53 protein-coding genes, 1 tRNA gene and 1 riboswitch are annotated in these 57,671 nt (G+C 52.7%); of the genes, 18 read left to right on the forward strand and 36 right to left on the reverse strand.

The window, feature by feature from the left end:
- The first annotated feature begins 88 nt into the window (after positions 1 to 88).
- A riboswitch (TPP riboswitch) is annotated at positions 89 to 199 on the forward strand.
- 45 nt (positions 200 to 244) lie between these two features.
- The 4 genes from thiB (at position 245) to PMI41_RS03430 (ending at position 5,260) form a co-directional block, all read left to right on the forward strand.
- Positions 245 to 1,258, forward strand: coding sequence for a thiamine ABC transporter substrate binding subunit (gene thiB, locus PMI41_RS03415; RefSeq protein ID WP_008121827.1), 1,014 nt, complete (start codon positions 245 to 247; stop codon positions 1,256 to 1,258).
- A gap of 5 nt (positions 1,259 to 1,263) precedes the next feature.
- Positions 1,264 to 2,895: a thiamine/thiamine pyrophosphate ABC transporter permease gene (gene thiP, locus PMI41_RS03420; RefSeq protein ID WP_244423897.1), complete on the forward strand. Its 1,632-nt coding sequence runs from the start codon at positions 1,264 to 1,266 to the stop codon at positions 2,893 to 2,895.
- Positions 2,888 to 3,628, forward strand: a complete 741-nt coding sequence (gene thiQ / locus PMI41_RS03425; RefSeq protein ID WP_008121829.1) for a thiamine ABC transporter ATP-binding protein — start codon at positions 2,888 to 2,890, stop codon at positions 3,626 to 3,628. Before thiP ends, thiQ begins: the two co-directional genes overlap by 8 nt.
- 198 nt (positions 3,629 to 3,826) lie before the next feature.
- Positions 3,827 to 5,260 (forward strand): M48 family metalloprotease, encoded by a 1,434-nt coding sequence (locus PMI41_RS03430; protein WP_040853713.1) that lies wholly within the window; start codon positions 3,827 to 3,829, stop codon positions 5,258 to 5,260.
- A gap of 48 nt (positions 5,261 to 5,308) precedes the next feature.
- Here PMI41_RS03430 and PMI41_RS03435 read toward each other — a convergent pair whose 3' ends face one another.
- The 6 genes from PMI41_RS03435 to PMI41_RS03460 form a co-directional block, all read right to left on the reverse strand.
- Positions 5,309 to 5,914, reverse strand: a complete 606-nt coding sequence (locus PMI41_RS03435) for a CarD family transcriptional regulator (RefSeq protein ID WP_081497097.1) — start codon at positions 5,912 to 5,914, stop codon at positions 5,309 to 5,311.
- Between the two features lie 354 nt (positions 5,915 to 6,268).
- Positions 6,269 to 6,607: a ferredoxin FdxA gene (gene fdxA / locus PMI41_RS03440; protein ID WP_008121836.1), complete on the reverse strand. Its 339-nt coding sequence runs from the start codon at positions 6,605 to 6,607 to the stop codon at positions 6,269 to 6,271.
- A 259-nt stretch (positions 6,608 to 6,866) separates the two neighbouring features.
- Positions 6,867 to 7,280, reverse strand: coding sequence for an RNA-binding S4 domain-containing protein (locus tag PMI41_RS03445; protein ID WP_008121839.1), 414 nt, complete (start codon positions 7,278 to 7,280; stop codon positions 6,867 to 6,869).
- Positions 7,281 to 7,284: 4 nt separating this feature from the next.
- Positions 7,285 to 10,305, reverse strand: a complete 3,021-nt coding sequence (locus PMI41_RS03450) for a helicase-related protein (RefSeq protein ID WP_008121842.1) — start codon at positions 10,303 to 10,305, stop codon at positions 7,285 to 7,287.
- A 406-nt stretch (positions 10,306 to 10,711) separates the two neighbouring features.
- Complete coding sequence (locus PMI41_RS03455; protein WP_008121844.1) at positions 10,712 to 11,437, reverse strand: beta-ketoacyl-ACP reductase; 726 nt, start codon at positions 11,435 to 11,437, stop codon at positions 10,712 to 10,714.
- Between the two features lie 118 nt (positions 11,438 to 11,555).
- Positions 11,556 to 12,740, reverse strand: a complete 1,185-nt coding sequence (locus PMI41_RS03460; RefSeq protein WP_008121845.1) for an acetyl-CoA C-acetyltransferase — start codon at positions 12,738 to 12,740, stop codon at positions 11,556 to 11,558.
- 257 nt (positions 12,741 to 12,997) lie between these two features.
- Here PMI41_RS03460 and phaR point away from each other — a divergent pair, with 257 nt between their 5' ends.
- Positions 12,998 to 13,609 carry a polyhydroxyalkanoate synthesis repressor PhaR gene (gene phaR / locus PMI41_RS03465; protein ID WP_008121847.1) on the forward strand — a complete coding sequence of 204 codons (612 nt, stop codon included), beginning with the start codon at positions 12,998 to 13,000 and terminating at the stop codon, positions 13,607 to 13,609.
- Positions 13,610 to 13,632: 23 nt separating this feature from the next.
- Positions 13,633 to 13,914 carry a cupin domain-containing protein gene (locus tag PMI41_RS03470; RefSeq protein WP_008121849.1) on the forward strand — a complete coding sequence of 94 codons (282 nt, stop codon included), beginning with the start codon at positions 13,633 to 13,635 and terminating at the stop codon, positions 13,912 to 13,914.
- Between the two features lie 3 nt (positions 13,915 to 13,917).
- On the opposite strand, the gene PMI41_RS03475 is transcribed toward PMI41_RS03470, so the two are convergent.
- The 3 genes from PMI41_RS03475 to mtgA form a co-directional block, all read right to left on the reverse strand.
- A complete protein-coding gene (locus PMI41_RS03475) occupies positions 13,918 to 14,322 on the reverse strand; it encodes a hypothetical protein (RefSeq protein WP_008121850.1) in 405 nt (134 codons plus the stop codon).
- Positions 14,323 to 14,407: 85 nt separating this feature from the next.
- Positions 14,408 to 14,590, reverse strand: coding sequence for a 50S ribosomal protein L32 (gene rpmF / locus PMI41_RS03480; protein WP_008121851.1), 183 nt, complete (start codon positions 14,588 to 14,590; stop codon positions 14,408 to 14,410).
- Between the two features lie 177 nt (positions 14,591 to 14,767).
- On the reverse strand, positions 14,768 to 15,505 hold the full coding sequence (gene mtgA / locus PMI41_RS03485) for a monofunctional biosynthetic peptidoglycan transglycosylase (RefSeq protein WP_193372089.1): 738 nt from the start codon (positions 15,503 to 15,505) through the stop codon (positions 14,768 to 14,770).
- A gap of 152 nt (positions 15,506 to 15,657) precedes the next feature.
- Between mtgA and PMI41_RS03490 the strand changes: the two genes are divergently transcribed.
- A complete protein-coding gene (locus tag PMI41_RS03490; RefSeq protein ID WP_008121855.1) occupies positions 15,658 to 16,575 on the forward strand; it encodes a polyprenyl synthetase family protein in 918 nt (305 codons plus the stop codon).
- A gap of 3 nt (positions 16,576 to 16,578) precedes the next feature.
- Here PMI41_RS03490 and ispG read toward each other — a convergent pair whose 3' ends face one another.
- Entirely contained in the window at positions 16,579 to 17,832 is a 1,254-nt protein-coding gene (ispG, locus tag PMI41_RS03495; RefSeq protein ID WP_086003502.1) for a flavodoxin-dependent (E)-4-hydroxy-3-methylbut-2-enyl-diphosphate synthase, read from the reverse strand.
- A gap of 197 nt (positions 17,833 to 18,029) precedes the next feature.
- On the opposite strand from ispG, the gene PMI41_RS03500 reads away from it, so the two are divergent.
- Positions 18,030 to 18,809, forward strand: coding sequence for a 3-hydroxybutyrate dehydrogenase (locus tag PMI41_RS03500; RefSeq protein WP_008121858.1), 780 nt, complete (start codon positions 18,030 to 18,032; stop codon positions 18,807 to 18,809).
- The gene (locus PMI41_RS03505; RefSeq protein WP_008121860.1) at positions 18,809 to 19,909 is read left to right on the forward strand and encodes a patatin-like phospholipase family protein; all 1,101 of its coding nucleotides are present in this window, start codon (positions 18,809 to 18,811) and stop codon (positions 19,907 to 19,909) included. The genes PMI41_RS03500 and PMI41_RS03505 overlap by 1 nt, the downstream gene beginning before the upstream one ends.
- A 7-nt stretch (positions 19,910 to 19,916) precedes the next feature.
- Here the strand turns inward: PMI41_RS03505 and PMI41_RS03510 are convergent, their stop codons facing one another.
- The 11 genes from PMI41_RS03510 to PMI41_RS03560 all read right to left on the reverse strand — a co-directional run bounded on the left by PMI41_RS03510 (position 19,917) and on the right by PMI41_RS03560 (position 34,484).
- A complete protein-coding gene (locus PMI41_RS03510; RefSeq protein WP_040853717.1) occupies positions 19,917 to 21,083 on the reverse strand; it encodes an MFS transporter in 1,167 nt (388 codons plus the stop codon).
- A 119-nt stretch (positions 21,084 to 21,202) separates the two neighbouring features.
- A complete protein-coding gene (pyc, locus tag PMI41_RS03515; protein WP_008121865.1) occupies positions 21,203 to 24,661 on the reverse strand; it encodes a pyruvate carboxylase in 3,459 nt (1,152 codons plus the stop codon).
- A gap of 166 nt (positions 24,662 to 24,827) precedes the next feature.
- Positions 24,828 to 25,943, reverse strand: coding sequence for a branched-chain amino acid ABC transporter substrate-binding protein (locus PMI41_RS03520; RefSeq protein WP_008121867.1), 1,116 nt, complete (start codon positions 25,941 to 25,943; stop codon positions 24,828 to 24,830).
- Positions 25,944 to 26,069: 126 nt separating this feature from the next.
- The gene (locus PMI41_RS03525) at positions 26,070 to 26,423 is read right to left on the reverse strand and encodes a DUF6867 family protein (protein ID WP_008121868.1); all 354 of its coding nucleotides are present in this window, start codon (positions 26,421 to 26,423) and stop codon (positions 26,070 to 26,072) included.
- A 42-nt stretch (positions 26,424 to 26,465) separates the two neighbouring features.
- Complete coding sequence (locus tag PMI41_RS03530; protein WP_008121870.1) at positions 26,466 to 27,197, reverse strand: ABC transporter ATP-binding protein; 732 nt, start codon at positions 27,195 to 27,197, stop codon at positions 26,466 to 26,468.
- On the reverse strand, positions 27,197 to 28,720 hold the full coding sequence (locus PMI41_RS03535; RefSeq protein ID WP_008121872.1) for an ATP-binding cassette domain-containing protein: 1,524 nt from the start codon (positions 28,718 to 28,720) through the stop codon (positions 27,197 to 27,199). Before PMI41_RS03535 ends, PMI41_RS03530 begins: the two co-directional genes overlap by 1 nt.
- A complete protein-coding gene (livM, locus tag PMI41_RS03540; protein WP_008121874.1) occupies positions 28,720 to 30,126 on the reverse strand; it encodes a high-affinity branched-chain amino acid ABC transporter permease LivM in 1,407 nt (468 codons plus the stop codon). The genes PMI41_RS03535 and livM overlap by 1 nt, the downstream gene beginning before the upstream one ends.
- Before the next feature lie 4 nt (positions 30,127 to 30,130).
- Entirely contained in the window at positions 30,131 to 31,039 is a 909-nt protein-coding gene (locus PMI41_RS03545) for a branched-chain amino acid ABC transporter permease (protein WP_008121877.1), read from the reverse strand.
- Between the two features lie 267 nt (positions 31,040 to 31,306).
- On the reverse strand, positions 31,307 to 32,308 hold the full coding sequence (locus tag PMI41_RS03550) for a 4-hydroxyproline epimerase (RefSeq protein WP_008121880.1): 1,002 nt from the start codon (positions 32,306 to 32,308) through the stop codon (positions 31,307 to 31,309).
- A gap of 6 nt (positions 32,309 to 32,314) precedes the next feature.
- Positions 32,315 to 33,568, reverse strand: a complete 1,254-nt coding sequence (locus PMI41_RS03555) for an FAD-binding oxidoreductase (protein WP_008121882.1) — start codon at positions 33,566 to 33,568, stop codon at positions 32,315 to 32,317.
- A gap of 22 nt (positions 33,569 to 33,590) precedes the next feature.
- Complete coding sequence (locus tag PMI41_RS03560; RefSeq protein ID WP_008121884.1) at positions 33,591 to 34,484, reverse strand: dihydrodipicolinate synthase family protein; 894 nt, start codon at positions 34,482 to 34,484, stop codon at positions 33,591 to 33,593.
- An 81-nt stretch (positions 34,485 to 34,565) separates the two neighbouring features.
- Between PMI41_RS03560 and PMI41_RS03565 the strand changes: the two genes are divergently transcribed.
- Complete coding sequence (locus PMI41_RS03565; RefSeq protein ID WP_008121886.1) at positions 34,566 to 35,219, forward strand: GntR family transcriptional regulator; 654 nt, start codon at positions 34,566 to 34,568, stop codon at positions 35,217 to 35,219.
- Positions 35,220 to 35,269: 50 nt separating this feature from the next.
- On the opposite strand, the gene PMI41_RS03570 is transcribed toward PMI41_RS03565, so the two are convergent.
- The gene (locus PMI41_RS03570) at positions 35,270 to 36,766 is read right to left on the reverse strand and encodes a CoA-acylating methylmalonate-semialdehyde dehydrogenase (protein ID WP_008121888.1); all 1,497 of its coding nucleotides are present in this window, start codon (positions 36,764 to 36,766) and stop codon (positions 35,270 to 35,272) included.
- Between the two features lie 123 nt (positions 36,767 to 36,889).
- Here PMI41_RS03570 and PMI41_RS03575 point away from each other — a divergent pair, with 123 nt between their 5' ends.
- Entirely contained in the window at positions 36,890 to 37,771 is an 882-nt protein-coding gene (locus PMI41_RS03575) for a LysR family transcriptional regulator (protein ID WP_008121890.1), read from the forward strand.
- A 1-nt stretch (position 37,772) separates the two neighbouring features.
- On the opposite strand, the gene PMI41_RS03580 is transcribed toward PMI41_RS03575, so the two are convergent.
- From PMI41_RS03580 to rplU, 11 genes are all read right to left on the reverse strand, one after another.
- On the reverse strand, positions 37,773 to 39,716 hold the full coding sequence (locus PMI41_RS03580) for a MacB family efflux pump subunit (RefSeq protein WP_008121892.1): 1,944 nt from the start codon (positions 39,714 to 39,716) through the stop codon (positions 37,773 to 37,775).
- A 2-nt stretch (positions 39,717 to 39,718) separates the two neighbouring features.
- Positions 39,719 to 41,008 (reverse strand): macrolide transporter subunit MacA, encoded by a 1,290-nt coding sequence (gene macA, locus PMI41_RS03585; RefSeq protein ID WP_008121895.1) that lies wholly within the window; start codon positions 41,006 to 41,008, stop codon positions 39,719 to 39,721.
- A gap of 173 nt (positions 41,009 to 41,181) precedes the next feature.
- The gene (rlmH, locus tag PMI41_RS03590) at positions 41,182 to 41,664 is read right to left on the reverse strand and encodes a 23S rRNA (pseudouridine(1915)-N(3))-methyltransferase RlmH (protein ID WP_008121897.1); all 483 of its coding nucleotides are present in this window, start codon (positions 41,662 to 41,664) and stop codon (positions 41,182 to 41,184) included.
- 83 nt (positions 41,665 to 41,747) lie between these two features.
- Positions 41,748 to 42,131: a ribosome silencing factor gene (rsfS, locus tag PMI41_RS03595; RefSeq protein ID WP_008121898.1), complete on the reverse strand. Its 384-nt coding sequence runs from the start codon at positions 42,129 to 42,131 to the stop codon at positions 41,748 to 41,750.
- A gap of 154 nt (positions 42,132 to 42,285) precedes the next feature.
- Complete coding sequence (locus PMI41_RS03600) at positions 42,286 to 42,882, reverse strand: nicotinate-nucleotide adenylyltransferase (RefSeq protein ID WP_040853720.1); 597 nt, start codon at positions 42,880 to 42,882, stop codon at positions 42,286 to 42,288.
- Between the two features lie 47 nt (positions 42,883 to 42,929).
- Positions 42,930 to 44,210, reverse strand: a complete 1,281-nt coding sequence (locus PMI41_RS03605; RefSeq protein WP_008121902.1) for a glutamate-5-semialdehyde dehydrogenase — start codon at positions 44,208 to 44,210, stop codon at positions 42,930 to 42,932.
- Positions 44,211 to 44,213: 3 nt separating this feature from the next.
- Entirely contained in the window at positions 44,214 to 45,410 is a 1,197-nt protein-coding gene (gene proB, locus PMI41_RS03610; RefSeq protein ID WP_008121904.1) for a glutamate 5-kinase, read from the reverse strand.
- 8 nt (positions 45,411 to 45,418) lie between these two features.
- Positions 45,419 to 46,453 carry a GTPase ObgE gene (gene obgE, locus PMI41_RS03615; protein ID WP_008121906.1) on the reverse strand — a complete coding sequence of 345 codons (1,035 nt, stop codon included), beginning with the start codon at positions 46,451 to 46,453 and terminating at the stop codon, positions 45,419 to 45,421.
- A 152-nt stretch (positions 46,454 to 46,605) separates the two neighbouring features.
- On the reverse strand, positions 46,606 to 47,208 hold the full coding sequence (locus tag PMI41_RS03620; RefSeq protein WP_008121907.1) for a GNAT family protein: 603 nt from the start codon (positions 47,206 to 47,208) through the stop codon (positions 46,606 to 46,608).
- Positions 47,209 to 47,326: 118 nt separating this feature from the next.
- Positions 47,327 to 47,599 carry a 50S ribosomal protein L27 gene (rpmA, locus tag PMI41_RS03625; RefSeq protein WP_008121908.1) on the reverse strand — a complete coding sequence of 91 codons (273 nt, stop codon included), beginning with the start codon at positions 47,597 to 47,599 and terminating at the stop codon, positions 47,327 to 47,329.
- A 24-nt stretch (positions 47,600 to 47,623) separates the two neighbouring features.
- Entirely contained in the window at positions 47,624 to 48,100 is a 477-nt protein-coding gene (gene rplU / locus PMI41_RS03630; protein ID WP_008121909.1) for a 50S ribosomal protein L21, read from the reverse strand.
- 328 nt (positions 48,101 to 48,428) lie between these two features.
- On the opposite strand from rplU, the gene PMI41_RS03635 reads away from it, so the two are divergent.
- A tRNA-Ser gene (locus PMI41_RS03635) sits at positions 48,429 to 48,518 on the forward strand.
- A gap of 101 nt (positions 48,519 to 48,619) precedes the next feature.
- Positions 48,620 to 48,889 (forward strand): hypothetical protein, encoded by a 270-nt coding sequence (locus PMI41_RS03640; RefSeq protein ID WP_157179301.1) that lies wholly within the window; start codon positions 48,620 to 48,622, stop codon positions 48,887 to 48,889.
- A 20-nt stretch (positions 48,890 to 48,909) separates the two neighbouring features.
- Here PMI41_RS03640 and PMI41_RS03645 read toward each other — a convergent pair whose 3' ends face one another.
- Complete coding sequence (locus PMI41_RS03645) at positions 48,910 to 49,794, reverse strand: DMT family transporter (RefSeq protein WP_008121911.1); 885 nt, start codon at positions 49,792 to 49,794, stop codon at positions 48,910 to 48,912.
- 93 nt (positions 49,795 to 49,887) lie between these two features.
- On the opposite strand from PMI41_RS03645, the gene PMI41_RS03650 reads away from it, so the two are divergent.
- The 5 genes from PMI41_RS03650 (at position 49,888) to PMI41_RS03670 (ending at position 56,273) form a co-directional block, all read left to right on the forward strand.
- Positions 49,888 to 50,754: a LysR family transcriptional regulator gene (locus PMI41_RS03650; protein WP_008121914.1), complete on the forward strand. Its 867-nt coding sequence runs from the start codon at positions 49,888 to 49,890 to the stop codon at positions 50,752 to 50,754.
- A gap of 112 nt (positions 50,755 to 50,866) precedes the next feature.
- On the forward strand, positions 50,867 to 53,743 hold the full coding sequence (locus PMI41_RS25550; protein ID WP_008121915.1) for an AAA family ATPase: 2,877 nt from the start codon (positions 50,867 to 50,869) through the stop codon (positions 53,741 to 53,743).
- 120 nt (positions 53,744 to 53,863) lie between these two features.
- Positions 53,864 to 54,472 carry a class I SAM-dependent methyltransferase gene (locus PMI41_RS03660; RefSeq protein ID WP_008121919.1) on the forward strand — a complete coding sequence of 203 codons (609 nt, stop codon included), beginning with the start codon at positions 53,864 to 53,866 and terminating at the stop codon, positions 54,470 to 54,472.
- Positions 54,469 to 55,344 (forward strand): DMT family transporter, encoded by an 876-nt coding sequence (locus tag PMI41_RS03665; protein ID WP_008121921.1) that lies wholly within the window; start codon positions 54,469 to 54,471, stop codon positions 55,342 to 55,344. Before PMI41_RS03660 ends, PMI41_RS03665 begins: the two co-directional genes overlap by 4 nt.
- Before the next feature lie 56 nt (positions 55,345 to 55,400).
- Positions 55,401 to 56,273: an alpha/beta hydrolase gene (locus PMI41_RS03670; protein WP_052025830.1), complete on the forward strand. Its 873-nt coding sequence runs from the start codon at positions 55,401 to 55,403 to the stop codon at positions 56,271 to 56,273.
- A gap of 29 nt (positions 56,274 to 56,302) precedes the next feature.
- Here PMI41_RS03670 and PMI41_RS03675 read toward each other — a convergent pair whose 3' ends face one another.
- Positions 56,303 to 56,632, reverse strand: coding sequence for a hypothetical protein (locus PMI41_RS03675; protein ID WP_008121927.1), 330 nt, complete (start codon positions 56,630 to 56,632; stop codon positions 56,303 to 56,305).
- A 67-nt stretch (positions 56,633 to 56,699) separates the two neighbouring features.
- Positions 56,700 to 57,446, reverse strand: coding sequence for a F0F1 ATP synthase subunit A (locus PMI41_RS03680; protein WP_008121930.1), 747 nt, complete (start codon positions 57,444 to 57,446; stop codon positions 56,700 to 56,702).
- Positions 57,447 to 57,671 lie beyond the last annotated feature (225 nt).

The following is a 57,671-nucleotide window of genomic DNA, read 5'->3' on the forward strand; positions in this document are numbered from 1 at the left end:
AGCGGGCGTGGCAAAGGGGAAGTGCAATAAAAACAACCGCCTACCAGTACAGCCGCTTGCGTTGGACAGTCACAGCCTTTAATCTTGCCTTGCTCTAACGGGGTGCCTGCATCAACAGGCTGAGAGGCTGGAATTATCCAGTCAACCCGCGGAACCTGATCCGGTTTGTACCGGCGGAGGGATTAGATGCGGCTTTAAAAGCCGGCGCACCTATCCTTTTGAAATTCAACCTTAGGAGGCGCCTATGCGACCATACGATTTAATAAAGTTTGCCCTTCTTTCCAGCACCATTGCCCTTTGCATGGTTGGCACTGCAAGCGCAGAAGGCAAGCTGACAGTCTACACTTATGAAAGCTTTACCGCCGAATGGGGCCCCGGACCGAAAGTCAAAGAAGCCTTTGAAAAGCAATGCGCATGTGCCGTGGATTTCGTGGCAGTTGCTGACGGTGTCGCCCTGCTTAATCGCCTCAAACTCGAGGGTGCATCCACCAAAGCTGATATCGTTCTCGGGCTGGATACCAATCTGACGTTCGAGGCGCAAAAGACAGGACTTTTTGCACCCCATGGGATCGATGTAAGTGCGATCAATATTCCCGGCGGCTTTAAGGATGATATATTTGTTCCTTATGATTATGGCTACTTCGCCGTCGTTTACGACACTGAGAAGTTGAAAGACGCTCCTTCCAGCCTGAAGCAACTGATCGAGGGTGACCCCAAACAGAAAATCGTGATTGAAGATCCGCGCACCTCCACACCGGGCCTCGGTCTCGTATTGTGGATAAAATCGGTTTATGGCGACAAATCCGGTGAAGCCTGGAGCAAATTGAAGGGCCGCGTTCTGACCGTCACACCCGGCTGGTCGGAAGCCTACGGCCTCTTCACCAAAGGCGAGGCCCCGATGGTTCTTTCCTATACAACCTCACCCGCCTATCATCTGATTTCAGAAAAGACCGAACGCTACAAGGCAGCAGCCTTCGAAGAAGGTCATTATTTGCAAGTCGAGGTAGCTGCGCAAACACCAAATGGAACCAAGAATCCGCTTTCGGCTGAATTCCTGAAATTCATCACCAGCACGGCGTTTCAGGACGCGATTCCGGAAAACAACTGGATGTATCCGGCGGCGAAGACTTCAACCCCTCTTGATCCTGCATTCGATACTTTGGTGAAGCCAACAAAAACATTGGCTTTAAACCCCGAAGAGGTGGCTACAAACCGCAAGGTTTGGATTGATGAGTGGCTAGAAGCCATGAGCAAGTAATGCAGATGGCCGCACATTCAATGAAACCACTGGCGGGGGCTCTCGCCCTCACCTTTCTGGCTACGTTGGCGGGCGGCTCTCTCCTCAGCCTTGTTGTTGAAGCTTTCCGAGGCAGTACGGAAGGCTTCGCTGCTTTCGACAGCTATCTTTGGCGGATTGCCCGATTCACGATTCTTCAAGCACTGCTTTCCATGGTGCTTTCAGTAGGCTTTGCCATCCCTCTCGCTCGCGCGCTGCATGCACAGCAGAATTTTGCCGGGCGGGCTATGATCCTGCGTCTGTTTGCATTGCCGCTGGCGTTACCGGCGCTTGTCGCTGTACTCGGGATCACAAGTATATATGGGCGAAACGGCCTGATTGCAGCAATCTTCTCCTGGCTTGGTCTGGACAACGTTCCTGATATTTACGGGCTCACCGGCATTCTTGTCGCCCATGTATTTTTCAATCTGCCTCTGGCAACCCGGTTGCTGCTTTCAAGTCTGGATTCCATTCCCGAGGATTACTGGAAGCTCTCCTCACAACTGGGGATGGGCAATTGGACACAATTCAAGTTGATCGAATGGCCTGTCATTCTGCGCAATATTTCAGGCGTAGCCGGTTTGATTTTCATGTTGTGCATCACCTCTTTCACTGTGGTGCTGACACTTGGTGGAGGACCGCGTGCAACAACGCTTGAAGTTGCGATCTATCAGTCGCTTCACTTCGATTTTGACATTGCCAGAGCCGTCTCCCTGACGCTGCTGCAACTTTGCCTGACTGTCGCAATTCTTTCGCTACTGTCCTTGGCGGGGCGACCGACCGAAGAAGGCTTCAGCATCCGCACCACGACACGCCGCTTCGATGCATCTTCTTCGGCCAGCAGGGCCTGGAATACTTCGGTGATATTGATTGGCTTTCTTTTCATAGCCTTACCCATAAGCGGCACCGTGCTGTCCGGGCTGTCCGCCGATCTTGTACGATTGATGTCTGAAGCAACCGTATGGCGTGCAATTGTTACAAGTCTTGTTCTTGCTTCACTCGCTGCAACGCTTTCCCTTGCTGTCTCACTTAGTCTTGTCGTGGCCCGCGAGTTTTCAGCGACGAAGCGACGCTACGCCAAGGCTGGCATTTTTGAGCGCTCTCTTGATTTGGGCGCGAGCCTGATCATGGTCGTGCCACCAATCATCATTGGTGCGGGATGGTTCATTCTCTCGCGTCACTTCGTCGACCCTTTCAGCTTGGCGCCTTTCATGGTCATATTCGTTAATGCAGCCATGGCTGTGCCGTTTACATTCCGAATCCTCCGTCCATCATGGGACACCGCGGCAAGCCGCCACAACCAGCTATGCGCACAGCTTGGAATTACAGGTTGGAACAGGATGAAAATCATCGATTGGCCGGTCTTGACCCGGCCACTCGGTATCGCCTTTGCGTTTGCCATGGCCTTGTCACTCGGAGACCTCGGAACAATAGCACTCTTCGGCAATGACAGCGTTTTGACTCTGCCCTATCTGCTGTTGCAGCGCATGGGGAGCTATCGTACCGATGACGCCGCGGGCCTTGCGCTTATCCTTGCCGCTCTTTGTCTGATTCTCATGGTAATAGCCGACAGGGGGGCAAATCGCCTGATCAGAAGGGATAGCAACAACAATGGTTAAGCCGGTGCTGAATGGAATGTCGATCCGGCTTGACGCTGTCCGGTTTGATTATGGCGAAATGGCAATGCACTTTGATGCATCGATCGAGGCTTCTTCGATAACAGCCATCATCGGACCCAGCGGATCTGGCAAGTCGACACTGCTCAATCTCATTGCAGGGTTTGAAAAACCTGCCAGTGGCGCAATTCAGATCGATGATGTTGATGTTACCGACTTACCGCCATCGCTTCGCCCGGTATCAATGGCATTTCAGGATAACAACCTGTTCGCCCATCTTGATGTGACATCGAATGTCGGGCTTGGGCGCAAGCCCGACCTTAAACTTGATCCGGCTGACATCAAGTCTGTTCAAACTGCTATTCAAAAAGTCGGGCTTGCCGGAAAAGAAGCCCGCAAACCTGATGCCTTGTCCGGGGGTGAGCGTCAGCGTGTTGCTATTGCCCGAGCGCTCGTCCGCAACAGACCTGTGCTGCTTCTCGATGAAGCTTTCGCATCGCTCGGCCCCGCATTGCGTCATGAAATGCTTGGTCTTGTTGCAGATCTTCATAGGGAAACCGGAATGACGATCATTATGGTGACGCACCACCCGGACGATGCTTTACGCCTGTCTTCAGCGCTCCTGTTTCTGGAAAACGGCCGGATTGTCGCTTCCGGACCCGCTAAAGATTTGCTGTCTGACAGGGGGCCGGCGCTGTTGCGAAATTACCTCGGTAGCAAAGAGTCTGGCCTTTGACATATTTTCGACGCCTTGCCCCCTTCAAGAAAACAATGAAATTCTTGCTCCCGACCGCGCATCAGGCTAGCAAGAACAAAGACATACGAGTCTGCCGCTATTCGGTACGAAGAGGATATGATTCTGGGTCCGCACATACTCCCAATGAAGTCTGGTTGGTTTAAAGCGGCCAAGCGCGGTAAAAAGCCTGCGCAGGTTATGCTGATGCTCGCCTTTCTTTCAGGCTGCCAAGTGCTTAATGTTACCAAGGAAGATGCCGCCCTTGGTCCTTCGTCCAACCCTGTCACGGTGGACAATGTCAATAAAAACGACCGGCTCGCCAAGCTCAGCGCCGAGCAGCATCCACGTATTCTCGCGACCTATGGCGGAGAATACAAAGACGCAAAGCTTGAACGCATGGTTGCGAAAGTAGTCGGCAATCTGACGACTGTATCCGACAATCCGACCCATACATATCGCATTACGATCCTGAACTCGCCTAACATCAACGCCTTCGCGTTGCCAGGTGGCTATCTTTATGTAACGCGCGGGCTTCTGGCGCTTGCCAATGACAGCGCTGAATTGGCCGCTGTCATTGCGCACGAAATGGGCCACGTGATTGCCAATCATGGTATCGAACGCCAACAGCGGGAACAAGAAGCCGTTATTGCAGGGCGCGTCGTTTCCGAGGTACTACAGGGTGATACTGCAGGACAGGAAGCCCTGATCCGTGGCAAGCTGCGCATGGCACAGTTTTCGCGAAATCAGGAACTTCAGGCCGATGCTATCGGCATCAAGATGATTGGCGAGGCAGGATACGATCCATTTGCAGCGCCGCGCTTCCTGCAATCCATGGCTTCTTACGCCGACTTCCGCAATGTTTCCGGCGCTACTGATGCCAGCCTTGATTTCCTTGCCAGCCATCCATCGGCACCGCAGCGCATCGAATTGGCGCGGGGGCACGCCCGCCGTATTGGCGCGCCGGGTGTTGGTACAACCGACCGTGACTCGTTCCTGAAGGGAATAGACGGCATTCTCTACGGCGATACACCGGAAGAAGGTTATGTGCGTGGGCGCAACTTCGTTCATCCGCTTTTGGGCGTAAGCTTTACGGTCCCAGATGGTTTCACCATCGATAACAGCGCAGATGCGGTCATGGCAACAGGCCCGGGCGAAGTGGCCATCCGCTTTGATGGGACACAAATCTCCGGCAATCCCTCAATGACCGATTACATGCGAAGCGGGTGGGTTACCGGCCTCGACGATGCCAGCGTCACTGCCACCACCTTCAACGGTATGCCCGCTGCGAGCGCCAAAGCGAAAGCCGATCGCTGGGAATTTGATATTTTCGTCGTCAATGCCGGCAACCGCATCTATCGTTTTTTGACCGCCGCACCTGCCGGTAGCACCGCCTTGATGCCGGCATCTCAAACAGTTGTTCAAAGTTTTCGGTTACTGACACCCGAAGAGAAGGCAGCAGCCAAACCTTTGCGCATTCGAGTCGTAACCGTCAAATCCGGTGATACGCTGTCGTCCCTCTCAAGCAAAATCATGGGAACGGATCGCAAGCTTGATCTTTTCCGTTTGATTAATGCAATGCCGCCAGGTGGAACCGTATCGGTTGGCGACAAAGTGAAACTGATCAGCGAATAACAAAAAGCCCGGCTTAGCCGGGCTCTTTGTTAGAAAGGAAGATTACTCTTATGCAGCTTCTTCCTGCTCATCTTCGGCAACCACGTCTGCCTCTATCTCGGCCTCAGCATCGTCAGTCTTCGCACCACGCTTCGGACCCTTTGCGAGATTTACTTCGATCAGGCGGACAGCTTCGGTTTCCGACATCTTGTTGACGGCAGAAATTTCACGAGCCATGCGGTCAAGCGCTGCTTCATAAAGCTGGCGTTCCGAATAGGACTGTTCCGGCTGATTGTCAGCGCGGAAAAGATCGCGGACAACCTCGGAAATCGAAATCAGATCACCTGAATTGATTTTCGCATCATATTCCTGCGCACGGCGCGACCACATAGTGCGCTTGATGCGTGCACGACCCTGAACCACTTTCAGTGCGCGTTCTACATAATCCGTTTCAGAAAGCTTCCGCATGCCGATCGCTGTTGCTTTGGCAACTGGCACCTTCAGACGCATCTTGTCTTTCTGGAAATCAATTACGAACAGTTCAAGCTTGTGGCCTGCGACTTCCTGTTCTTCGATATTGACGATTTGACCAACGCCATGTGCCGGATATACAATAAATTCGCCCGTCTTAAATCCAATACGCTGGGCGGCTTTTTTCTGCGGAACTACTGTCATGCGCTTCATTACTCCCTGCTGCGCCCGGCAAAACGCACCGGTTAAACCAACCACTGGAAACCGGAACCCGGTTTGTCGGTCGTCAACGGTGTCGCGCAAAAGCAATCCGGACGGATCAGTTGGGCTGAATGACAAACAAGCATACCCTGAACTGCTACGTCCGAAAAAAATCTAGCCAAGTGGTGATTTATACTTTAGCGCCACGAAATTGACGTCCAATGATCAACATATTCCGCGACCATAACATGAAAAGCGAGCAGAATCAAATTTTTGCTGCAATTGCTCAAAGAATGGGCTTCGCAGACTTGCAAATTACGGCGAATCCAGTTTAGCCAAGCTTGATTCCCTAGACTGTCAGTCGCCTTCGCCGGGTTCAGCAGAGAAAAACTTCTCGAATTTCCCGGTTACCCCATCCATTTCCTTAGCATCCGAAGGAGCCTCGCCCTTCGTCGAAATATTTGGCCACTTCTCAGAATACTCAGCGTTCAACTGGAGCCAATTGTCGAGACCTGGCTCAGTATCTGGCCTGATAGCTTCTGCAGGGCACTCGGGTTCACAAACACCGCAATCGATACATTCATCCGGGTGAATGACAAGCATGTTTTCACCTTCGTAAAAACAGTCTACCGGACAGACCTCAACGCAATCCATATACTTGCAGCGGATGCAATTGTCGGTCACAACATAAGTCATTTACAGGCTCCAGAAGACACCGCTATCAGCGGTACAATCGTTGAGGTAACGATTTGCTGCCAAGCTGACAAGAGGTAAGAACAGAACTGCGGCACCAGAACGCGGCTATATGGGTACTGGCGGGCATTCGGCGGCATTGTTCGCACCTTCGTCAAGCACGAACAAGCAAAGAGATTTCATTACAAGTGAGAATTACTAGAATAACGTATCCACCTACAGCCAAACCACGGAAAACTATTCCAAGCGTATTAGTGGCACGTTAATCAGTTTCGTCATTCTCACCCTGCATAAGGCGATCCACCTGTCGGCGTTCTCTTTTGGTAGGCCGTCCGCTTCCGGCATCACGCTTCGGCAGGGCGTCTATCCGGTTCTCATCTTTTGGCAAAGGCGGCGGCGAGATGTCTATATAGAGTTTCCTAGCCTCTTCAGCCGGGCCGCGCCGTTCGCCACCGGAAATAACCTCATAGATGAGAATGCGCCGGTCCAATGAAATTGTCAGCACATCACCGGGTCTTACGCTCTGCGATGGCTGATCAATTTTGACTTTGTTGAAACGAACATTCCCGTTAGATACCAGCTTGGCCGCAAGGGAGCGGGATTTCACCACCCGCGCAAAAAACAGCCACTTATCAATCCGCTGTCCTTTTTTCCCTTCTTGTCCGGCCTCCGCCATGGTCCTATTTCTTCATCTGTTCTTTCAGGGCGAGCAATTTTGCGAAAGGTGAGTCCATATCAATCTTGACAGGGCGCTCTTCCCGCTCCGGACGTTTGGCCGGGACTTTGTGCTGCACCTGTGCCTTTCCGCCGTGTTTCGCACCGTCCTGTTTGAAACGTTCATTACCCCCGGCTTTACCTTTACCGCGGAAATGCTCCTTACGTTCACCCCTCTCACTCGTCGGCGTCGAGGGACGATCAGTCCGAGCGGTTCTTTGCTCAGCTTGACCATTGCGCGCTTGGCCACGTTGATTGTCGCGCTTCTCGTGATTGCCGCGAGAATTGCGGTTGTCAAAACGCACCTGACGCCACAGCAGAATTGGCTTAGCTGCCTCTTCCGGTGCGGGAGCAGAAACAGGCTTGGTATCCTCTGCTGGCTGCGCTACGACGGCTTCGGACACAGGTGGCTTTACAAAACCGGGGCCGACAGGCTCAGCGGCAGGAACAGATGAAGCAACCTGATTTGATGGTTTTGTCGCGGCATTCGCCGCTTCAAGCTCAGCGAGTTTGGCGGCAACAATCGCTGCTTCTACTGGCTCCTGACGATAACCAAGATTCTTGAGAATCTCTTCCATATCGTCGGCAGTCGCACCAAGTATCGACATCATCGCTGGTATCACGAGAAAGCGCGAACCATCATAGGCACCATCAGGACGCGCACCCGTGCCGGGCTTCCACGCCAGCGCAGGACGAATAAGATCAGCCAAACGTTCAAGAATATCGATACGAACTGCTCTACGGCCAAGCAATCTATATCCTGCCAAACGATAGAAGGCTGGATCAAAGCTAGCATCGGTCACAACAGAGGTTCTGCCCGCAGACAAGACCTGAACAACGTCGCCATACCCTGGACGATCTTTGGCGTCTTCCTTGAGTGCCCACAACAGTGTCAGGAGACCCGCTGGAGCAGGTTTGAGCAAGGCTGGCAAAAATACATGATAGGCGCCAAACCGTACTCCGAGGCGACGAAGAGCTGCGCGAGAGTCCTGATCCAAACCACGAACTTCTTCCGCTACATCGCGGCGCTGCAGAACGCCAAAGTTTTCAACCAACTGGAAGGCGAGGCCTTTGGTGATGCCAACCAATGCATCTGCATTGGCCAGATCCACAAGCGGCTTTAGCACCGTGTCTATGTGGTGATTGAGAAAACGATCAACGCGTGCCGCGACTTTATCACGAGCCGGGCCAGTGAGCTGTTCATCTGCCAACAATACAGCGCGAGGCTTTAGGGGTTGCTCACCCGAAACAATCGAAGCGATCGTCGCGCCGATCCAACGCAGGGTTCCGTCCGACGCCAACGCAAAGTCACCATTGGCCGATGCAGAAAAACGCTCGGCGCGGTTTTCAAACTCTGCGGCCAGAGCTTTCTGCGCTGCAGCCTTGATGGCTTTGGCGTCTGTTCCATCATCTTGAGCATCCGCAGTAAAGCGGAACCCGTCTAATCGTCCAACATGGTGCCCTTCGACAACAACGTCCCCGGCAGGGCTAATTTCGGCTTCTAGCATTGTATTCTCTCTCAGGCGCCTCATAAGCACGCTTGTCCTGCGGTCTACGAAGCGTTTCGTCAACCGTTCATGCAGTGCATCGGATAATCTGTCCTCAATTTCACGCGTCTTTTCTTGCCAATGTGCCTGATCTGCCAGCCAACCGGGTCGATGAGACACAAAAGTCCACGTTCTGATCTGTGCAATTCGCCGAGAAAGAGCGTCGATATCGCCATCAATGGAATCAGCTCTGCGGACTTCTTCAGCCATATAGTTTTCGTTTACATGACCTTTTTCAACAAGGTCAGTGTATACGGATGCAATGATATCCGCATGTTGCGCAGGGGCAATTTTGCGGTAATCCGGCAAAGCACAAGCATCCCACAGCAACGCCACTCTTTCAGATGTATTTGCGAGAGGTGCTATATCCGGATCGCGGGCGAGATATTCCAAAGCTTGCTGATCAACGGCTGGCAGAGCTCTTGTAAGCCCCTCAATTGGAGCGGGCGTATCAATGGAACGTTTGAGGGCATCCAGGCTGGAATAGTCAAAGCGTGCACTACGCCATTGTAAAATCTTCACTGCATCAAAAGCGTGCGACTCGACCCGCTGAATCAGTGTATCGCTGAATCCCGAGACGTGACCTGTCACCCCAAACGTACCATCGCGCACATGCCGCCCGGCGCGCCCGGCGATCTGACCTATCTCGGTAGGAGAAAGGTCTCGGAACTGATAACCATCGAATTTGCGATCTTGCGCAAAAGCAACGTGGTCGACATCAAGGTTCAATCCCATTCCAATCGCATCAGTCGCAACGAGATAATCCACATCTCCAGACTGGTAGAGCTCAACCTGCTTGTTCCTGGTACGCGGGCTGAGCGTTCCCATAACCACAGCAGCGCCACCGTTTTGCCGACGGATCAACTCCGCAATGGAATAAACCTCTTCCGCGGCAAAGGCGACAATGGCTGTGCGTGGCGGTAGGCGGGTAATCTTCTTTGATCCGGCATAGGTGAGATTGGACAATCTTGGTCGTGTAACCACTGAAATGCCCGGCAAGAGCTTTTCAAGAATGCCACGCATCGTTGCGGCGCCCAGAAGAATTGTCTCCTGACGTCCTCGAAGATGCAGAATGCGATCTGTGAAAATGTGCCCGCGTTCCAGATCATTGGCGAGCTGCACTTCATCAATGGCGACAAAGTCTACATCTGTCTGGCGTGGCATGGCTTCAACTGTGCAAACAGAATAACGCGCACCGGGCGGACTGATTTTTTCTTCACCGGTGATCAAAGCAACATTGGCGATGCCCGCGCGCTCTGCCACGCGATTATAAACCTCGCGTGCCAACAGCCGCAGCGGCAAGCCAATCATTCCTGATCGATGTGCCAACAGACGCTCAATCGCAAGATGAGTCTTGCCAGTGTTCGTAGGTCCCAAAACTGCCGTAACATCGCGGCCAGTCAATGCGAGAGGCAGTTCGGTCTTGGGCATAAGGTTCATCAATTAAATTCCAACACCGCCCAAACGAGCAAACCAACGTTTGGTATTCATCCAAACAGCATTCTCAGCATCTACAGAAGGTATGTGGCCCGATCCAGATAAACAATCACTAATCGATTCACGGAATGTACCGTTAAGAAATAGAACGCGAGCAGAACGAATCAGCTACGAATCAGCTTTAGGATCAGATTCCTGATTTGTTCACGGCAATATCTAGATTTTTTCCACCCGCCCAACACAACATCCTGAATCGCGCACCTTGTTCCAAGGCCCGTTTTTCCTCAAATATTAACTTTTAAACATTTTCTATCGTTCGCAATCTTATTCAAGAGTCAAGCACTGTCTTAGGATAGGATTCCGCCTAGAGAATAGTGCCGCGCATCCTCAAGATGCGCGGCAGAATCTATCAGCTCAGATATTGTCCACCGTTAGCGGAGAGTGTCGAGCCCGTAATAAATCCGGATTCGTCAGATGCCAGAAACACAACGCAACGCGCAACTTCTTCTGGCTCTCCCAATCGTCCGACCGGAATTTGTGGAATAATCCGTTCGTTCAAGACCTTCTCGTCAATTGCCCGTACCATTTCGGTTCCAATATAGCCGGGGCAAATAGCATTGACCGTAATCCCCGCACGCGCGCCTTCCTGCGCAAGCGCTTTTGTGAAGCCGATATCGCCAGCCTTTGCGGCTGAGTAATTGACTTGCCCTGCCTGACCCTTTTGCCCGTTGATGGAGGATATGTTGATAATGCGCCCGAACTTGCGGTCCCTCATCCCGGTCCAAATGGGATGGGTCATGTTGAACAGACCATTCAGATTGGTATTGATTACTTCACTCCATTGTCCCGGCGTCAGCTTATGAAACATGGCATCGCGTGTGATACCCGCATTGTTCACCAATACGGACACTGGCCCGAGGTCAGCTTCAACCTTGGCAATGCCAGCAGTACATTCTTCATAGCTTGAAACATCCCATTTATAGGTCGCTATACCGGTCTCATCACTGAATTTCTTCGCTGCTTCATCATTACCCGCATAGCTTGCGGCTACTTTGTAACCTGCAGCTTTCAAAGCAATGCTGATGGCGGCACCAATACCGCGCGTACCACCAGTTACAATTGCTGTTTTGGTCATGTTTCCCCTCCCTGAAATAATCTCGCTTAAACAAAGTCAATAAGTCAGTTGCTGAGAGCAATGTGCCCTCTTTCAAAAATGCCGGCTTTGCCAAGAACAAAGCCGGCAAGATTTTTGATTAATCCTTCAGACGCTCAACACAAAGCGCGACACCCATACCGCCACCGATGCATAATGTGGCAAGGCCCTTGGTTCCGTTGCGCCGCTTCAATTCGAAAAGCAGTGTGTTGAGGACACGTGCACCGGAAGCGCCGATCGGATGTCCTATGGCGATCGCTCCACCATTGACATTGACGATATCAGGATTGAAGCCAAGGTCTTTGTTGACCGCGCAAGCCTGAGCGGCAAAGGCTTCATTTGCTTCTACCAGATCAAGATCCTCTGCTTTCCAACCTGCTTTTTCGAGTGCTTTGCGGGAGGCTGGGATAGGGCCGGTTCCCATAATTGCCGGATCAACACCTGCTGTTGCCCAGGAAACGATACGAGCCAGCGGTTTGATACCACGGCGCTTGGCCTCTTCTTCACTCATGAGCACTACGGCGGCTGCACCATCATTCAAACCGGAAGCATTGCCAGCAGTTACTGTTCCTTCCTTATCAAAGGCAGGACGCAGCTTTGCCAGGGAATCCAATGTCGCGCCATGGCGAATATATTCATCGTCCGAAACAACCACGTCGCCCTTACGTGTCTTGATGGTAAACGGAACGATCTCATCCTTGAAACGTCCGGCTTTCTGCGCAGCTTCCGCCTTATGTTGCGACGCCAAGGCAAAATTATCCTGCTCTTCGCGGGTCAACTGCCATTTGCGGGCAATGTTTTCAGCGGTAATGCCCATGTGATAGCCATGAAAGGCATCTGTGAGGCCATCTTTGATCATGGTGTCGATCATCTTGAAGTCACCCATTTTGACACCGCCACGCAAGTGCGCACAATGCGGTGCCATGGACATGGACTCCTGACCACCGGCGACGATGATATCCGCATCGCCGGTCGCAATCTGCTGCATGCCAAGAGCCACTGCTCGCAGACCTGAACCACAAAGCTGGTTCAATCCCCACGCCGTCGCTTCCTGCGGAATTCCAGCTTCCATTGCAGCCTGTCTTGCCGGATTTTGTCCCTCGCCTGCACCAAGCACCTGACCCATGATCACTTCGTCGACATCGGCACCCTCAACACCAGCGCGGCTAAGCACTTCCTTAATAACCGCTGCACCCAGCTCATGCGCGGGCACATTGGCAAACGCGCCATTGAACGAACCTACGGGGGTACGCGCTGCGCTGGCGATAACGATTGATTGGGTCATAAACGTTTCCTCATTTTGTAATGCTCAATTCAAAATACTTCTGCCAAACAGAATTCCCTCCCTTCAACCATTTGACAAGGCCCAATTCAGCTTGGAGTAGATTTATCCGTTCCGCAGTGCAGCATAACTTTGCGGGTAACTGGTTGTATGCGGTGCACAAATCACTTTGAAATGATGCGCTTTGCCCCTATCCTTCGTGATCTACCGTCAAGCTGGCGCGTGAGTTCGGCAATGGGATATGCTTGGGGAGTTAAGTAATGGCAGCGAAGACCGGCGAAATCATCATTAAGAAATACGCTAACCGACGTCTCTACAACACGGGTACAAGCACATATGTAACCTTGGAAGACTTGGCGGGCATGGTTAAGCGCAATGAGGATTTTACCGTACAGGATGCCAAGACCGGAGAAGATATAACCCATTCCGTTTTGACTCAGATTATTTTCGAGCTGGAGAATAAGGATGGGCAGAACATGCTGCCGATTCCATTTCTTCGCCAGCTGATTGCCTATTATGGCGACCAGATGCAGGTTGTTCTGCCAACTTTCCTGGAACAGTCCATGTCCGCATTTGCAAAAGAACAGGAGCGTATGCGCGAGCAAATTACCACCGCTTTTGGCAAGTCTCCAATCGATATGATGAATGTCAGCACTCCAATCAAGCTGGTCGAAGAGCAGGTTCGCCGCAATACCGAAATGCTGCAGCATGCCATGAAGATGTTCACTCCGTTCCCGCTGAACAAATCGGCAGAAAGCCCAGCACCGGACGAAGGTCCCGCGGCTGAAAAATCGGCCGAAACTTCAGGACTGAATGAGCTGAAAGAACAGATTGCTGCCATGCAGCGCAAACTGGATTCTCTCGATAAGTAGAGCTATTGGGTTCGGGAGGAAAAATGACCGGATCAGCCAAAGCAACCGTTTTCATCGACAATGAAAAAGTGATTGTAACCGAATATCGCTTCGGTGTTGGAGACAACACCGGGTGGCACAGGCATGGTCACGATTATGTTGTGGTGCCTTTGATGGACGGTAAAGTGAAACTCGTCACGAAAGACGGAGATTCAATAGCCGAGATGAAAAAGGGCGTGCCTTATTTCCGATCCGAGGGCGTGGAACACGATGTCATAAACGCCAATGACGGCGAGTATGCCTTCATAGAAATCGAGCTGAAATAGCTGCTAGCGGAAATTCACATCTCTACCTGCTGAGCGAAGCGACACCGTGAAGCCTGCCAGGATGTCGAAAAATGCCATCGCCATGAGAATGAAGAACAGCGAATGCGATGCGCTTGGCACGAGCAAAAACTCAACCAGAAAAGCCACAAACACAAATGTCGAGAGCAGATGATCGACTACTGATGCATTGCTGGTACGTGTTGATTTCATGATTTCGAAGAAAAGCAATGCAAGGGATAAGACGATCATCAGATCGCCTAGTGTCATAATCCATGTGCCGCCGGATAACATCTGCACCGAATAAAGTTGCGTGGCCCAAGGATCAGCACCGCCGATACCAGCCAGACCGGCGATCACCAGATTGAATACAATGAGCGGCACTATCATCAACGGTATATTTGAAATCACGAAGCAATCTCCCCAAAAGCCGTCGGATCAAAATAAAAAAGACCGGCACATGGCCGGTCCTTTTAGCATGCTTTCGAAGGAAATATCAGCCTTCTTTAGGCGTCAAAACCTGACGGCCACGATACATGCCGGTCTTCAGATCGACATGGTGTGGACGGCGCAGTTCGCCTGAATTCTTATCTTCGACATATGTCGGTGCCTTCAACGCGTCAGCGGAACGGCGCATGCCGCGCTTCGACGGAGAAGTTTTTCGTTTAGGTACAGCCATTGTTCCAGCTCCAGTAATCAGTCAAAATCCGGCACTGGCCCAACTGAGCCTGTCACAATGGACAAAAATCCGGAAAGTTCGGCTGGGCTATACACCGCCAAAGAGCTTTTGACCAGCATGAGTCTTATATTTTTTGTCATCAAGCCTTTAAACAAGGCAATTAGACACTATTGGCCCTTAACCGACACATCCGACATATGCCCCAGCAGCTCGTGCGCGGCGCTCATTGACCCTTGCAAGCATTTGCAGACCACGGCCCGGTTTAGCCGGGTTTCGCATAATGGGATTAGGCAAAGTGACTGCCAGATAAGCTGCCTGACGTGCGGATAGCTTGGCGGCACTGGTCTTGAAATGATGTTGTGCAGCAGCCTCTATGCCGTAAATTCCAGGACCCCATTCTGCAATATTGAGATAAATTTCCATCAATCGGCGTTTTGGAAGTATCAGATCGGTCATGACCGCCAGTGGCACCTCAAGACCCTTCCGAATAAAAGAACGGCTATTCCATAAAAACAGATTCTTTGCCGTTTGCATCGGTATTGTCGAAGCGCCCCTCGTTTGCTCCCCATCAATCGTATCTGAGACAACTGAGTTCAATGCATCCCAATCAACGCCGGAATGCGAGCAGAACTTGGCATCCTCTGACATCATCACTGAATTGACGAGCGTTGGCGATATGTCATCGATTGAAACCCACTGACGATCATATCCTGAAAATGTAACAAGGTCCTTGACCATCAAGGTAGAAACGGGATGCACAAAAGGCAGCCGATAAAGTGTCAGCAGTACCAACGGCAACATAACGAGTATGACGCCAATCAGAATTGCATAGCGCATAACCCGCCCTAGAGGCGAGCGTCCGGGATCGACAAGATACCCCCTGCCCCGCTTGTTTCTGACCAGTACCCTTGCCACGTAGACCTTCCGTTTGAATTTTAACTTCGGACATAGAGCATCAGGAAGAAGAAGGGAATTCTTTCTGCAAGAATCGGTGCACCATTTACATAATGAACAGAAAATTTATCCGATGCTTGACCCAAAGACCATTTATTGATCATTGAGCAGCCATGAACGACAATGATTTTTCGCTTTTCCATTTGAGCTTGCAACACCGGGCATCGTCCGTGGAAATGTTGCTGTCAGAGCTTTTATCTGAACACTCGCGCAATGGTGAAATTACCCGCCCTCCACGATTGCTCGCAGCGATGCGACATGGCGTTCTCAACGGCGGCAAACGGCTGCGGCCATTTCTGGTCATGGAAAGCGCGGCGCTGTTTGGAGCCGACAATTCTGCGGCCTTGCGTGTCGCAGCAGCCTTGGAATGCATTCATAGTTATTCGCTGGTTCATGACGACTTACCTGCCATGGACAATGACGATTTGCGTCGGGGACAGCCCACTGTGCATCGAAAGTTCGATGAAGCAGCTGCAATACTTGCTGGGGACAGCCTTCTCACTTACGCGTTTGAACTCATTGCCAGCGAAGAAACTGAAATCAGTGCGCAAGCGCGGGTGTCACTTATAACCGAGCTTGCACGGGCCGCTGGAATTGGTGGAATGACTGGCGGCCAGACGCTCGATCTGGAAGCTGAAAAGGTAAAGCCGGATGAGCAGGGCATCATTCAGCTTCAAGCAATGAAAACCGGCGCACTTATAAGATTTGCATGCGAATCGGGCTCAATTATCGGCAATGCAAGTCTACAGGATCGCGAGCGTCTGGCTGAATATGGTTCTGCAATCGGTCTGGCGTTTCAGCTTGCGGATGATCTGCTTGATGTGACTTCTGACGCCGGGAATATGGGCAAGGCAACTGGCAAGGATGCGGCAGCCGGCAAAGCAACGCTGGTCTCGATTCATGGAATCGAATGGACCAAGCGGCAACTTTCCGGCCTCGTTGAACAGGCGCAACTCCTGCTTGAACCCTTCGGAGAACAATCTGCCCTTCTGAAAGAGGCTGCGCGTTTTATCGCCGAGAGAAAAAACTAGAATCTATTCCGCGGCCTGATTTCCATGGCCGAAACGATTTTCAATATAATCGGCAACCATTTTCTGAAATTCCTGAGCAATACCTGCTCCACGCAATGTTGCCACTTTCTTTCCATCAACAAATACTGGTGCGGATGGCGTTTCGCCTGTTCCGGGGAGAGATATGCCGATATCGGCCATCTTCGATTCACCCGGACCGTTTACTATGCAGCCCATCACAGCAACATTCAGCGCTTCGACACCCGGATATTTCTCACGCCAGATTGGCATGTTCGTCCGGATATCGCTCTGGATGGATTGGGCTAATTCCTGAAATACTGTTGACGTTGTACGTCCGCAGCCGGGGCACGCGGCAACAATTGGGATGAATTGCCGAAAGCCCATTGTCTGTAGCAATTCCTGTGCAACCTGCACTTCTCGTGTTCGGTCTCCACCGGGTTCAGGTGTTAGGGAAATACGGATTGTATCGCCAATTCCCTGTTGCAACAAAATGCCCATTGCAGCCGAAGAAGCCACGATACCCTTCGTTCCCATGCCTGCTTCTGTCAGTCCCAGATGCAGGGCATGATCGCAACGGCGAGCCAACTCTGCATAGACCGAGATCAAATCCTGAACTTGGCTTACCTTGGCCGAAAGAATAATCTTTGAGCGCGGCAGACCAATTTCCTCAGCCAACTGCGATGAAATCAGTGCCGATTGAACAATGGCCTCACGCACGACTGCCTCTGCGGTTAAGGGCGATCCGGCAGCGCTGTTTTTATCCATCAGGGCAGTGAGTAACTCCTGGTCAAGAGAACCCCAATTGACACCAATGCGGACAGGCTTGTCATATCGGACAGCCATTTCAATGATGGCGCCAAACTGTGCATCTTTCTTGTCTTTGAAACCTACATTCCCCGGATTGATGCGATACTTGGCCAAAGCCTCGGCGCAGGCAGGATGGTCGGCCAGCAATTTATGACCGATATAATGAAAGTCTCCAACGAGAGGCACACTAAGGCCAAGCCTGTCGAGCCTTTCGCGAATACGCGGAACGGCGGCCGCTGACTCGTCACGATCCACAGTAATACGAACGATTTGAGAGCCTGCTCTCGAAAGTGCTGCAACCTGCGCAACGGTCCCATCGACGTCTGCTGTGTCGGTATTGGTCATGGATTGCACCACGACAGGTGCACCGCCACCGACCATAACGCCACCCACGTCGACTCCAATCGACGAACGCCGGGCAAAAGGTTGCGAAATATAGTCGGACATCATCAAGCTCCAGAGATGCTGTTCAGGTGGCGCAGACACAGTCATTTGTCAACACCATGCAACCTTAGCGCATTGTACTGCACTGCGAACATATAATCAGCATGACAAAGTGTTCATGATCCAAACCTAGTAATTTTGCTGCAATGCAATATATTCCACTCACAGATAAAAACTCACAGCAGTTCAGGAAGCTCCACATCATGGCTAAAAAGACAGCTATCGTTACCGGTTCAAATTCAGGCATTGGACTTGGTGCCGCGCATGCACTTGCCGAGGCCGGTTATAATGTGGTGATCAATTCCTTCACCGATCGGCCGGAAGACCACGCCCTAGCCAAGGAATTGGCTGAAAAGTACTCTACAGATGTTGCGTATATCAAGGCGGATATGTCGAATGGAGCTGAATGCCGAGCACTCATTGAAAACTCTGCCGGAAAGTTTGGAAGCGTCGACGTATTGGTAAACAATGCGGGTATCCAGTTTGTTGCTCCGGTTGATGAATTTCCAGTTGAGAAATGGGATGCAATCATCGCGATCAATTTGACGTCCACTTTCCATACGACTGCCGCTGCTCTTCCCCATATGAAAAAAGCTGGCTGGGGCCGCATCATCAATATTGCATCTGCCCATGGTCTGCGGGCCTCGCCATTTAAATCCGCTTATGTAGCTGCCAAGCACGGAGTGGTAGGGTTTACCAAGACAGTTGCGCTTGAAGTCGCTGAAAAGCACATCACCAGCAATGCCATCTGCCCGGGTTACGTCCTTACGCCTCTGGTAGAAGCACAAATTCCCGATCAAATGAAAGCGCACCACATGGATCGTGAAACGGTTATTCGCGATGTTATGCTCGAAAAGCAGGCCACCAAGGAATTCGCAACGGTCGATCAAATCGGCGCAACAGTCGTTTTTTTGGCCAGTGACGCTGCGGCTCAGATCACAGGAACATCCATATCGGTTGATGGCGGCTGGACTGCTGCATAATGGCCAAGCCTAAAACCATCAATGTGGCGCTGCAGGGTGGCGGGTCGCACGGCGCTTTCAGTTGGGGCGTTCTTGACCGTATCCTTGAGGACGGCCGTCTGACCATTGAAGGAATTTCGGGTACCAGTGCAGGAGCGATGAACGCTGTTGCGCTTGCAGATGGCTGGTCACAGAACGGTGCCGAAGGTGCCCGCGCCAAACTGCACGAGTTTTGGCGCGCTGTCGGACGCAGTGGCCGCTTCAGTCCGGTGCAGCGCACACCTTGGGATGTGTTCTTCGGCAATTGGTCAATCGAGAACGGGATCGGCTACAATATTTTTGAGAAAATTACCCGGATGTTCTCGCCTTATGAGTACAATCCGCTCAATCTGAACCCACTTCGGGATCTCGTCGAGAAAGAGATCGACTTCGACCGAGTTAAGGCTTGCTCCGCACTCAAGCTTTTTATCTCCGCGACCAATGTCGAAAGCGGCAGATTGCGGGTTTTCTCCCAGAGCGAGCTCAATGCAGACGTTATCATGGCATCGGCGTGCCTTCCCTATATATTCCAAGCCGTTGAAATTGATGGCCACCCCTATTGGGATGGCGGGTACGGTGGTAATCCGGCCCTGTTTCCATTCTTCTACTCCAGCGCCAGCGAAGACGTGCTTCTGATCCAGATCAATCCTATCGAGCGCAGAGGAACCCCCAAAACGGCGCGTGAAATCACTGACCGGATCGATGAGATCACCTTCAACGCAGCACTTCTACGCGAATTCCGCTCGATCGCTTTCGTCAATTCCCTGATTAAAGCGGGAAGGATAGAGCACGGCGAATATCGCAATATTCGCATGCACCGCATTGATGCCGATGAGGCGCTGGCCGGGCTTTCTCCGTCATCCAAGATCAACGCGGAATGGGCATTCCTTGAGTATCTTCGCGACCTTGGCCGAGCAGCAGCTGAAGACTGGCTGGAGGAACATTTCGATGCCATTGGAGAGCATGAGACGCTTGATCTGTCAGACGAACTCGCGCCTGAAATGAACATTGGCCTCAAAAAGAAGAAGCCTGGAAAACGCGTTACTGATTTCCTCATTCAACGCAAGAAGCCAGCCGCCTGACTTTCCCCTAGTTCTTGGCGCGATCCGCACTTGCAGCAAGGTTCGCCATTAGAAAAACGACAACGAGCAGAGCGGCAAGCACCATATAGACAGGGCCGAAACCTGTTCGACCACCGACAAATCCGATTGCCGACGGGGCAACCAAAATTCCCGAATAGCCCATCAGTGTCACCATGCTGAGAGCAATGCCCGATGACGTTCCGGGCTGATTGCCTGCGGCGGAAAATGCAATAGGCACCATATTCGCAATACCAAGCCCTGAGAATGCGAACGCCAGAATTGCTATCCATGGCGTTGGCGCAATACTAGCCACGAGCAAGCCGGCCGCGCCGATGAGCGCCGAAACCCGCAAGGTTTTTACTGCGCCAAACCGGTTACGCACGCCATCCCCCAAAAATCTCATGATTGACATCGTGCCGGAGAATGCTGCGAACGCGAAGCCAGCAGTTGCAATATCCGCTCCTCTTTCCTGCTTCAGATAAAGTGCGGCCCAGTCGAGTACCGAACCCTCGGGTACCATGGAAAACAGCGCCATTATTCCAATGAGGTAAATCAGTGGATTTGTGGGAAATGATAGTTTCTGCTTTTCATGAACAACCGGTTTATCCTCGGTGATCATATATCTGAACGAAGCAAGACCAAGAACAATAGCAATACCCGTCACGACAGTTGCATGGATCAAGTGACCATGTGCTTCAATAAGAATGCCGCCTAACGCACCACCTGCGAAGCCGCCCAGACTCCAAAATCCGTGGGACGATGACATAACTGCACGTGACAGTTGTTTTTCAACTTCAACGGCATTGGCATTCATGGCCACGTCCATACCACCAATAACTGCGCCGAAGAGAAAGAGTGCAGGCGCTGCCGTGACAAGATTTGGGGCGAGCGCTACGAGAAGAAGAGAAAACGAGCAAACGACCGCAAAACTTTTTACGACAGCACGCGACCCGAACCTGCCAATCAGATAGCCACACCAAGGCATGGCGACCAGAGCACCAATGCCGAAAACCAGAATCATCAGGCCCAGAGTAAACTCGCTTATATCCAAACGCGTCATGAACACCGGAATCTGCGGAGCCCAACTGCCCACCAGAAATCCATTGAAGAAAAACGCACTGGCGACTGCCCACCGGCCGAAGACGGCGCGCTTGCGATATACAGAAGCATCCATTGATTTTACTGCCATTCGAATTTCGGGTCGCCTGAACCTTTAAATCGATTTAATTTGATGTCAAATCACTCTTTCTGATCATTTATGAACGAAATTGAGATGGATTCTGTAAGAACATCTTATTCATAGACAATCATGAGATCCTTGGCGTCAATCTGATCTCCCGAGCGAACAAGCACTTCTGCAACCACCCCATCGCGCTCAGCACGCAATGCAGTTTCCATTTTCATCGCTTCGATTGACAGCAAAACATCACCGGCGTTGACTTTCTGGCCTGCCAATACGCCGACTGTGGACACGATGCCGGGCATTGGTGCACCCACATGCTTGTCATTAGTAAGCTCTGCCTTACGTCTTACCCCTGCTCCGCTTGCACCGTGTGTTCTGTCTGGAACCTTCACGCGCCGCGGTTGACCGTTCATCTCAAAGAACACGGTCCGCATACCCTTCTCGTCAGTCTCCCCGACAGCCTGGTTGCGTACAACCAATGTCTTGCCGCGTTCGATTGTAAGAAAGACCTCTTCTTCCTGTTCCAGACCATAAAAATAGACATGCGTTGGTAGAACACTGGTGGGCCCATAGGTGTTATGAGTCACTGCAAAGTCGGTGAATACTTTCGGATACATGAGATAGGAGGCAAACTCCTGATCACTGATTTTGCGTTCCAGCTTGTCTTCGATTTCCTTGCGCTCTGCAGCAAGGTCCGCCGCTGCCAATAGTGCACCGGGACGTTCAGTGAAAGGCTTCTCGTCTTTAAGGACTTTCTTTTGGATGTCTTTTGGCCAACCCTTCGGAGGCTGACCAAGGTCGCCACGCATCATGGACACAACCGAGTCGGGAAACGCGATATCCTTATCCGGGTTCTTCACATCGTTAACCGACAGATCCTGACTCACCATCATCAGGGCCATATCGCCCACGACTTTGGACGATGGTGTTACCTTGACGATATCACCGAACATCTGGTTGACATCCGCATAGGCTTGCGCAACTTCATGCCAGCGTGTTTCCAGACCGAGAGAGCGAGCCTGTTCCTTGAGATTGGTAAACTGACCGCCGGGCATCTCATGGAGATAAACTTCGGAAGCTGGCCCCTTCAAGTCGCTCTCAAATGCCGCATATTGTGTGCGCACGGCTTCCCAATAGAAGGAAATGCGGCGTATCCACTCTGGATCAAGTCCCGGATCGCGTTCGGTTCCTTTCAAAGCTTCTACAATGGACCCGAGGCACGGCTGGGATGTATTGCCCGAAAGCGCATCCATAGCGGCGTCGACTACGTCGACACCTGCATCTACAGCAGCAAGAACCGTTGCAGCAGAAATGCCCGAGGTATCATGTGTGTGGAAATGTAGCGGCAGGTCGGTTGCTTCCCGCAGCGCTTTAAAGAGGATTTTGGCAGCGCCAGGCTTGAGGAGACCGGCCATATCCTTGACCGCAATAATATGCGCGCCCGCTTTTTCCACCTGCTGAGCGAGATCCACATAGTATTTCAAATCGTATTTTGGGCGGGCAGAGTTCAGGATATCACCCGTATAGCAAATAGCTGCTTCACAGAGTTTGTCCTCTTCCAGCACGGCATCCATGCTGACCCGCATATTCTCAACCCAGTTCAGACTGTCGAAAACACGGAAAACATCAATTCCTCCGCGCGCTGCCTGCTGAACGAAATATCTCACGACATTATCGGGATAGCTCTTATAACCGACGCCATTAGCGCCGCGCAGCAACATCTGCAACAGGATGTTCGGAGCCTGCTCGCGTATCTCTGCAAGACGCTCCCAAGGGTCTTCAGTCAGGAAGCGCATGGCGACATCGAAGGTCGCGCCGCCCCAGCACTCCAGCGAAAAAAGTTGCGGCAAAGCACGGGCATAAGTCCCCGCCACACGCGCTATGTCGTAGGTGCGCATACGCGTTGCGAGCAACGATTGATGACCATCACGCATGGTCGTATCAGTGAAAAGTGCGCGCTTTTCATTGCGCATCCATTCAGAAAACTTTTTCGGCCCCAATTGATCGAGCAGCTGTTTGGTCCCATCCGGAATGGGTGTTTCAATGAATGGTACTCGTGGCAATGCAGCCTCAGCCGGTGGCACTGCCCTTCCCTTGGTTTCTGGATGACCATTCACTGTCACGTCTGCAAGGTAGGTCAGAAGCTTTGTCGCGCGATCCTGACGCTTAACTTGCTCAAACAGTTCCGGCGTCGTGTCGATGAATTTCGTTGTGTACGAATTATCGGTAAACTTGGGATGGGTGATGATGGCTTCAAGAAAGGTCAGATTTGTCGCAACACCGCGAATACGAAACTCACGCAAAGCGCGGTGCATGCGGTGTATGGTTTCTTCAGCTGTTGGAGACCAAGCCGTGATCTTCTCAAGCAATGGATCGTAGAAGCGGGTGATAACCGCTCCGGAATAGGCCGTACCACCATCAAGTCGAATACCAAAGCCCGTCGCGCCGCGATAGGCAGTGATGCGTCCATAATCAGGGATGAAGTTCTGCTCTGGATCTTCGGTCGTGATACGGCACTGCAGGGCGTGACCGTTTAGCCGGATATCCTTTTGCGCAGGCACTCCCGATTCCGGTGTACCAATCGTCGCGCCCTCGAGAATACGAATCTGGGCTTTGACAATATCGATACCCGTCACTTCTTCAGTAACCGTGTGCTCCACCTGAATGCGCGGATTTACCTCGATGAAATAGAACTCATTGGTATCTGCATCCATCAAAAACTCGATGGTTCCAGCACCAATGTAGGCAGTTTCCTTAGCGATCTTCAGCCCGTAATCAGCAATTTCCTTGCGTTGAGCCTCGCTCAAATAGGGTGCGGGAGCGCGTTCAACCACCTTTTGATTGCGGCGCTGGATAGAACAATCTCGCTCAAAAAGATGAACCGCATTGCCATGCGTATCGCCCAAAATCTGTACTTCCACGTGACGCGCACGTTGGACCAGCTTTTCGAGATAGACTTCATCTTTGCCAAAAGCTGCTTTCGCTTCACGCTTCCCTTCAGTAACCTCGCGGGCAATATCCTCAGGCTTGAAAATGGCCCGCATACCACGGCCACCACCACCCCAGGAAGCCTTGAGCATGACAGGATATCCGATCTTCTCGGCCATAGCCTTGATCGCATCCATATCTTCCGGCAAAGGCTCTGTAGCAGGCACAACCGGAACACCAATCTCGATTGCCAGATTGCGCGCGGCAACCTTGTTGCCAAGACGGCGCATGGTCTCAGGCTTTGGACCAATAAATATTATACCTGCTTCCGCGCACGCATCGGCAAATTCCGGGCTTTCCGACAAAAGGCCGTAGCCCGGATGAATGGCATCTGCACCCGACAACCGCGCAACGCGGATAATCTCTTCGATTGAAAGATAACTCTCGATTGGGCCCATATCCTTTGCCAGATGCGGGCCACGTCCAACCTGATAGGACTCATCAGCCTTGAACCTATGCAATGCAAGTTTATCCTCTTCCGCCCATATCGCCACGGTTTTCATGCCGAGCTCATTGGCTGCGCGGAAAACTCGGATGGCAATTTCCGATCGATTGGCGACGAGGATTTTCTTGATAGGCAAAATGAAAACTCCGGACGAGGGCAATCAAAATTGATTTGATGCTTTTAAGACGACTTACAGATTGCTGCAGTGCAAACAATATATATTGACCACAGGAACAGGAAATTTCCAATAGCAAAATGCCCGGTACAGGACCGGGCATTCGCTAATGTCTTAAGCAGGGATATTACTGCTGCGTATAGGTATACTTGCCGTCTTCACCCTTCTTCCATTCATACATGACGTAGCCTGGAAGCTTCGGGTCACCCTTTTCATCGAATGCAATGTCACCAAGAACGGTCTTGAACGGACCCTTTTCCTTCAGTGTCTTTGCAACGGTTTCCGGGTCGTTTGACTTGGCAGCAGTTGCTGCGGCGGCAATGACCTGTGTCGCGGCATAGGAGTAAAGCGTATAGGCTTCAGGCTCGAAGCCCTGAGCGCGGAACTTCTCTACGAGTTCCTTGTTGGCTGGGTCCTTGCTTGGATCTGGGCCGAATGTGTTCAGAGTACCGGCAACAGCGTCACCAGCAATGGAAGCCAGTTCGTTCGATACAATGCCATCGCCCGAGATGAAGGTAACCTTCAGGCCCTGATCAGCGAGCTGACGGATGATCAGACCAGCTTCCGTGTGCAGACCACCCCAATAGAGAACAGTGACACCAGCCTGCTTGGCCTTGGCGATCAGTGCAGAGAAGTCCTTGTCGCCAACATTGACGCCTTCATAAAGCGCTTCTGTCACGCCCTTCGCATTCAGAGTCTTTTTGGTTTCGTCAGCAAGGCCCTGACCGTATGGAGTCTTGTCGTGAACGACAGCAACCTTGGCGTCCTTGAACTTCTCGGCGATGTAACCGCCGGCAACAACGCCCTGCTGGTCATCACGGCCGCATGTACGGAATGTGTTCCACAGACCGCGCTCGGTGAAAACCGGATTGGTCGCGGCTGGAGTAACTTCCAGAATGCCGTTTTCCGCGTAGACTTCGGATGCTGGAATGGACACGCCCGAGTTGAAGTGACCGACAACGAACTTTACACCGTCAGCAACGAATTTGTTGGCGACCGAGATGCCCTGCTTTGGGTCGGAAACGTCATCGCCAAGTGACAACTTGATCTGTTCGCCGTTAACGCCGCCAGCAGCGTTGATTTCTGCGACAGCGGCTTCTGCACCCTTCTGTAGCTGAGCACCGAATGCAGCATTCGGACCAGTCATCGGACCGCCAACACCGATCAGAAGATCAGCATAAGCATGGCCACTCAGAGCGAGCATCGCAGCAAATGCAACGCCTGAGAACAGTGACTTCTTCATTTGAAAACTCCCATTTTTCTAGGTACTTACCAAACCCCTCGCGATGTTTATTGACATCGCTTAAGACTACATTTGCCGATTTTCCGGCGGTTGTCACGCTGATTCATTTCGCATCAGCGAGATAGATCAAGCTCCTGTTCTTTCCTTCCAGCCGAAAGGAGAAACTTTTTCGTAGAGCCAGTGATACTGTCTGACCATCTGGTTTGTTCGTGTGTACCGGTACCCCAATGTTCCGATGATGATGAGGACGATGGTGTCGACGATATAGTAGTGCAGTGTGACCATTGTACCGCCGAAGAGGGCGAAGTGGATGAAGCGGACACCGACGCCGAGGAGGAGCATGTAGAAGACGAGGATGGCGATTGGCCGCCACGTCTTTGCACAGGCCCTGCCCGCCATCCATGCAGCCCAGCCCCCCATGATGCAGGTGACCAGAATGAACAGCCAGATGGAAGGTTCTTCGTATAATATGCCCTGCATGGCGAAGTTCTCCTTGCGGCTCTTTTGAGCCGTCTTGTCTTGTCAGTGACGCCCGCCTTCAAGATAGGCTGCCCGTACTTCCGGATTGGCCAAGAGGTCCTTGCTTGCACCGCTCATGGTGACGATGCCGTTGACCATCACATAGCCGCGATCCGCCAGCTTCAAGGCACCAAAGGCATTCTGCTCGACCAGAAACACGGTCAGACCCGTTGTCTTGTTGAGTTCCTTGATTGCCTCGAAAATGTGCTTGATGATCAGGGGAGCAAGCCCGAGCGATGGCTCATCCAGCAACAGCAGGCGCGGCCGTGCCATCAATGCGCGGCCAATGGCCAGCATCTGCTGCTCACCACCCGATAATGTTCCGCCGCGCTGGTTGATGCGTTCTTTCAGGCGCGGGAAGAGGTCAAAGACCTTGCGCACGTCCTCATCGAAATATTCAAGCTTGTCGAGGCTGGCACCCATTTGCAGGTTTTCCTGCACGGTCATGCGCGGAAAGATACGCCGGCCTTCCGGTGATTGGGCAATGCGCAGCCTTGCGATTTCGTGGGCTGGCAGCTGCGTGATGTCCTTGCCATCAAAAATGATCCGGCCGGTGCGGGCGCGCGGCATGCCGAAGATGGTCATCATCAGCGTTGACTTGCCGGCACCATTGGCACCGATCAGCGTGACGATCTCACCCGCATCCGCATGCACCGTTACACCGCTCAGCGCGCGGATATTGCCGTAATAGGTCTCGACATTCTCGATGCTGAGAAGAGCTTTGTTCTGCGCCATCACTTGGCTCCTCCGCTCTTGCCGGGCACCGGCTTCTTCTGGCTTGCCTTGGCCATGGCTTTAGCCTGGCCAATCCAGTCCTCGCGAGCGATGCGCCCGTCAAAAGCCAGATAGGCCTCGGCGGCGATCACATCGGCTTTCTTCCAGGAAGCTATCTGGTCGAAGTGGAAAATCCCGTGCTCGTTGAGCTTGCGCTCGTTAACCGGCCCGATACCCTTGATATCGATCAGCCTGTCAGCCTTGCCATCACGTGGTGCCGCCAGTGCATTTGCCGTTGCCCCTGCCTTGATGGGCGAGGCTTGCGGGGCTTTTGCCGGCGCGGCCTTTACGGGCGGCGCTTTTGCAGCAGCCGGTTTGGCCACTGGCTTCTTTGCTGCAGCCGGGGCAACAGGCGTGACAGTCTTTGTTGCAGCAGTCTTTGCTGCGGCAGGATTGCCAGCTTCCGGTTTGGCAGTTGCCACCTTGGCAGGTGCCGGTGCAGAAGTTGCCTTGGCTGCTGTTTTTGCCGGCTTGGCTCCAGGCTGCTTTGTTGCTGCCGCAGGCTTTGCCGGACGCGCCGGACCGGTTGCGACGAGAGCAGCAGCCGGAGCATCCGGATGCGTCTCTTCGATCACATGGATGGCTTCGGTTGACATCAGGTCGACCGCCGCGGTGATGTCATCGACACCTGCGGCTTCCGCCTGTTCGAGCATCTCGACGATTTCCTCGTCCTCAACGCCGAGATAGGCGGCAATGACCTTCGGGTCATTCTTGACGCTGTCGGGCGTGCCGTCGGAAATCTTGGTGCCATATTCAAGCACAACGACATGATCGGAGATTTCCATGACGACCGACATGTCATGCTCGATCAAAAGGATCGAGGTTCCCGTCTCATCGCGAATGTCGAGCAGGAGCTTGTTGAGCTCTGCGGACTCGCGTGCATTGAGACCGGCAGCCGGCTCATCAAGGCACAGCAGTTCCGGCTCGGTGCACATGGCCCGGGCAATCTCCAGACGGCGCTGTGCGCCATAAGGCAGATCGCCTGCCGGATCATCGGCACGATCAACAAGATTGATCTTCTCCAGCCAGAACCTTGCCTTCTCGATCGCATCGGCCGCCGCCTTCTTGTAGGTCGGAAACCCGAGCAGTCCGAGAATGGTATAGCCCGACGACAGCATCAGGGGATTGTGCTGGGCAACAAGCAGGTTCTCAAGCACCGTCAGGCCGGAGAACAGCCGGATATTCTGGAACGTACGCGCCACCTTCGCCTTCTTGGTGATGACGAAATCCGCCATGCGTTCAAGCAGATATTCCTCGCCGTTCTGGCGCGTCATGGTCAGCATGCCTTCGGTCGGCTTGTAAAAGCCCGTGATGCAGTTGAAGACGGTTGTCTTGCCTGCGCCATTGGGGCCGATCAGCGCCGTGATGGCACCACGCTTTGCCTCAAAGTTCAGGTCATTGATGGCGATCAGGCCGCCGAACTTCATCGACAGGCGTTCCACGCGCAGGATTGCGCTATTGTTCTTTTGCACTTCCGAAACCATCAGCCGTGCCCTTCTTTGGTGAACTCGCTCGATATCAGCTTTCGCTTGTGCAGGAAGGCGCTCGGTTCCCGGTTGCCGACAAATCCGCGCGGCTTCCACACCATGACCACGATCATGGCCAGACCGAACAGCAGCATGCGATAGAGCTCCGGTGTGAAGTCATTGCCGAAAATGTGCTTGAGGAATTCAAGCTCGCGCAACAGTTCCGTGCCGCCAATCATCACGGCCGCAGCAATGGCAATGCCGACCAGCGAGCCCATGCCGCCCAGAACCACAATGGCAAGGATGATGGCAGACTCGAGGAAGACAAAGCTTTCCGGGCTGACAAAACCCTGGCGTGCAGCAAAGAACGATCCGGCAAAACCACCGAACATTGCCCCTGTCGCAAAGGCCGTCAGCTTGGTTGTCGTCGTGTTGATGCCGAGCGAACGGCAGGCGATCTCATCTTCACGCAGCGCTTCCCAGGCACGGCCGATCGGCATGCGCCGCAGGCGGATTGTCACCCATGCCGTCAAGAGCGCCAGAAGCAGGATCAGGTAATAGAGGAATACCTTGTAATAGACGCCGGAGTTCGGCAGGCCGAGCAGATTGGCAAAGCCGCCGGGGCCGGGTGTGAACGGAATGCCGAACAGCGTTGCCTTGGCAATTCCCGAGATCCCGAATGTGCCCTTGGTAACAACCGTCCAGTTGATCAGCACAAGGCGGATGATCTCACCAAAGGCCAGCGTCACGATGGCAAGGTAATCACCGCGCAGGCGCAGCACCGGAAAGCCCAAGACGATCCCCCACAGCGCCGCAAAAATACCTGCCATCGGCAATAGCAGCCAGAATGACAGGCCAAAATGCGATGACAGCAAGGCGTAGGAATAGGCCCCGACCGCATAGAACGCCACATAGCCCAGATCCAGAAGACCGGCGAGGCCGATAACAATATTCAATCCCCATGCCAGCATGACATAGATGAGAATCTGGATGCCGAAATTGTCGACATATTTGAGCGAGCCCTGCAGGCCGCCCATCAGCGAGCCATTATAGGCCGCAAGGATCGCAATCACCAGAAACGGATAGACGAACAACAGCGCCAGCCCGATCCTGGGAAAGCTCTTGCGAAATGCCGACTGTTCCTTTGCCTCTTTGGCAACCGCAGCACGCTTGCTTGCCGCACGCGCCGCATTCCACGGCGTCACATACGCCGTCAGGAAAAACCGCCCAAATCCTGCAACCAGAACAAAAATCGCTAGCAAACCCCAGCGCTGATTCAGCACCAGCTCGTTGCGAATATTCTGATCCGTGCGAAAGCCCACGATGAGCAGGAACAATCCCAAAGCGAGCGCAGCAGCAACCAAGCCCTCCTTGACCGCCTTGGCAAAGTTGGATTCCGGGTTAGAAGTTTGTACATCGGCCATGCGCTTAAACCTTTTCGACTTCGGGACGGCCGAGAATACCCGACGGCAGGAAGATCAGCACGATCGCCAGGATCGAGAATGCCGCGACATCCTTGTAATCAATGGAGAAGTAAGCCGACCACAGCGCTTCAATAAGGCCGATCAGCAATCCACCAATCACCGCACCCGGCAGGGAGCCGATACCGCCAAGCACCGCTGCAGTGAATGCCTTGACCCCAGGCGTAAAGCCATCGGTAAAGGAGATCACCCCGTAGAACATCAGGTACAGCGTACCAGCAACAGCAGCCAGCATTGCACCCATCACAAAGGTCATGGAAATCGTCTTATCGACATCAATACCGAGCAAGGCAGCCATCTTGCGATCCTGCTCACAGGAACGCTGGGCTCTACCAAGAGTGGTCTTATTGACGAGGTACCAGAAGGCAATCAGCAAGATTGCCGTAACAACGATAATCACCATCTGCTTATAGGCAATGCTGATATCAGTGCCGGGGATAAGAATACCGCCATTGACGAGAGGGGGAATTGGCTTGTTGCGAGGACCCTGTGTGACCTGCACGAAGTTCGACAGGGCAATGGACATGCCGATCGCTGTGATCAATGGTGCCAGCCGGAAAGAGCCGCGCAGCGGCCGGTAGGCCAGCCGCTCGATTGTCCAGCTCCACAGCCCGGTCAGAAGCATGGCGACAAGCATCATCAAAAGCAGCGCCAGAACCACCGGAACGCCACCGATAAATGTCGTCAATGCAAGAAAAACAATCATCGCCATGAAGGCGCCGAGCATGAACACATCGCCATGGGCGAAGTTGATCATGCCGATGATCCCGTAGACCATCGTGTAACCAATGGCGATCAGGCCGTAAATAGAACCAAGCGTCAACCCATTGATCGATTGCTGGATGAAATACTCCATTGCAACGATACCCCTCGTTTTTATTGGGAAGTTTCTTGTCCGGTTTTTTTATCCGGTTACTGTTGCCCCAACGTCATTACACCTAGCGCCTGCGATAAAGAAAGCAACTGCTTTTTTGGCACCGGCGGCACACTTTTATTTGCTGGCACAGATTCTTCGGAATTTTACACCAAATTTGAGATGTTTCTTGGTGCTATCCACAACCATTCCGTCCATTTTAGCCGAAATCACCACCGCCGCCACAATTTCGCACTGCAGCAAAATGCGTTACTTCACTACAAAACCGTGGGCAAATGGATCTCTCTCATCGATGAAGATCGTATTGTAGCCGGTCATTCGAGCCCAGCCCGCGACAGAGGGGGTAATCGCAGGCTTGTCACCAACGGTCAACGCCTTCTCCACCCGGCCATGAAATAGCGAGCCTATTATGGACTCATGGACAAAATCATCTCCCGGCTTAAGTTTTCCCTTGGCAGCCAATTGCGCCATCCGCGCTGATGTACCCGTCCCGCAGGGCGAACGGTCGATCGCCTTATCTCCGTAAAAAACTGCGTTTCGAGCGTGCGCTTCTGCATGGATTGGCTCACCCGTCCACAGGATATGGCTTAGCTTGTTGATACCGGGATTCTCGGGATGCGTGAACTTATAGCGTTCATTCAATCGTTCCCGCAGCACCGGGCTCCAACCGATCAAATCCAGCGCGCGATAATCAGCCATGTCCCGATAATTTGCCTGCGGTTCGACAATGGCGTAGAAATTACCCCCATAGGCCACATCTACAAGGAGCGTACCCAAGTCCGGGCATTCCACTTCCAGCCCTTCGGAATGTAAAAAAGCTGGTACATTGGTGATTCTCACGCTCGTAACGTACTGTCCCTCTTGTTTGTACTCGGCAACAACAAGACCAGCAGGCGTATCCAGTCGCAATATTCCCGGAACCTTTGGCGAGACCAGCCCGTTCTCAATTGCCATGGTTACGGTGCCTATCGTGCCATGACCACACATCGGCAGACAGCCGGAGGTTTCAATAAACAGAATTCCAACATCGCAATCATCACGTGTTGGCGGATAGAGGATCGAGCCTGACATCATGTCATGGCCGCGAGGCTCGAACATCAAACCGGTTCTTATCCAGTCAAATTCAGCCAGAAAATGTGCGCGCTTTTCCATCATCGACGCGCCAGCAAGATTGGGCCCACCGCCGGCGACAAGCCGCACCGGATTTCCGCAGGTATGTCCATCAATGCAGAAAAAAGAATGACGTGCCATCTGGGACTAGCTCCTGAAGCGTTTTGGACTATAGGGATCAATCGGTATTGAAGGCTCTTGGTTCTCAATCAGATCACTGATGAGCCGGGCAGTTATGGCAGACTGGGTGAGCCCGAGATGGCCATGCCCGAAAGCATAAAGAACATTTCTTGTCGAACTGGAAAATCCTATAACGGGCAGGGAGTCCGGTGTCGAAGGCCTGTATCCCATCCACTGGCGCCCGCCCTTTGACTGAAGTCCGGGCATGAATTGCTCTGCTTTTTTCAGCATGATCTCTGACCGCTTGAAATTTGGCGGCAATTCCAAACCACCCAACTCCACCGCGCCTCCGACACGTATACCGGTCTCCAGTGGGGTGACAACAAACCCATGCCCGGAAAAGATGAGTTGCCGTTTCAAATCGAAAGCACCAACAGGCAAAGTTGTGTTGTAGCCACGCTCGGTCTCGAGTGGGATTACATCACCCAGACACTTTGCCAGCTGATGTGACCAAGCCCCAGCTGCAATGACGATCTTTGCAGCATTTATCGTTTGACCGCTCGCAAGTTGAACAGTCACTTTCTCATCAGTCGCGGAAATCGATAGAACTTTATCACGCAGATCCACCGCACCTTTATTCTGCGCATACGCCCAAAGACCCTGGCCAACATGCTTCGGGTCGCTAACGGTCTTCCACCCCGGAACGAAGGTGCCTGCTATGAAACGGGACGAAAGACCCGGTTGGCACTCACGTAATTGATTGCCGCGTAAATGTTCAAAGGAAATTCCAGCTGCCCTTTTCGCGCTCCAACCGGGCAATGAAGCATTCAGCTCGCTTTCGGTCTCATATAGTTCGAGAGAGCCATCTTCCCGAACCATACGGCCAATACCCGCGCGTCGCATAAGTCCAAGCATTTCAGGCTCGGCCTGACGCATCATTGCACCCTGGGCCTGAACTGTACGCTCAAGCATATGGGCACTGCTTGCACGCCAGAATCGATATAACCAAGGTAAAAGCCTGGGAAGGTAAGACGGGCGGATCGTGAAAGGTCCGAGCGGATCCATCAACCAGCCGGGCACCTTCGCAAGCACACCCTTGGATGCCATCGGCAATATATCGGAGAATGCCAACGCTCCCGCATTGCCGGAACTGGTACCTTCACAAATGCCCTGATGGTCGACGACAGAAACCTTGTGGCCACTCTCCGCAAGAGTGGCCGCCGTTGCTACGCCAACAATACCGGCGCCTATGATCAGTATATCGATATTATCTTTCGGCATGGTCACAAAGTTTGCACGAAACCTAGAGCGCCGGTAGAGCCGGACGCGACGCTATTGCATCACGAACGGTCTTTTCAACAGATGCGCGTCTTTCGCCACGCAGTGGCTGCCGTGGCAGACGGACGCGATCATTCGTTCCAATTTCCAGAACCTCAGCCAGCTTGATGTTCTGCACGAGATAAGTAGACACATCAAGGTCAAGAAGCGGGCGGAACCAGCGATAGATTTCAAGCGCTTCAGCATAACGGCCAGCAAGCACAAGCTTGTAGATAGCTACTGTTTCCTTTGGGAAAGCTGTCACTAGCCCAGCAACCCAGCCAACAGCGCCAGCAGTTAACGCTTCAAAAGCAAGGTTGTCTACGCCGGTGAAAAGATCAAAACGTGTGCCAAACTCATTGATAATATCGGTGGTGCGACGAATATCGTCCGATGACTCTTTGATGGCTACGAAATGATCATCGACGGCAAGTTCGGAAAGGATCGCACTGGTTACATCAACGCGATAGGCGATGCGGTTTGAATAGATCATGACTGGCAGGTCACCTGCAGCGGCAACGGCTTTCAATGTTGTGACAGTCTCTTCCGGGTCCGTGTGATAAATGGGACTTGGAACCAGCATCAATCCGTCAGCACCTGCCTTGGCGGCTCTTTTGGCAAGAGCAGCGCCTTCACGAGTTGCTGCCTCATTGATCGTGAGCAGGACTGGCTTGCCCCCGGCCACACCTTGCGCAACTTTCAGTACTTCAAGTTTTTCATCGTGACTGAGCATTGGGCCCTCGCCAAGGGAACCCGCAACAATCAAGCCATCGCATCCGGCCTCCATCAAGAGAGAGAAGCAACGTTCCATTTCGCTATGATCAAGCCTATCATCATCTGTAAATTTGCTGGTAACCGCCGGAAGAACCCCTGACCACATGATCATACTCCTAGTTGATATATCAGAAATATATCTATAATATGCATATCTGTCAATTGCCCCAATGAAAGTTGCTGCACCATGTTTCAAACCGCTGCACATACACCCGTACAGTCAGGCGAAAGTCTCGCAGAACTGGCCTATCGTCAGATCGAAGAGATGATTGTCACGCTAAAGCTTGAACCAGGTGCGATCGTCAACGAGCGGGCCCTGACAGACATAACCGGCATGGGCAGAACCCCCGTGAGAGAGGCTGTTCAGAAGCTTGCCTGGGAAGGGCTGATGGAAATCCGGCCAAGGTCCGGTATTGCAATCGCAGAGTTGAACCCGCAGGATTTTTCCAAAGTTCTGGATGCCCGAGAAGGCATCGAGCAGGTATTGGCACGCGGAGCAGCACAATATGGCGCGCAGTTGCATCACCGCAGGCTGAAAGAAGCCTCCGATGCCATGAGCAAAGCTGTGACTTCGGAGGATGTCACTGCCTTTCTGGTAGCTGACAAAACGTTCGACACTGTGCTGGGACAGGCAGCAAGCAATCCTTTTGCAGCTCGTCTTGCGTCACCATTGCAAACCCACAGCCGGCGCTTCTGGTTTCGTTTACAGCGGCCGGGCGGACTGCAACAATCAGTTGCAGCACATAAGGCGCTGATCGATGCGATCATAGAACGTGATCCGGAACATGCCGAGAAAGCAGCGGCGAAACTTATTGATCATTTGCGCGTGGTTGCCCCATAAATAAGCCGCCGGATCGCTCCAGCGGCCTATAGGGTATTCGGTTCGAATGCTTAGTTCATTGTCGGGATGACGAACTCGGCACCATCCTTGACGCCAGATGGCCAGCGGGACGTGACAGTCTTTGTCTTCGTATAAAAACGGAATGCATCAGGACCATGTTGATTCAGATCACCAAAACCTGAGCCTTTCCAGCCGCCAAATGTATAATACGCAATCGGAACAGGGATTGGCACATTAATACCAACCATGCCAACCTGCACACGTGATGCGAAATCACGCGCCGCATCGCCATCGCGGGTAAAGATTGCAACGCCGTTGCCGTACTCATGCTCATTTGGAAGGCGTAACGCATCTTCATAGCTATCGGCACGAACAATGCCGAGCACCGGCCCGAAAATTTCTTCCTTATAAATGCGCATATCGGGCGTCACGTTATCAAACAGGCATCCGCCCATGTAATAGCCGTTTTCGTAGCCCTGCATTTTGAAACCACGGCCATCCACAACAAGGTTTGCGCCTTCTTTCACGCCAAGATCAACATAACCCTGGATACGTTCAAGTGCCTGCTTGGTCACAACAGGACCATAGTCAGCTGTCAGATCAGTTGACGGACCCACCTTAAGTGCCTCAACGCGGGGAATGAGTTTTGCCACCAGACGGTCGGCCGTTTCCTTCCCGACAGGCACAGCGACAGAGATCGCCATGCAGCGCTCACCAGCCGAACCATAGCCCGCGCCAATCAACGCATCCACTGTCTGATCCATGTCCGCATCCGGCATGATGATCATGTGGTTCTTGGCACCGCCGAAGCACTGAGCGCGCTTGCCGTTAGCCGTTGCGCGACTATAAATGTACTGGGCAATCGGTGTGGAACCAACGAAGCCAACCGCCTTGATGTCTGGGTCATCAAGCAGCGTATCCACGGCTTCTTTGTCGCCATTGACTACGTTGAAAATGCCTGCTGGCAAACCTGCTTCGATAAACAATTCAGCCAAACGCATAGGCACGCCGGGATCACGCTCGGATGGCTTCAAAATGAAAGCGTTGCCCGAAACGATTGCAGGACCAGCTTTCCAAAGCGGGATCATCGCCGGAAAGTTGAAAGGCGTGATGCCGGCAACGACACCGAGGGGCTGGCGCATGGAATAGACATCAATGCCGGTACCTGCACTGTCAGAGAACTCACCCTTGAGCATATGCGCGGCACCAAGGCAAACCTCGACCACTTCCAAGCCGCGTTGAATATCGCCCTTAGCGTCGGGAATGGTTTTGCCATGCTCACGAGCAAGAAGCTCAGCCAGAGAGTCATATTCCGCTTCAACCAGTTCGAGAAACTTGCGCATGACACGAACGCGGCGCTGCGGGTTGGTTGCTGCCCAAGCAGGCTGCGCCGCCTTTGCATTTTCAACCGCTGCGCGAACCTCAGCAGGAGTGGCAAGCGCCACAGTTCCCTGCACTGTACCATCCATAGGTTGAAAAATTTCGGTCGTACGACCGCTTGTTCCAGCGACGTGCTTGCCACCGATAAAATGTCCAACTTCGCGCATTGCGAGCAACCTCCCTTGGTAATATTCGTATGCCACATCATCGCGCTTCAAAATATTTATTGCAAGGCGTGCAAAAGCGTATCTGTTGTGCAAAAATTAAAGCAACGATACCGGAGACTTGCTATGAACTGGGATGACGTCCGTATTTTTCTTAGCGTCGCACGCTCGGGCCAGATACTCGGTGCAGCGAAGCGGCTGGGCGTTAACCATGCAACAGTGGCGAGGCGTCTTACGGCATTAGAGGCCGCTCTCAACACCAAACTGCTGACGCGACGCACGAACGGCTGTGAATTGACCCGCGCCGGTGAAGAGTTTCTTCTTTCCGGAGAGCGTATGGAAGCGGAGATGCTGGCTGCACGCTCATCCCTTGGCGATGCTGATGTTGCGATATCCGGCTCGGTGCGTATCGGCGCGCCAGATGGCTTTGGTGTCACTTTTCTAGCCCCGCGGTTGGCTACATTGACAGCCAGCTATCCCGATCTGAAAATACAGCTTGTTCCCGTTCCACGTTCTTTTTCGCTGTCACGCCGAGAGGCAGATATCGCCATCACTGTAGATCGCCCTGACCAAGGCCGGCTGGTTGCACGAAAACTCGTCGACTACAGCCTCTGCCTTTATGCAAGCCGAGCTTATCTTGCAAAACATGCAACACCACAATCCATTGATGATCTGCCAAAGCACCGGCTGGTTGGTTATGTTGACGATCTCGTTATCAGTCAGTCTTTGAACTATGCCCCCGAAATTACTCGAGAATGGCATCCAGCCTTCGAGATATCCAGCGCTTTAGGGCAAGTGGAAGCGGTGAAAGCAGGTGCAGGTATAGGCATTCTGCACACCTTCATCGCCCGCGAGCACGATGATCTCATTCCAGTTCTGCCGGAGCGTCAGATACGCCGGTCTTACTGGCTTTCCTATCACGAATCGGTGCGCACTCTTCGGCGCATTACTGCAGTATCGGGATTTATTTCAGATCTCGTGCACAGGGAGGCAGAGCGCTTTTCCTGACCTATTCTGAACTTAGCGCCACTGCGGGTTGCAACTTCGAAGCGTTTCTGGCTGGCAGATAGCCAAAGACGAGGCCCGTCAAGAATGAACAGGCGAAGGCCAATGCAACCGGTCCCACCGTAAAGCTGATTGGTGCTCCGAGGAATTTGGCCAACACACCCGTGGCAAGACCAGCTACAACACCGATGGCGCCCCCCACTGCCGAGACAACCAGCGCCTCAATGAGGAACTGCAACAGGATATCACGTTGCCTCGCACCGGTTGCCATTCGCACGCCAATCTCGCGGGTTCGCTCGCTAACACTTACAAGCATGATGTTCATCACGCCGATTCCCCCTACCAGCAGAGAAATGGCTGCCACAGCGCCGAGGAACAGTTTGAGCGTGTTGGATGTTTCGGTCACGGCCTCGCGGATCGACGCCATATTCGTTATTTGAGTATCCTGCTTTTTATGTCGTTCATCAAGCAATTGCTGAATTGTCGTCTGCGTAGTATCAATGAGCGAGCCATCGTTGACCTGCACCGTAATAGAACGCACATTTCGCTGACCGAACAGCCTTGTGCTGCCGGTCGTCAATGGCACGATGATTGTATCGTCCTGATCATTCCCACCGGGCCCTGCGCCCATCTCACTCATTACACCAATGATCTGGAACGGAATCTTACTAACCAGAACATATTTTCCCAACGGACTCTCGCCATCCGGAAACAGTGTTTTTGCAACTGTTTGGCCAAGAACAGCGACCGGCGCATAGTTGATCATGTCGCGTTGATTAAGGAATTCGCCTGTTCCTATCTTCCATGACTTGGCATCCGTATACTGCGGAACAGTTCCATTCGCCGAGGTCTGGTAATCGATATTGCCGTAGCGAACAGTCACTGTGCTGGTCATTTCCGGAACAGCAAAAGCTACATTGGGAACTTCGAGGATTGCATCAGCATCGGCAGGAATCAGCGTCACAATACTGCCGCCCTGCCCTCCGCGAAAATTCGCCATGTTTGGCCTGACAACCAGCAGGTTTGATCCCATAGACGAAATACGATCCAGAACCGAGTTTTGAGCACCTGTACCTATTGCCAGCATGGCCACCACCGAGCCGACGCCGATCACAATCCCGAGCAACGTCAAAATTGTGCGGAAGAGATTCGCCCGCAGAGCCCGAACCGCCATTTTGATCGCTTCGGACACGTCAGCGATTGCCGCAACGCCGTCAACCGCCCTTTGCCTTAAACCAAGAGCTGCCTCGGGATTGCTGCGGCCTTTCTTTGTGCGATCAGAAACAATTCGCCCGTCACGCAGTTCGATCAATCGATCTGCCTGTTCGGCAACCTCGCGTGAGTGGGTAATCACAATGATTGTATGGCCGCTTTCATTCATCGCCCGAAGAAGCGCCATCACTTCTTCACCGCTTTGGCTGTCCAGCGCCCCTGTGGGCTCATCCGCAAGGATAATCCGTCCGCCATTCATCAACGCACGCGCAATGGAAACACGTTGCTGTTGCCCTCCAGACAATTGATTTGGCCGATGATCCAGCCGATCCCCGAGGTTAAGCGTGCTTAAAAGAGCTTCCGCCCTGTCATGTCGGTCCTTGGCGGAAGCACCCGCGTAAACAGCAGGAACTTCAACGTTCTCCTGCGCGCTGGCGGTCGGAATAAGATTATAACTTTGAAAGACGAAGCCGAACGTCCTACGCCGTAAGCCAGCTAATTCATCAGGTTCAAATCCAGAAACATGCTCTCCATCCAGCAGGTAGCTGCCACTGGTCGGCTGATCCAGACAGCCGAGAATGTTCATCAGCGTTGACTTACCGGACCCCGATTGCCCGATGATCGCAACAAATTCACCAGCCTCAATATCAATCGAGATATTGTGCAGAACCTCAACGGAAATATCCCCATTAAAGTAGGTTTTACTGATGTCCTTGAGTGAGATAAGGGCTGTCATTTTCAGAACATCCGCGGCATGCGCTGACCGCGCTGCGAGCGATTGCCTCCACCATTTCCCGGATTATTGGCATCGCTTGCTTGTCCGACAACAACCAGATCGCCCTCATCCAAACCACTTTTGATTTCAGCATTTACACGATTGCGGATACCGACTTCGACTTTACGCACCAATGTTTTCCCTGCAGCATCGACCACACTGACCTCAAACGTCCGCTTTCCATTCTCAGCCTCACCAGAATTGCGCTGAGACCGAATTGCTGAACTTGGAACCACCAAAACGTTTTTCGCAGATGATTGCAGGAAGAATACCTGTGCGCTCATGGAAATCATGAGGTCACCGTCGGTATTTGGCACGTCAAACAACGCATAATAGAGCACAACATTGTTTTCGATATCCGGAGTGGGCTGTATCTGCCGCAGCTTTCCAGCATATCGCTTGCCCGGCTGACCGAGCAAAGTGAAGTACGCATCCATCCCGATCTTGAGTTTGCTGACATCTGCTTCCGACACTTGAGCCTTGACGGTCATCGTAGAAAGGTCAGCAATCGTTACAATAGTTGGGGCTGTCTGGCTGGCATTCAGAGTCTGACCCTCTTTTACCGGCACGGCGGCAATTGTACCTGCCATTGGCGCATAGATTTTCGTGTAGCCAAGATCAACCTGATCGCCATCAAGGGTAGCCTGCTGTTTGCGTATCTGGGCTTCAAGCGCATTTACATCAGCCTCAGCGGTCGCAAGATCGGCAACTGCTTGATCCAATGTCGATTGCGAGACGGAACGCGTTGCCACCAGATTGCGCTGGCGCTCAATATTGGCCTGTTTAAGGACAAGCTGGGCTTTCTTGGAGACCAACTGCGCCTGCAAGTTCGCAAGCTCTGCCTGATCGATCTCAATCCTGTTTTGAATAGTTGCCGGATCAATCTCGGCTATCAGTTGGTTTTGGGTGACCTTATCGCCAATTTCGACATGCAGAACCTTCAACTGGCCGGAAACCTGCGCACCTGCATCAACCGATTTGATCGAATCGAGAGTACCAACTGCCGTTACTGCATTCTCAATATCTGCCCTGACAACAGGCTGCGTAATTACGGCAGCCGTAGATGTTGAAGCTCCATAGGTCGACCATGCATAGTACCCAGCCCCAAGGGCAATGATGGCAACAGGCAACCACAACCAAAGACGAGAACGTTTTTTCTTGCGTCCTGGAGGAATGGCGCCGGGTATAAAGGTAACGTTTGACCCGTCTGGACCTTGTTTAATCTGGCTGGTTACCTTGGCAATTTTAGTCATCGACCCATTCCACATTCTTCGCAGATGAAATACCTCCATCCTGATGGATATTACCAAGAAATGGATAGAAACAGTTCACTCGAAAAGCATTGAGATCATTATATTTTTGTAATGATCAGTGGAGGTCATTATCCCAACACAGCATGAACACGGGCTGAATTACTTATTTGTAATCAAATGCGATGATAAGGGTGCCCGGAAAGTATCGTTGTGGCGCGATAAAGTTGTTCAGCTACAAGAATGCGAACAATCTGGTGTGGCCAAGTCATTGCGCCGAGCGCAAGCACCAAGTCTGCACGCTCCCTCAGTGCAGCATCATGACCATCCGGTCCTCCGATAGCTAACAACAGCTGCCTTTTCCCGTCATCTCGGAAACGCTCAATACTGGATGCGAAAGCTTCGGACGGCATGGTTTTACCCCTCTCATCGAGAAGCACGAGCACACCGCCGCTATCAAGGGCTTTCAGGACCTGCGCGGACTCTTCTTGCTTTCGCAAATCGGGTTGTTGCGCACGGCTTTCCACGATTTCCGTCACCGACGAAAATTCAAGTCCTAAAGGAACGCCGGTTTTTTTCAGGCGATCAAAATACCGATCCGCAAGCTCACGCTCCGGCCCGGACTTCATGCGGCCCACGGCAAAAACACTGATGCGCATAACACTCCAGTCCGGGCAGAGTTAAGAACAAACCTGCTCACACCGGACTTGCAGCCGGCCTATAAAACGCCAGAGCCTCGGCCCTAGTGTACGGTTTCACCATCCAGTTCCGGAGCCTGCCACATCTTTTCGATGTTGTAGAACTCCCGCACTTCGGGGCGGAAAATGTGGATGATGATATCGCCCGTGTCGATCAGCACCCAATCACCGCTGGCTAGACCTTCGACTTTGGCATTATTGCCGTGTCCATTCTCTTTCAGAGTACGAAGGAGTTGATCGGCAACCGCTGTAACATGGCGATGCGAACGACCGGACGCGATGACCATATGGTCAGCGATGACGGATTTGCCTCGAAGATCGATGGGGACAACTTGTTCAGCCTTGGAGTCATCGAGACTATCAAGCACTGATTTGAGGGCACGAGCGACGGAATTGATACCGTTGATCTCTGCCGTTGAAGGAGCCAAAGCTTCCTTCTTTTGAATTGCTGTTCTCAGTGTAATTCCTTTCCCTTAAGAACAACGCGTCGCAGCTATTGAACTCGCTGCACACGTATAAGATAGGCAGAGTCGCATGGCAGTTTCAAGACATCATCTTGATCTAACCACTTCGAACGCGATCTCAGCTTTCAGTTTGCATTTTCCCGTTGCGTATTGCTGTGGATGAGAGCAGCGATCTTGGCCCGTGAATAAAGGTCCAGGCGGGTGCATGCGTGCGGGCGAGAAGCGGAGCATCGTCCTCATCAATTCGGGCGTAGTCGAACGTCTTTGCCATGCGAGACGATAGGAACGCCAGCGTGGAACCCGGGCGATCTATGACGGCAATAGGAAACGTTGTGGCAATCTGCTGCCACCGTTGCCAGCGATGGAAATCCGCAAGACTGTCTGCACCCATTATCCAGACGAAATGAACACCTGGATTGCGGAGTTTTATGAGAGCGAGCGTATCCGCCGTGTATCGAATGTGATGAGCCGCTTCAAATGCCGTAACTTTCACTCGAGGATCGTGAATAAGCGCTTCGCACAACTCCAGCCGCTTTGACAAAGGTGCAAGCTCGCGCTTGTCCTTCAGCGGATTACCCGGCGTTACGATCCACCAGAGCTGATCCAGTTTCAGTCGGCGCATCGCGATTTCGGCAACCAAAGCGTGACCGGCGTGAGGTGGATTGAACGATCCGCCAAACAAACCGACCGCCATACCCTTTTCAACAAAGGGCATACGCAGATGCGCATCTTCGATGCCGGGAATGTTCGCTGGTCCGAATGTCACGGACGTATCTGGCCAGTGCCGCGAACGCGGTATTTGAACGACGTCAACTGTTCAACGCCCACGGGCCCGCGCGCATGCATCTTGCCGGTCGCGATACCAATCTCCGCACCCATTCCAAACTCTCCACCATCGGCAAATTGCGTCGAGGCGTTGTGCAGAAGGATCGCGGAGTCGATCTCGTTGAAGAACCTTTCCACGACATCTTGGTCTTCGGCGATAACCGCTTCCGTGTGATGAGAGGAATAGTGATTTATATGATCAAGAGCGCCATCTATGCCGTCGACCAGTTTTACAGAAATGATCGCGTCCAGATATTCGGTTGACCAGTCCTCCTCGGTCGCAGTGTTGGCTTTACCATAGAGCTTGACGACATCTTCATCGCCGCGGATTTCACAGCCCGCTGCCCTGAGGTCATCAAGCAGAGGTGCAAGATGCGCCGATGCAATAACGCGGTCGACAAGAAGAGTTTCGGCAGCTCCACAAACCCCGGTCCTGCGCATTTTGGCGTTCACGACGATCTTGCGCGCCAGATCAATATCTGCCGAGGCATCAATGTAGACGTGGCACAGGCCTTCCAGATGCGCAAAAACCGGAACGCGCGCTTCTGACTGAACGCGCGCGACAAGGCTTTTGCCTCCACGTGGAATAATAACATCAAGATTGCCACCAAGCCCTGTGAGCATTTCCCCTACCGCGCTGCGATCTCTCGTGGACACCAACTGAATTGCATCGCGCGGTAATCCAGCCGCTTCAAGTCCATCGGCAAGAGCAGTATGAATAGCCCGCGATGAGTTCGCCGAATCCGAACCGCCACGCAAAATCACGGCATTGCCAGACTTCAGGCAAAGCGCGCCCGCATCTGCCGTGACGTTTGGCCGACTTTCATAGATCACGCCAATAACCCCGAGCGGCGTACGGACGCGTTCAATATGCAGCCCATTGGGACGATCCCATTCGGCAATAAGCTGGCCAACAGGGTCTGCCAGATTTGCAATCGTGCGGATGCTTTCCGCGATCCCCGCAATCCTTTTTTCGTCCAGCTTCAGGCGGTCAAGCAATGCTGCAGTCATATCGGCAGCCACACCATCTGCCATATCCAGCTCGTTGGCCTGCAAAATCTCCGCTTTTCGGCGCTCGATCGCGTCCGCCATGGCGAGAAGCGCAGTGGTCTTCACTTCCGAAGATGCGATAGCCAATGGTCGTGCCGCAGCACGAGCCTTGCGACCCATCTCGGCCATCAATGCAACAGTGGATGTATCCTCGGAACGTGTCAACATTCTCTACTCCTCCGCTACGGCAAGGCGTTTTGCTGAGCGTACCACCAGATCGTCGCGGTGTATCATTGCTGAACGGGCATCGTACCCCAATATTGCAGCAATCTCGCCCGTCTTTCGTCCGGCAATTTTAACGGCGTCCGACGCGTCATAGGCAATGAGCCCGCGCGCTGCTTCCCGGCCATCAGGCCCAACGACAGCAACGGTATCGCCGCGCATAAACTGCCCGTACACCTCGCGAACACCTGCTGCCAGTAAAGATTTTCCAGATTTCAACGCCACAAGCGCACCGTCATCAATTACCAGACGCCCTGAAGGTTCCAAATTACCGGAAATCCAGGTTTTCCATGCATTTACAGGTGACGTGCTTGGCTTGAACAGGGTTGAACGTTCACCCTGGTCTATTGCACTCAGCGGATTGAGCCGCGTACCCGACGCGATAATCATTGCAGTACCAGCGGCGTTGGCAATTTTGCCCGCATCAAGCTTCGTCTTCATGCCGCCCCGCGAATATTCGGATGCTGCCGCTCCTGCCATCGCTTCTATGTCGGGTGTGATCGCCTCGACAACTGGAAGAAATTGCGCATCCGGGTTCTGGTGCGGCGGCGCCGTATAAAGCCCGTCAATGTCCGAGAGCAGGATCAGCAGGTCAGCGCTCATCATCGTTGCAACCCGTGCCGCCAGCCGGTCATTGTCCCCGTAACGGATTTCAGTCGTCGCCACCGTATCGTTTTCATTGATGACCGGGATGGCCTTCAACCGTAAAAGTGTGCCCAATGTAGCGCGGGCATTAAGGTATCGCCGACGTTCTTCGGTATCGGCCAAAGTCAGCAGAATTTGCCCGGCGCGCAGGCTATGGTCGCTGAGCACCTCGGCATAGGCCTTTGCCAGTTCAATCTGTCCTGCCGCCGCTGCTGCCTGGCTTTCCTCTAACCGCAATGCACCTTTCGGCAGGCCGAGCACACTTCTGCCTAGTGCGATTGCACCCGACGATACAATCATCACTTCCACACCTGCTTCAGTGAGCGCAGCAACATCGGCACCAAGGCTTTCCAGCCATTGCCGTTTTAATCCACTGACCCGATCAACAAGCAGGGCTGAACCGATTTTTACAACGATCCGTCTATAGCTGTGCAGCTTGGGCAATACCTTCGCCTTGGCAAATTCACGATCTTTTCGGCTTGGCGTGGATTTTACAGACATTTTGGTACTCAGGACTTGTAGCGGTTGTCGACCTCAACAGGGGCTTCCGACTTACGGGATTCAAGAATGATTGCTGAAAGTGCGCGCAACACCTGCTCGACACCCTCACGGCTGACCGATGAGAGGAGCATTGGCTCAACACCGGACGCTTTCTTCAGTGCGGCAATCTTCTTTTTGCGTGCCGCTGCATCCAATGTATCGATCTGGCTCAGCGCTACGATTTCAAGCTTTTCCGCAAGCCCTCCGCCATAGGCTTTCAGCTCATTTCGAACCGTCTTGTATGCCTCGGCAACATTCTCCTCTTGCGCCGAAATAAGGTGCAATAAGACACGTGTCCGCTCCACATGGCCTAGGAATCGATCGCCAATACCGACGCCCTCGTGAGCGCCTTCGATAAGGCCCGGAATATCCGCAATAACAAATTCGCGTGCATCGACACGAGCCACGCCCAAATTGGGATGGAGCGTTGTAAAAGGATAATCGGCAATTTTCGGCTTGGCTGCCGTAACGCTGGCGAGAAACGTCGACTTGCCGGCGTTTGGTTTACCGAGCAATCCGGCATCCGCAATCAGCTTCAAGCGGAGCCAGAGATTGCGTTCTTCGCCCTCAAGGCCAGGGTTTGCGCGCCGTGGTGCCTGATTGGTTGAGGTCTTGAAATGCGCGTTGCCAAAACCACCATTGCCGCCTTTGGCCAAACGATAGCGCTGTCCAACAACCGTGAAATCTACAATGAGGGTTTCATTGTCATTTTCAAAGATTTGAGTGCCAACGGGCACCTTCAAAATTACATCTGAGCCTTTGCCGCCCGTCATGTCACGTCCCATGCCGTGCATTCCCGTTTTGGCCTTGAAATGCTGCTGGTAGCGATAGTCAATCAAAGTATTCAAACCATCGACAGCTTCTGCCCAGACGTCGCCGCCACGACCGCCATCCCCACCGTCGGGACCACCAAATTCCAGGAATTTTTCACGGCGAAATGACACCGAACCGGCACCACCGTCGCCAGAGCGGATATAGACTTTCGCCTGGTCAAGAAATTTCATGGAAACTCAGTCCTTTTGTGTCGCTTGGAGGCAATACAGCAATTCCAGCTAGAATAAAACTGGCCAATTCCCGCGAAGATGACCTTTCGGGAACTGGCGTGTTGAACTTGTGTCGGTCCGCGGCGGAAGCCAAAAGAGGTCAGACAACGCTGTTAAGAGGTCCAGCTCCGCAGACCAATCCAGGTGCGCCGATCAAGCATATAACGCTCCACAGGAACATTACCTGCATTGATCGAATCCATCATCCCTGTGTTGGTATACTGAAAGCCGCTCTTATAGAGTACCCGACGCGATGCGATGTTGGAGACACGGCAGGAAGCATAAAGCTTTTCCACCTGCGTTGCGCGAAACACCAGATCGACCAGCGCGTGGGCAGCTTCTGTCGCATATCCCTTGCCCCAGTGCGGTTCACCCAGCCAGTAACCTATCTCCAGTTCGTCCTTGCCAGCGCCACGTCGGTAATTGATCCCGCAACAGCCAACAAATGTACCTGTTTGAGCAAGGGTAATGGCGTAGACACATTTGCCAATCTCGCCCGCATTGGCGCGGCGCACGAAATCCACAGCATGGGCTTTCGTGTAAGGGTGCGGCATGCGTGACAGCATTTCTGCCACGCGCAGATTATCGGCAAGATTGGCAATTGCGTCCACATCCTCAATATGAGGCGCGCGCAGAACGAGGCGGTCTGTAACGAGAACCGGACAGTCTATCAGGTCCAGCCGTTCATCATCTTCTTCGAGTATATCAGCAACCATTTTTCATTCCTCCAGATACGAAAAGGGAGACGGGTAGTGCCCCATCTCCCTTTGATCTTTTGGCGGTTGCCATTTTTCACCGGGTCCGATGGGACGCCGGTGCTTCAAGCATGACCGGCTATTCTGCTGCTTCGGCGATCGGGGTGACGATCGACACGAAGCTACGGCCGTTAGCTTTGGTACGGAAAGATACTGTGCCTGCTTCAAGCGCAAACAGAGTGTGATCCTTACCAACGCCAACATTGACGCCGGGATGCCACTTGGTGCCACGTTGACGAACGAGGATATTGCCAGCAAGCACGCGCTCGCCACCAAACTTCTTTACGCCAAGGCGCTTTGATTCTGAATCACGACCGTTGCGTGATGAACCACCAGCTTTTTTGTGTGCCATGGGATTGCTCCTTTAAACCTGTTCTTATTCGCCCGAAGCGGGCTTCTCAGCCTTGGCAGCAGCCTTCTTGGGCGCAGCCTTGGCCTTTGGGGCGGCTTTGGTTTCTGTCGCGTCAGCTGCAGCAACTTCAGCCTTGGCAGGCTTCTTGTTGGCTGGCTTTTCAGCAGCAGTCTTCGAAGGCTTCGCACCACCTGTAAGAATCTCTGCAATACGGATCGTTGTCAATTCCTGACGATGACCACGTGTACGCTTTGAGTTCTGGCGGCGGCGCTTCTTGAAAGCGATAACCTTGCGTGCACGGCCCTGCTCAACAACCTCAGCTGTAACCAGCGCACCGCTAACAACAGGAGCACCGATTGTTGCGTCAGCGCCAACGCCAACCATCAGAACTTCTGCGAACTGTACGATATCACCGGCATTGCCGGAAACTTTTTCGACCTTGAGAAGGTCATTGGCGGCAACGCGATACTGCTTACCACCGGTCTTGATGACTGCGAACATTTTGTGCCCTTTCGGCGTTCGGTTCGGTTTTCTGCCATTATTCCGGCAATAACCGTCTTTTTGTCAGTCGTGACAGATTGATCGAAAGGCACTTTTATCCATAAGAACGAAGGCACCCGAATTCAAAAACAAACGGCGCGGAGAATCCCCCACGCCAGTCGTCGGGCGCTTATAAGATCAGTATCCAGGCAGAGTCAAGAAATTTAACGCAAAATTGCTCTTGTATCTGGGCGCTTTGCCCGCTATCTAGCGCGTCGCACGCTCAAGCCAAGCCCTTCGGGGCATCGCGGCACTATAGATACGGGGTCTCGATAGCGATCCCAGACGCGGAGAGGTGGCTGAGTGGTTGAAAGCACCGCACTCGAAATGCGGCATGGGGGCAACTCCATCGGGGGTTCAAATCCCTCCCTCTCCGCCATTATGTTCCATTGGCCACAAAGTTTTTTTCGCACTCAATCTAAGCTTATACCATATCGGGTCGATGGCCCTGCAATCTCGAAAGGCGGCCTTGAAATTCTCGTGAACAACGAGATAAACCTATCCCAATGGCGAAAGAACACAACCGGTGGAAAATCCTGCGTCTGGCAATCTTGGCTCGCATTTCTCGCGACGGGGCTGAGCATTGCAGGTTTTCTGTGGTTTCTCACGAAACCGGGTATCGGATTGGAACAGTATCCGACAATCGAATTTCAGCAGAAAACGTTCATCATGCTGCCCGAAGGCACCCAAGTCACGACATGCCAGCAAGAAGGCGGTAAACAGATGGTTTGCATAGCACTGCCGACTTAAAATTAGATTGGCAGGAACTGTCAGACGGATGTTGTGTTGCTATGTCTGGTTGCAATCCATATGCCAGCCACTACTGCAATTGTACCCAAAGCCAGATTCCAGCCGAGCGGTTCGTGAAGCACGGTCGCCCCTACCAGAGAAGCACTGATCGGATTGACCGCAATCGAGACTGCAACCCGCGTTGGCGTGGTACGTTCAAGCGCAAAAGCCCAAAGATAAAATGTAAGCGCGCTACCAAACGCACCAAGGTAGACGATTGCAAACCATTGTGGCGTTGTGAAATCCGCAACCGGCGCAAAACTGCCATTAAGGCACCCGGCGCAAATCAGCAATATAGCACCCACTCCCATGGCCACGGTCGTAAACCGAATCGCTCCTGAACGCTGGATATAGGGACGTGACCAGATACTGTAAAATGCCATGCATAACGCAGCACAGCCCATGAGCAGATCGCCTTTCCAAGCGCCCGATGGGGCGTTTTGCAATCCTGAGACGAGGGCCGTCGCCACTCCCGTTGTGGCAATCAGAACTCCGGTGGTTTTACGGATCGTCAATCGCTCAATTCCAAGCGCTGCGCCGATAAGCATGGTCATCAGCGGAAGTGTCGAAAGAGCAAGTGCTCCTCGCGCCGCCGTGGTGAACATAAGTGATGCGTTGAACAGGCCTGGAAACACGGCAAAAAAGAGCAGGCCCAGTGCCGCGACAGCCGGCAGGTCGCGAAGCGACGGCCAGTTTCCCTCCCTTGAAATGGCCACTGGCAACAAGAGAACGAAGCCGACGCCAAACCGGAATGAACCAATGGCAATCGGATCGGCAATATGTGCAAGATAGCGCGTTGCGCCAATTGAACTACCTCCAAGTGCGCTTGAAAACATTGCAGCCAAGACACCCCAGACTTCGCTCATTCATCAGGCCCCGCATATTGATTGCACAAATCCTAGACTCGACTATTTTATCAAGGAACAGAATTTAACTGATAAGGTGTATGAGATTTCGTGATGAGTATGCCCGGACTTGATCCAGATCTTTTGAAAGCCTTTGTCGTTGTCGCGGAGCAGCAATCCTTTACGCGGGCAGCAACAATGCTTAACCGGACACAATCCGCCGTCAGCATGCAGATAAAACGTCTGGAAGAACGGTTGGACGTTCAACTGTTCCACCGCACGACAATCAAAGTTGACCTGAGTACGGCTGGCGAAGAGCTTTTGGGTTATGCGCGGCGTATCCTCACGCTTAACGATGAGGCCGTCGGGCGACTGCGGGAACACAAGGTCGAGGGTGTTGTCCGTTTGGGTGTCATGGAAGACTATGGTGCCTATATCATTCCGCCACTTCTGACGAGTTTTGTTGCTGGCTATCCGATGATCCATATTGAGATGGAAACAGGTCTTACCTGTTCGATGCCCGAGCGGCTTGGCGATACATTCGATCTGGTAATAGCAATGCACCCTGAAGGGAAAGGCGAGGGTCAGTTTTTGCGCAGAGAACAAGCTGTATGGGCTGCCGGCCCTGATCGGTCGTCGGTAGAACTCAATCCGCTCCCTGTTGCGCTTTATCCGCAGGGATGCCTGTTCCGGAAATGGGCGATGGAGGCACTGGATAGTGTAAAGCGTCCTTGGCGGCTTGCCTTTGTCAGTCAGAGTCAGGCTGCCGTTGAATCCATAGTGGCTCAGGGACTCGCAGTGACCGTAGTGAAATCTGGCATGTTCCCGAAACGGTTGCGACGGCTTACAATCGAAGATGATATGCCAGATCTTCCTGGCGCTGATATCTGTCTGCACAGGGCAGCAAATATTTCGCCAGCAGCCATGCTTCTTGCAGATCATTTTGTGGAGGCACTAGCCACTGCAGATAGTAATGTCTGACTTGCCAGAATTTCAGATGTCCTCCCACGGTCAACAGTGCCCTAGTCTCAGCAGGTTTTGCGTCCATTCCGCTTATGCTAGAAGGTTGGTATCGAAGGGGAGATGTTGAGCATTGAAACGCATCGTCAGTCCGATTTTTGTGGGCCGGAAACGCGAACTTGACGAGTTATCAGCCGCATTCGCGGCAAGTGTCACAGGCCATCAGTCCACCACGTTCATCGGTGCTGAAGCGGGCACAGGCAAATCAAGGCTTATCCGCGAATATCTGGCCCGGGCTGGTGCCGATGCCCTGATCCTGAAAGGAGATTGCATCGAACAGCTCGACAATTTTCTGCCCTATGCCCCTTTTGCCGCGATCCTGAGGGAATTGGTTTCCATTCAAGGCGTCGCAAGAATCAGGACCTACCTCGGCAACAATGCAAACGAGGAAATGGCTTTTTTGCTGCCAGAGTTTGGGCCAATGCCCACAAACCTCGAGCCCGACTTTGTTCGAACCAGACTTTTTGAAACTTTACGCAAGCTTTTTGTCAGTTTGAGCCGTGAACAGCCGCTGATTGTGGTGATTGAAGATTTACATTGGGCTGATGCGGCCAGTTACGATTTGCTGCGATTTCTCATTGGACGTATGGAGAATGCCCGCATCCATCTCGTTCTTTCGCACAGAACGAATGACACGAACTACCGACCAGCGATGAAATCCCTCCTTGCCGGCACAATGACTGGCGAGAGCGTTTCGCGGTTGACACTTGGCCGACTGTCACGGCCTGAAGTCGCTCGTCAGTTGGAAGGTATCCTGGGGCGTTCACCGGACCCAGCGATTGTAAGCGAGGCCTATGCGCGCGCAGGCGGGATACCCCTCTATACGGAATGTTTGGTCGAACCGGACGGCAAGATCAGCATGAAGATGCCACGCGCATTGCAAAGCCTCCTGCTACAAGCGATAGAGGATTTGCCCGAACCTGTACAAAGAGTGTTACGTACGGCATCTGTGGGTCGCCAGCGTATCAGCCATAGATTGCTTACCAGAGTGGCTGGACTCAGCGACGAGGATTTGACGGATGCCATGCGTCTGGCATCCGCAACAGGCGCAGTCGTGAGCGATGCTGACGGCTACATGTTTCGGCACGCGCTGATTCAGGAAGCCATACGCAGTGACTTGCTTTCAGGTGAACAGGTCCAGTTCAATCGGGCTTTCGCGGAGGCTCTGACCAGCCACCCGGACACGCATCCGGATATCTGGCTTTCTGTTGCATTGACCACACATTGGGGAGCTGCCGGCTGTCATGATCAGGCTATACAAGCAGCTTGGCGGGGCTCGCGCGAAGCAGCACTCAGATTTGCATACGCGGTCCAATTGCAACTTCTGGAACAGGTGATCGAGTTATGGCCTAAAGTTAAATCCGCACAGCAGTTGCTCGGCGCAGAATATATTGATGTGCTTGAGCTGGCCGTAGATGCCGCCTGTTGGGCGGCCGAAGCTGAGCGCGGCCTGGATATGGTTGAGACGGCACTTGGCGAGCTGACAGCTGCGAGCGATGCGGAAAGGCGGGCAGCGCTTTTACTGCAGCGAGCCATAATGCGGCAGCAGGGTCTGCTGGATGGTGAAATTGATGACCTCCAAGTCGCTTTACAGCTCGCCACGGCCGTCACCCCAATCCGGGCAGAAGCTCTTGCTCAAGCTTTCCGTGCCTGCATGCTGCACCATCTCTATGAGCGAGCAAGAGAGTTGTCCTCAGAACTGTCGTCTGTGGCTGATCAATTGAAGCTGAAGGAATTTCAGATCGAGGCGCAGCTTACGACCGCGCATTTCGGTAAACATGCCGGTAGAAATATAATATTGGAGCTTCGTACAGCGATCGATGAGGCCAGATTAAGCGGTTTTGGCAGGTTGGAGATAATTGGCCTTGGCTTATTGCTTGAAGCGCTTGAGGAACAGGGCAACCGGACCGAAGCATTGTCGGAAGGCAGATACGCTATCAAGCGCACTGCTGAATTTGGCCAGGCGCGCTACATGGGCGCGCGAATTGCTCAGCGACTCTTCGCTTCGCTGTTCTGCTCCGGTGAATGGGATGAGGCACTGGATATTCTTGACGAAGTTCTGATGCTGAATCCGGCACCGCTTGGTCGTATGCAACTTCTCCTCTGCAATGTTGAAATCGCGGTTGCCCGCGGTGAAAACGAAAAAGCCGAACAGTTACTTGCCGAACTGCAAACATTGCCCGATGGCCCCCAGCAAAGACCCGAGCGATCAATGCTGACGGCGCGGCTAAAGCTAGAATTGTGCTTTGCGACAGGCGATATGACCGCCGCCCACGACCTTATCAACATGGCGATTGGCGCGGCTGACCCGCGTCTGCCTTTGCTTGTCTGGCCACTGCTCTCTTCCAGCATGCGCCTTTGCATTGATTCCAACGCGCCTGCATCCTTGCGCAAGGCAGTCGAGAAACTGGCGATGGATACTCCGCAGCCCGGGCCCGTTGAAATGGCATATAGCCTGATCTTGCAAGCAGAGAGCGCCCGATCCCATAACTCCGATGCGAATCTTTGGGATGCTGCCGCCAATGCTTTCTCGGATGTCGGATGCCCCTATACTCAAGCCTATGCACTGTTCCGGTCTGGAACTGCACATGCTGTAAAGAACAAGTTTGACGGGGCGGTACGTCTGCAAAAGGCATTGAACCTTGCCTCAAGCTTGAGAGCTACGCCGCTGCTTGCAAGGATAGTATCCGTTGCAAAACGCGCCCGCATCAAACTCAATGATGGTCAGGAAGTATTTCTCCCCAACCCCGGCCATGGCCTGACTTCCCGTGAGCGTGAAGTGCTCCAACTCGTTTCCGCTGGCCTGAGCAACAGGGAGATCGCAGCGCAGCTATTCATCTCCACAAAGACAGCCAGTGTTCACGTGTCAAACATTCTGAGCAAGCTCAATGTGGCTAATCGCGGATTGGCAACTGCCATGGCTCATCGGCTTCATCTGGTTGATGCCTAATTTCAAACCGCAATCAAAATCTCAATAAACATAAAAACTAAGGCAATTGCCTGATGTGCTCTACCCTACCTTAGACCAAGTATCAGCAATATTGGTACGGTGGGATGAGGCGCAATAATCATGACAGATTTGAAAAGCGATATGGCAAACAGCAATCGCATAATTCAATCATATGAAGAATATGCAAAGGAATATAGCGAGATTGTAGGGACAGAAGTCTCACAAAGAACAGCCGAAACGCTACAGAGAATGGTTAGTTTTACAGGGCTTGGCGCTCATATGCTTGAAGTCGGTTCCGGGCCGGGTATTGAAGCAGATTATCTGGAAAGTCTGGGCGCTGTCGTTCGTCGTACAGACGCCACACGCGCATTTCTCGCAATGCAGGTGGAGCGCGGTAAAAATGTTGATTTGCTCAATATCATATCTGATAAGCTTGGCGGGCCTTATGACGGTGTTCTTGCCCTTTGTGTCCTTATCCACGTAGACCGCGACCACACAGCCAATGTTCTGAAAAAGATCCGCAATGCGCTCCGGCCGGGCGGTGTTTTTCTGGTTTCACTTCGTGAAGGGCAAGGTGAAACCGGCGGTGGCTTCAATACTATTTTTTGGGAATACGACGAGTTCATTGCCCATTTGGCTGCTGCTGACCTCCATGTAAGGTGGCATGACCGAAACACTGATCATGAGGGCGAAGTCTGGCTTACATTTCTAGCGGAGCGGCAGCTATGAGCGCACGCGGACTTATCCTCTTTATCGCATTGAGTATCTTTTGGGGCATCCCATACCTCATGATCAAGGTAGCGGTATTGGAACTGTCAGTACCATTTCTGGTGTGTGCACGATCTATCGTCGGCTCACTGGTACTTTTACCCTTCGCCGTTTACACGGGAGGGTTCCAGCAGGTTTCAAAAGCCTGGATTGCTGTCGTCAGTTTTACTGTCATCGAGATGATTATCCCATGGGGGCTTCTAGCCCATGCGGAAATAAACCTGACCAGTTCAACAACAGGATTACTGATCGCCATTACCCCGGTTATTGCAATTGTGATTGCAAGAATGACTGGCGAAACCAGTCGGCTTTCGCCGCGACGATTGGTTGGATTGGCCATAGGATTTGCCGGTGTTCTGACCTTGGCTGCTCCTGAGCTGGGAGGCGACTTCTGGTCAATTGCTCAAGTGGTTTTGGCCGCTGCGTGCTATGCAGCAGGATCAGTCATTGCTGCACGCTGGCTGAACAATGTTCCCCCGCTGCCGATGACTGCCGTCTGTCTCATTCTTTGCGCACTTGCCTATCTGCCTCCAGCGTTAAATGCATGGCCGGTAGGTCCAATTTCGATGAATGCAATTTCAGCAGTCGCCGGACTTGGAACCATCTGCACAGCGATTGCTTTTTTCACCTTCTTTCTTCTGGTCCGGGAAATCGGTTCTGAACGTGCCGTGATCATTACCTATGTTGCTCCAGCAATCTCCATCGCGGCCGGTGTATTGGTCTTGGGAGAACCGCTGACACAAAGGATGATTGCAGCCTTCGCTCTGATTATCTGCGGATCATATATTGCAACCTTATCGGCTTCCGCGGCGAAGTCATCCGTCACCGCGTGAGCCTTGCAATCGGGGCTCAGTCTCAATTGGCGGCCCATAAATGGGGTTAAGTCAGTATGAATGAAGCAAAAAAGCATGCTGGACGAAGCCAGTCCAACGGAGAACAGCTGCTCGTTGGAGATGGTGTCGAGCTTTGCGTCGAGACCTTTGGAGACGCGGCTGACCCTGCCATTCTTCTGATCCATGGAGCATCTGCTTCCATGATTTGGTGGGAAACCGATTTGTGTCGGATGATTGCGGATGGCGGGCGATTTGTCATTCGATACGACAATCGCGATACCGGTCTTTCGACGAGCTACCCTACAGGCAATCCGGGCTACGCTCTAAGTGACATGGCATCAGATGCAATTCGAATTCTCGACTGGCTGGAAGTACGCAGTGCCCATATCGTGGGCAGATCGTTAGGCGCAGCTATTGCATTGGCAATTGCTATTGATCATCCGAAAAGAGCCTTATCAATAACATTCGTTTCCGCAACAACGGGAGATGATGATCTGCCCGCCATGACCAGCGAGTTCGAAGAAGCCACCTCCAAAATTCCGGACTTTTCAAATCTCGCAGCACTGGAAAATCATATTGTGGAGGTGTTGCGTATTTTCTCCGGTAATTCACCACATTTTGATGAGGTTGAAATGCGATCCTTGTCGGCGCTGGACATTGCCAGAACAAGAAATATGCAGTCCACGCTTGCCAACCACTTTCTGATTGATTTCGACGCTCCGCGCAACGGCGAGCTTTCCGATCTCTCCATTCCTGCACTGATCGTGCATGGGGAAAATGATCCGGTGTTTCCGCTGCCTCATGGTCGAGCACTGAGCGACGCGGTACCCGGCTCCAGATTGCTGGTACTGCCTGATACCGGGCACGACATTCCTCGGCAGCACTGGGAGATATTTGTCACCGCCCTTACAGACCACACCAAAATATAGGCTTTTGCACCGTCCAGAGGAATGTCCGGCTAACTCTCCGGATCAGTATCCAGTACATTAGCTGGTCCAAAGCAAACCTCGTAATCCGGATCTTCGACGAACACCTGCAGGTCATTGTCTACACGACCCCAATAGCGCAAAGATTCGCCTTGACGCTCGACCCTCGTGATGATGACCCAAAATCGCTCACCTGTGTCGGCGATTTCCAAACCAACTTTTGCAGACTGGCCGGCTTGCAGGCGCTCACGTTGTTCTTGCGGTGGCATCCAGAATTGGTCTGGATAATCCTTGTTGCGCTGAACCCCGTCGATAAGTATTCCTTCCGCAAGATGATAGGCGCTCCCTCGCACTCCACTCATCGGATAAACCCTTTTTACTTGTTTCCGGCTGCTCGCTTCCACCACACAATTGGTAGCCACCACTATATCAATGTCCCGGGTGCAGCGCATCGTTGAGATACATGCAGGTCAGCATTGTAAACACATATGCCTGAATACCTGCCATCAAGAATTCCAGCGCGGTGATTGCAACTGTCATGAACATCGGAGCAATCGACCCAACCACACCCAAGGCTCCCATTTTTCCGAGTGACACCGCAAACCCCGCGAAAACCTTCAATGTTATGTGACCTGCAAGCATCACCGCAAACAGACGAACCGAGTGGCTTATGGGCCGTGAAATATAGGAAATGATCTCAATTGGAATAATGATGGGTAGAAGGAGGACAGGAATACCCGCGGGCATGAACAGACGGAGAAAACACATGCCATGCTTGAAAATGCCATAAAGGGTTACAGTTCCGAACACGATCATTGCCAATCCGAAAGTGACGATAATCTGCGCCGTTACGGTGAAGGCATACGGAAACATTCCGATCAGATTGGCGACAAGAATGAACATGAAAAGTGTAAAAACCAGCGGAAAGAACCGCATTCCACGTTCCCCGGCATTGTCTCGCAAGGTTTTTGAGACGAACTCGTAGAGAAGTTCCGCACTGGACTGCCACCGGCCTGGAATGATGCGTCGATAGCTTGTGGCCAGCATCAAGTAAGCACCGGCAAGCATTATCGTCAGCACCATGTGAGCAGACGAGTTTGTAAAGCTGATGTCCATACCTGAAAAATTGATGTCGATTAGCGACTTGATCTCGAATTGCTCAATAGGTCCGGCCATGGGATATCCTTTGACTTGCTGCAGCCACGGCTGAGTTTTCGCGTGACATGGCAGTGCATAAGCATTGCGTGCCGCGCGAATGTCGCGTGTCCGATATGATTTGCGGATTGGGAAGCTTGTTCAATTCGGCGGCCTCATTTTGATCTCGATGGCGAGATTCTGGGGCCGTCCCCGAAACGATTCATGGCGCAGGTCGTCCTGCGCGGTGGCTTCTTAGCTGCATCA

Origin of the sequence: Phyllobacterium sp. YR531 (assembly GCF_000282595.1) — a bacterium.
Lineage (GTDB): Bacteria > Pseudomonadota > Alphaproteobacteria > Rhizobiales > Rhizobiaceae > Phyllobacterium.

Excerpts from the sequence above, each read along its gene's own strand:
- thiB (WP_008121827.1), top strand. The coding sequence starts at position 245 with ATGCGACCATACGATTTAATAAAGTTTGCCCTTCTTTCCAGCACCATT.
- thiP (WP_244423897.1), top strand. The coding sequence starts at position 1,264 with ATGGCCGCACATTCAATGAAACCACTGGCGGGGGCTCTCGCCCTCACC.
- thiQ (WP_008121829.1), top strand. The coding sequence starts at position 2,888 with ATGGTTAAGCCGGTGCTGAATGGAATGTCGATCCGGCTTGACGCTGTC.
- PMI41_RS03430 (WP_040853713.1), top strand. The coding sequence starts at position 3,827 with ATGCTGATGCTCGCCTTTCTTTCAGGCTGCCAAGTGCTTAATGTTACC.
- PMI41_RS03435 (WP_081497097.1), bottom strand. The coding sequence starts at position 5,914 with ATGACAGTAGTTCCGCAGAAAAAAGCCGCCCAGCGTATTGGATTTAAG.
- fdxA (WP_008121836.1), bottom strand. The coding sequence starts at position 6,607 with ATGACTTATGTTGTGACCGACAATTGCATCCGCTGCAAGTATATGGAT.
- PMI41_RS03445 (WP_008121839.1), bottom strand. The coding sequence starts at position 7,280 with ATGGCGGAGGCCGGACAAGAAGGGAAAAAAGGACAGCGGATTGATAAG.
- PMI41_RS03450 (WP_008121842.1), bottom strand. The coding sequence starts at position 10,305 with ATGAACCTTATGCCCAAGACCGAACTGCCTCTCGCATTGACTGGCCGC.
- PMI41_RS03455 (WP_008121844.1), bottom strand. The coding sequence starts at position 11,437 with ATGACCAAAACAGCAATTGTAACTGGTGGTACGCGCGGTATTGGTGCC.
- PMI41_RS03460 (WP_008121845.1), bottom strand. The coding sequence starts at position 12,740 with ATGACCCAATCAATCGTTATCGCCAGCGCAGCGCGTACCCCCGTAGGT.
- phaR (WP_008121847.1), top strand. The coding sequence starts at position 12,998 with ATGGCAGCGAAGACCGGCGAAATCATCATTAAGAAATACGCTAACCGA.
- PMI41_RS03470 (WP_008121849.1), top strand. The coding sequence starts at position 13,633 with ATGACCGGATCAGCCAAAGCAACCGTTTTCATCGACAATGAAAAAGTG.
- rpmF (WP_008121851.1), bottom strand. The coding sequence starts at position 14,590 with ATGGCTGTACCTAAACGAAAAACTTCTCCGTCGAAGCGCGGCATGCGC.
- PMI41_RS03490 (WP_008121855.1), top strand. The coding sequence starts at position 15,658 with ATGAACGACAATGATTTTTCGCTTTTCCATTTGAGCTTGCAACACCGG.
- ispG (WP_086003502.1), bottom strand. The coding sequence starts at position 17,832 with ATGATGTCCGACTATATTTCGCAACCTTTTGCCCGGCGTTCGTCGATT.
- PMI41_RS03500 (WP_008121858.1), top strand. The coding sequence starts at position 18,030 with ATGGCTAAAAAGACAGCTATCGTTACCGGTTCAAATTCAGGCATTGGA.
- PMI41_RS03505 (WP_008121860.1), top strand. The coding sequence starts at position 18,809 with ATGGCCAAGCCTAAAACCATCAATGTGGCGCTGCAGGGTGGCGGGTCG.
- PMI41_RS03510 (WP_040853717.1), bottom strand. The coding sequence starts at position 21,083 with ATGGATGCTTCTGTATATCGCAAGCGCGCCGTCTTCGGCCGGTGGGCA.
- PMI41_RS03520 (WP_008121867.1), bottom strand. The coding sequence starts at position 25,943 with ATGAAGAAGTCACTGTTCTCAGGCGTTGCATTTGCTGCGATGCTCGCT.
- PMI41_RS03525 (WP_008121868.1), bottom strand. The coding sequence starts at position 26,423 with ATGCAGGGCATATTATACGAAGAACCTTCCATCTGGCTGTTCATTCTG.
- PMI41_RS03530 (WP_008121870.1), bottom strand. The coding sequence starts at position 27,197 with ATGGCGCAGAACAAAGCTCTTCTCAGCATCGAGAATGTCGAGACCTAT.
- PMI41_RS03535 (WP_008121872.1), bottom strand. The coding sequence starts at position 28,720 with ATGGTTTCGGAAGTGCAAAAGAACAATAGCGCAATCCTGCGCGTGGAA.
- livM (WP_008121874.1), bottom strand. The coding sequence starts at position 30,126 with ATGGCCGATGTACAAACTTCTAACCCGGAATCCAACTTTGCCAAGGCG.
- PMI41_RS03545 (WP_008121877.1), bottom strand. The coding sequence starts at position 31,039 with ATGGAGTATTTCATCCAGCAATCGATCAATGGGTTGACGCTTGGTTCT.
- PMI41_RS03550 (WP_008121880.1), bottom strand. The coding sequence starts at position 32,308 with ATGGCACGTCATTCTTTTTTCTGCATTGATGGACATACCTGCGGAAAT.
- PMI41_RS03555 (WP_008121882.1), bottom strand. The coding sequence starts at position 33,568 with ATGCCGAAAGATAATATCGATATACTGATCATAGGCGCCGGTATTGTT.
- PMI41_RS03560 (WP_008121884.1), bottom strand. The coding sequence starts at position 34,484 with ATGTGGTCAGGGGTTCTTCCGGCGGTTACCAGCAAATTTACAGATGAT.
- PMI41_RS03565 (WP_008121886.1), top strand. The coding sequence starts at position 34,566 with ATGTTTCAAACCGCTGCACATACACCCGTACAGTCAGGCGAAAGTCTC.
- PMI41_RS03570 (WP_008121888.1), bottom strand. The coding sequence starts at position 36,766 with ATGCGCGAAGTTGGACATTTTATCGGTGGCAAGCACGTCGCTGGAACA.
- PMI41_RS03575 (WP_008121890.1), top strand. The coding sequence starts at position 36,890 with ATGAACTGGGATGACGTCCGTATTTTTCTTAGCGTCGCACGCTCGGGC.
- PMI41_RS03580 (WP_008121892.1), bottom strand. The coding sequence starts at position 39,716 with ATGACAGCCCTTATCTCACTCAAGGACATCAGTAAAACCTACTTTAAT.
- macA (WP_008121895.1), bottom strand. The coding sequence starts at position 41,008 with ATGACTAAAATTGCCAAGGTAACCAGCCAGATTAAACAAGGTCCAGAC.
- rlmH (WP_008121897.1), bottom strand. The coding sequence starts at position 41,664 with ATGCGCATCAGTGTTTTTGCCGTGGGCCGCATGAAGTCCGGGCCGGAG.
- PMI41_RS03600 (WP_040853720.1), bottom strand. The coding sequence starts at position 42,882 with ATGCCCTTTGTTGAAAAGGGTATGGCGGTCGGTTTGTTTGGCGGATCG.
- PMI41_RS03605 (WP_008121902.1), bottom strand. The coding sequence starts at position 44,210 with ATGTTGACACGTTCCGAGGATACATCCACTGTTGCATTGATGGCCGAG.
- proB (WP_008121904.1), bottom strand. The coding sequence starts at position 45,410 with ATGTCTGTAAAATCCACGCCAAGCCGAAAAGATCGTGAATTTGCCAAG.
- obgE (WP_008121906.1), bottom strand. The coding sequence starts at position 46,453 with ATGAAATTTCTTGACCAGGCGAAAGTCTATATCCGCTCTGGCGACGGT.
- PMI41_RS03620 (WP_008121907.1), bottom strand. The coding sequence starts at position 47,208 with ATGGTTGCTGATATACTCGAAGAAGATGATGAACGGCTGGACCTGATA.
- rpmA (WP_008121908.1), bottom strand. The coding sequence starts at position 47,599 with ATGGCACACAAAAAAGCTGGTGGTTCATCACGCAACGGTCGTGATTCA.
- rplU (WP_008121909.1), bottom strand. The coding sequence starts at position 48,100 with ATGTTCGCAGTCATCAAGACCGGTGGTAAGCAGTATCGCGTTGCCGCC.
- PMI41_RS03645 (WP_008121911.1), bottom strand. The coding sequence starts at position 49,794 with ATGAGCGAAGTCTGGGGTGTCTTGGCTGCAATGTTTTCAAGCGCACTT.
- PMI41_RS03650 (WP_008121914.1), top strand. The coding sequence starts at position 49,888 with ATGAGTATGCCCGGACTTGATCCAGATCTTTTGAAAGCCTTTGTCGTT.
- PMI41_RS03660 (WP_008121919.1), top strand. The coding sequence starts at position 53,864 with ATGACAGATTTGAAAAGCGATATGGCAAACAGCAATCGCATAATTCAA.
- PMI41_RS03665 (WP_008121921.1), top strand. The coding sequence starts at position 54,469 with ATGAGCGCACGCGGACTTATCCTCTTTATCGCATTGAGTATCTTTTGG.
- PMI41_RS03670 (WP_052025830.1), top strand. The coding sequence starts at position 55,401 with ATGAATGAAGCAAAAAAGCATGCTGGACGAAGCCAGTCCAACGGAGAA.
- PMI41_RS03675 (WP_008121927.1), bottom strand. The coding sequence starts at position 56,632 with ATGAGTGGAGTGCGAGGGAGCGCCTATCATCTTGCGGAAGGAATACTT.
- PMI41_RS03680 (WP_008121930.1), bottom strand. The coding sequence starts at position 57,446 with ATGGCCGGACCTATTGAGCAATTCGAGATCAAGTCGCTAATCGACATC.